The organism is Olsenella porci (genome assembly GCF_009695875.1).
Classification (GTDB): Bacteria; Actinomycetota; Coriobacteriia; order Coriobacteriales; family Atopobiaceae; genus Olsenella_H; species Olsenella_H porci.
The window spans coordinates 57,672-115,342 of the sequence record NZ_VUNC01000008.1 but is presented as its reverse complement, the minus strand read 5'-3'; the positions used below and the strand labels follow the sequence as shown (position 1 = coordinate 115,342).

At 64.2% G+C, this 57,671-nt stretch carries 43 protein-coding genes (2 of these 43 cut by a window edge); 9 read left to right on the top strand and 34 right to left on the bottom strand.

Annotated features, from left to right (window positions below):
* The 9 genes from FYJ68_RS09480 to FYJ68_RS09440 all read right to left on the bottom strand — a co-directional run.
* A protein-coding gene (locus FYJ68_RS09480) for a PTS galactitol transporter subunit IIC (protein ID WP_154436052.1) crosses the window boundary here: on the bottom strand, positions 1–889 show its 5' portion. Its footprint begins 506 nt before the window's first position; the window shows 889 of its 1,395 coding nt (coding positions 1–889); the start codon lies at positions 887–889; the stop codon falls past the left edge of the window.
* A 76-nt stretch (positions 890–965) separates the two neighbouring features.
* Positions 966–1,256: a PTS sugar transporter subunit IIB gene (locus tag FYJ68_RS09475; protein WP_154436051.1), complete on the bottom strand. Its 291-nt coding sequence runs from the start codon at positions 1,254–1,256 to the stop codon at positions 966–968.
* A 53-nt stretch (positions 1,257–1,309) separates the two neighbouring features.
* Positions 1,310–1,783 carry a PTS sugar transporter subunit IIA gene (locus tag FYJ68_RS09470; RefSeq protein ID WP_154436050.1) on the bottom strand — a complete coding sequence of 158 codons (474 nt, stop codon included), beginning with the start codon at positions 1,781–1,783 and terminating at the stop codon, positions 1,310–1,312.
* Between the two features lie 286 nt (positions 1,784–2,069).
* Entirely contained in the window at positions 2,070–4,172 is a 2,103-nt protein-coding gene (locus tag FYJ68_RS09465; protein WP_195837795.1) for a BglG family transcription antiterminator, read from the bottom strand.
* 416 nt (positions 4,173–4,588) lie between these two features.
* Positions 4,589–5,440 carry an HAD family hydrolase gene (locus FYJ68_RS09460; RefSeq protein ID WP_154436048.1) on the bottom strand — a complete coding sequence of 284 codons (852 nt, stop codon included), beginning with the start codon at positions 5,438–5,440 and terminating at the stop codon, positions 4,589–4,591.
* Between the two features lie 168 nt (positions 5,441–5,608).
* Complete coding sequence (locus tag FYJ68_RS09455) at positions 5,609–6,961, bottom strand: dihydrolipoyl dehydrogenase family protein (RefSeq protein ID WP_154436047.1); 1,353 nt, start codon at positions 6,959–6,961, stop codon at positions 5,609–5,611.
* 178 nt (positions 6,962–7,139) lie between these two features.
* Positions 7,140–7,631, bottom strand: coding sequence for a DUF1893 domain-containing protein (locus tag FYJ68_RS09450; RefSeq protein WP_154436046.1), 492 nt, complete (start codon positions 7,629–7,631; stop codon positions 7,140–7,142).
* Positions 7,624–8,223, bottom strand: a complete 600-nt coding sequence (locus FYJ68_RS09445) for an ECF transporter S component (protein ID WP_154436045.1) — start codon at positions 8,221–8,223, stop codon at positions 7,624–7,626. The genes FYJ68_RS09450 and FYJ68_RS09445 overlap by 8 nt, the downstream gene beginning before the upstream one ends.
* Positions 8,224–8,296: 73 nt before the next feature.
* Positions 8,297–9,253, bottom strand: coding sequence for a LysR family transcriptional regulator (locus FYJ68_RS09440; protein WP_154436044.1), 957 nt, complete (start codon positions 9,251–9,253; stop codon positions 8,297–8,299).
* Between the two features lie 428 nt (positions 9,254–9,681).
* Here FYJ68_RS09440 and FYJ68_RS09435 point away from each other — a divergent pair, with 428 nt between their 5' ends.
* The gene (locus tag FYJ68_RS09435; RefSeq protein ID WP_229772169.1) at positions 9,682–10,023 is read left to right on the top strand and encodes a hypothetical protein; all 342 of its coding nucleotides are present in this window, start codon (positions 9,682–9,684) and stop codon (positions 10,021–10,023) included.
* Between the two features lie 122 nt (positions 10,024–10,145).
* On the opposite strand, the gene FYJ68_RS09430 is transcribed toward FYJ68_RS09435, so the two are convergent.
* Entirely contained in the window at positions 10,146–10,574 is a 429-nt protein-coding gene (locus tag FYJ68_RS09430) for a Dps family protein (protein ID WP_154436042.1), read from the bottom strand.
* A gap of 244 nt (positions 10,575–10,818) precedes the next feature.
* Between FYJ68_RS09430 and FYJ68_RS09425 the strand changes: the two genes are divergently transcribed.
* Positions 10,819–11,802 carry a D-isomer specific 2-hydroxyacid dehydrogenase family protein gene (locus tag FYJ68_RS09425; protein ID WP_154436041.1) on the top strand — a complete coding sequence of 328 codons (984 nt, stop codon included), beginning with the start codon at positions 10,819–10,821 and terminating at the stop codon, positions 11,800–11,802.
* 928 nt (positions 11,803–12,730) lie between these two features.
* The gene (locus tag FYJ68_RS09420) at positions 12,731–13,453 is read left to right on the top strand and encodes an HAD family hydrolase (protein WP_154436040.1); all 723 of its coding nucleotides are present in this window, start codon (positions 12,731–12,733) and stop codon (positions 13,451–13,453) included.
* Positions 13,454–13,461: 8 nt separating this feature from the next.
* Here the strand turns inward: FYJ68_RS09420 and glgB are convergent, their stop codons facing one another.
* The 6 genes from glgB to FYJ68_RS09390 all read right to left on the bottom strand — a co-directional run bounded on the left by glgB (position 13,462) and on the right by FYJ68_RS09390 (position 19,610).
* Positions 13,462–15,333: a 1,4-alpha-glucan branching protein GlgB gene (glgB, locus tag FYJ68_RS09415; protein ID WP_326832311.1), complete on the bottom strand. Its 1,872-nt coding sequence runs from the start codon at positions 15,331–15,333 to the stop codon at positions 13,462–13,464.
* A 190-nt stretch (positions 15,334–15,523) separates the two neighbouring features.
* Positions 15,524–16,432, bottom strand: coding sequence for a proline iminopeptidase-family hydrolase (locus FYJ68_RS09410; protein ID WP_154436039.1), 909 nt, complete (start codon positions 16,430–16,432; stop codon positions 15,524–15,526).
* Positions 16,433–16,554: 122 nt separating this feature from the next.
* The gene (locus FYJ68_RS09405) at positions 16,555–17,418 is read right to left on the bottom strand and encodes an ABC transporter ATP-binding protein (RefSeq protein WP_407670323.1); all 864 of its coding nucleotides are present in this window, start codon (positions 17,416–17,418) and stop codon (positions 16,555–16,557) included.
* A 1-nt stretch (position 17,419) separates the two neighbouring features.
* Entirely contained in the window at positions 17,420–18,457 is a 1,038-nt protein-coding gene (locus FYJ68_RS09400) for an ABC transporter substrate-binding protein (RefSeq protein WP_154436038.1), read from the bottom strand.
* Between the two features lies 1 nt (position 18,458).
* On the bottom strand, positions 18,459–19,265 hold the full coding sequence (locus FYJ68_RS09395) for an ABC transporter permease (RefSeq protein WP_154436037.1): 807 nt from the start codon (positions 19,263–19,265) through the stop codon (positions 18,459–18,461).
* A gap of 3 nt (positions 19,266–19,268) precedes the next feature.
* Entirely contained in the window at positions 19,269–19,610 is a 342-nt protein-coding gene (locus tag FYJ68_RS09390) for a thiamine-binding protein (protein ID WP_154436036.1), read from the bottom strand.
* 409 nt (positions 19,611–20,019) lie between these two features.
* On the opposite strand from FYJ68_RS09390, the gene brnQ reads away from it, so the two are divergent.
* Positions 20,020–21,372, top strand: a complete 1,353-nt coding sequence (gene brnQ / locus FYJ68_RS09385; RefSeq protein ID WP_154436059.1) for a branched-chain amino acid transport system II carrier protein — start codon at positions 20,020–20,022, stop codon at positions 21,370–21,372.
* 349 nt (positions 21,373–21,721) lie between these two features.
* On the opposite strand, the gene FYJ68_RS09380 is transcribed toward brnQ, so the two are convergent.
* The 11 genes from FYJ68_RS09380 to FYJ68_RS09330 all read right to left on the bottom strand — a co-directional run bounded on the left by FYJ68_RS09380 (position 21,722) and on the right by FYJ68_RS09330 (position 40,251).
* Entirely contained in the window at positions 21,722–23,782 is a 2,061-nt protein-coding gene (locus tag FYJ68_RS09380) for a DUF2075 domain-containing protein (protein ID WP_154436035.1), read from the bottom strand.
* Positions 23,783–23,956: 174 nt separating this feature from the next.
* Positions 23,957–24,295 (bottom strand): nucleotide pyrophosphohydrolase, encoded by a 339-nt coding sequence (locus FYJ68_RS09375; RefSeq protein ID WP_154436034.1) that lies wholly within the window; start codon positions 24,293–24,295, stop codon positions 23,957–23,959.
* A 122-nt stretch (positions 24,296–24,417) separates the two neighbouring features.
* Positions 24,418–25,473, bottom strand: a complete 1,056-nt coding sequence (locus FYJ68_RS10520) for a GGDEF domain-containing protein (protein WP_195837794.1) — start codon at positions 25,471–25,473, stop codon at positions 24,418–24,420.
* A gap of 211 nt (positions 25,474–25,684) precedes the next feature.
* Positions 25,685–29,989 carry an EAL domain-containing protein gene (locus FYJ68_RS09365; RefSeq protein ID WP_154436032.1) on the bottom strand — a complete coding sequence of 1,435 codons (4,305 nt, stop codon included), beginning with the start codon at positions 29,987–29,989 and terminating at the stop codon, positions 25,685–25,687.
* A gap of 265 nt (positions 29,990–30,254) precedes the next feature.
* Positions 30,255–31,694 carry an accessory Sec system glycosylation chaperone GtfB gene (gene gtfB, locus FYJ68_RS09360; RefSeq protein WP_154436031.1) on the bottom strand — a complete coding sequence of 480 codons (1,440 nt, stop codon included), beginning with the start codon at positions 31,692–31,694 and terminating at the stop codon, positions 30,255–30,257.
* Complete coding sequence (gene gtfA / locus FYJ68_RS09355; RefSeq protein ID WP_154436030.1) at positions 31,667–33,163, bottom strand: accessory Sec system glycosyltransferase GtfA; 1,497 nt, start codon at positions 33,161–33,163, stop codon at positions 31,667–31,669. The genes gtfB and gtfA overlap by 28 nt, the downstream gene beginning before the upstream one ends.
* 11 nt (positions 33,164–33,174) lie before the next feature.
* Positions 33,175–35,505, bottom strand: a complete 2,331-nt coding sequence (secA, locus tag FYJ68_RS09350) for a preprotein translocase subunit SecA (protein WP_154436029.1) — start codon at positions 35,503–35,505, stop codon at positions 33,175–33,177.
* Positions 35,502–35,948, bottom strand: coding sequence for an accessory Sec system protein Asp3 (gene asp3 / locus FYJ68_RS09345; RefSeq protein ID WP_154436028.1), 447 nt, complete (start codon positions 35,946–35,948; stop codon positions 35,502–35,504). The genes secA and asp3 overlap by 4 nt, the downstream gene beginning before the upstream one ends.
* On the bottom strand, positions 35,941–37,449 hold the full coding sequence (asp2, locus tag FYJ68_RS09340; protein ID WP_154436027.1) for an accessory Sec system protein Asp2: 1,509 nt from the start codon (positions 37,447–37,449) through the stop codon (positions 35,941–35,943). Before asp2 ends, asp3 begins: the two co-directional genes overlap by 8 nt.
* Positions 37,415–39,034 carry an accessory Sec system protein Asp1 gene (gene asp1, locus FYJ68_RS09335; RefSeq protein WP_154436026.1) on the bottom strand — a complete coding sequence of 540 codons (1,620 nt, stop codon included), beginning with the start codon at positions 39,032–39,034 and terminating at the stop codon, positions 37,415–37,417. The genes asp2 and asp1 overlap by 35 nt, the downstream gene beginning before the upstream one ends.
* Before the next feature lie 20 nt (positions 39,035–39,054).
* Positions 39,055–40,251 carry a hypothetical protein gene (locus tag FYJ68_RS09330; RefSeq protein ID WP_195837793.1) on the bottom strand — a complete coding sequence of 399 codons (1,197 nt, stop codon included), beginning with the start codon at positions 40,249–40,251 and terminating at the stop codon, positions 39,055–39,057.
* A 243-nt stretch (positions 40,252–40,494) separates the two neighbouring features.
* Here FYJ68_RS09330 and FYJ68_RS10515 point away from each other — a divergent pair, with 243 nt between their 5' ends.
* The 4 genes from FYJ68_RS10515 to FYJ68_RS09310 all read left to right on the top strand — a co-directional run bounded on the left by FYJ68_RS10515 (position 40,495) and on the right by FYJ68_RS09310 (position 48,829).
* Positions 40,495–46,533, top strand: a complete 6,039-nt coding sequence (locus tag FYJ68_RS10515) for a clumping factor B (protein ID WP_154436023.1) — start codon at positions 40,495–40,497, stop codon at positions 46,531–46,533.
* Between the two features lie 3 nt (positions 46,534–46,536).
* The gene (locus FYJ68_RS09320; protein ID WP_154436021.1) at positions 46,537–46,707 is read left to right on the top strand and encodes a hypothetical protein; all 171 of its coding nucleotides are present in this window, start codon (positions 46,537–46,539) and stop codon (positions 46,705–46,707) included.
* Between the two features lie 738 nt (positions 46,708–47,445).
* Entirely contained in the window at positions 47,446–48,048 is a 603-nt protein-coding gene (locus FYJ68_RS09315) for a hypothetical protein (RefSeq protein ID WP_154436019.1), read from the top strand.
* 505 nt (positions 48,049–48,553) lie between these two features.
* Positions 48,554–48,829, top strand: coding sequence for a hypothetical protein (locus FYJ68_RS09310; RefSeq protein ID WP_154436017.1), 276 nt, complete (start codon positions 48,554–48,556; stop codon positions 48,827–48,829).
* A gap of 281 nt (positions 48,830–49,110) precedes the next feature.
* Here the strand turns inward: FYJ68_RS09310 and FYJ68_RS09305 are convergent, their stop codons facing one another.
* The 6 genes from FYJ68_RS09305 to FYJ68_RS09280 all read right to left on the bottom strand — a co-directional run bounded on the left by FYJ68_RS09305 (position 49,111) and on the right by FYJ68_RS09280 (position 55,280).
* On the bottom strand, positions 49,111–49,770 hold the full coding sequence (locus FYJ68_RS09305) for a DedA family protein (RefSeq protein ID WP_154436015.1): 660 nt from the start codon (positions 49,768–49,770) through the stop codon (positions 49,111–49,113).
* 238 nt (positions 49,771–50,008) lie between these two features.
* Positions 50,009–50,722, bottom strand: a complete 714-nt coding sequence (locus FYJ68_RS09300) for a response regulator transcription factor (RefSeq protein WP_154436013.1) — start codon at positions 50,720–50,722, stop codon at positions 50,009–50,011.
* Positions 50,723–50,727: 5 nt separating this feature from the next.
* Positions 50,728–52,167: a sensor histidine kinase gene (locus tag FYJ68_RS09295; protein ID WP_154436011.1), complete on the bottom strand. Its 1,440-nt coding sequence runs from the start codon at positions 52,165–52,167 to the stop codon at positions 50,728–50,730.
* Positions 52,168–53,098: 931 nt separating this feature from the next.
* On the bottom strand, positions 53,099–53,830 hold the full coding sequence (locus tag FYJ68_RS09290) for a carboxymuconolactone decarboxylase family protein (RefSeq protein ID WP_154436009.1): 732 nt from the start codon (positions 53,828–53,830) through the stop codon (positions 53,099–53,101).
* 112 nt (positions 53,831–53,942) lie between these two features.
* Positions 53,943–54,449: a flavodoxin gene (locus FYJ68_RS09285; RefSeq protein WP_229772168.1), complete on the bottom strand. Its 507-nt coding sequence runs from the start codon at positions 54,447–54,449 to the stop codon at positions 53,943–53,945.
* Between the two features lie 120 nt (positions 54,450–54,569).
* Positions 54,570–55,280, bottom strand: coding sequence for a YoaK family protein (locus FYJ68_RS09280; protein WP_154436007.1), 711 nt, complete (start codon positions 55,278–55,280; stop codon positions 54,570–54,572).
* Between the two features lie 311 nt (positions 55,281–55,591).
* Between FYJ68_RS09280 and FYJ68_RS09275 the strand changes: the two genes are divergently transcribed.
* Positions 55,592–56,020 (top strand): hypothetical protein, encoded by a 429-nt coding sequence (locus FYJ68_RS09275; protein WP_154436005.1) that lies wholly within the window; start codon positions 55,592–55,594, stop codon positions 56,018–56,020.
* 369 nt (positions 56,021–56,389) lie between these two features.
* Here FYJ68_RS09275 and FYJ68_RS09270 read toward each other — a convergent pair whose 3' ends face one another.
* Positions 56,390–57,671, bottom strand: the 3' portion of a protein-coding gene (locus FYJ68_RS09270; RefSeq protein ID WP_154436003.1) for a DHA2 family efflux MFS transporter permease subunit. The gene runs 134 nt beyond the window's last position; only the last 1,282 of its 1,416 coding nucleotides appear in the window; its start codon lies beyond the right edge, outside the window; the stop codon is at positions 56,390–56,392.

Below are 57,671 nucleotides of genomic sequence, written 5' to 3'. Positions count from 1 at the left end.
CGACGACCAGGGTACGACCCTCGAACTTGCCGTGCATGTAGTCGGAGACGGCCTCGGAGATGGGCGAGAGGGCCTCCATGAAGTACTTGGAGATGACCGGGAAGAGGGTCAGGCACATTGCGCACTGGATGCCAAGCGTGAGGAGAGCGCCGGGGTCATACCCGCCGAGCAGGCCAAAGAGGCAGCCCAGGATGAAGCCCAGAACGTGGTTCTCGGCGAAGATGCCGATCTTGTCGTGCAGGGCCTCGGCGTCTGCCTTGTGGTTGAGGGCAGGAATCTTGCGGAGGAGCTTATCGATGGGGTAGTAAATTGCGCTTAGGAACACCATCTTGTGCGTGCAGGTGACGCCGGGGATGCCGGTGAGCTCGTAGATCTCGTCCTTGAAGAGGTCGGCGGTCTTGAGCTCGAAGACGATCTGGATGGCGGCGATCACGAAGGCGAGAAGGACGTTGCCGGTGAGGCCGACGACGCCCACGGCGGTGAAGATCTTGCCCCAGACGTTCCAGAGGTCGGCGTTGAAGGTATCGGTCTTGTTCCCAACGAGCATGATGATGTTAACGATGATCATGAGAGGGAACATGAGGATCGCGTAGGGCCACGACCAGGCGATTGCCGCCATGGTGGTCCAGCCACCGTCCAGGATCGGCAGGTCGATGCCGAGGTTCTTGAGCATTGCCTCGCCCACGGGCTGGATGATGTTGCCCATATAGCTGATGAGCATCGACATGCCGGTAAACGCGACGCCGAGCAGGATGCCGGCGGAGATGGCATCCTTGGGCTTCATCCTCACGATGAGGCCCATGATGATCATGATGATGGGCACGAAGACTGCCGCTCCCACCGAGCTGAGGAATCCGTTGATCCACTGACTCGCTGCAGCAAAGTCCATACACTCTCACCTTCCTTGTTTGGGAGAACTTCTTCCATTCGCATCCCGGCAAAGTGCCGGGGTCAAGCGCCTGTGGCTAGCCCTTGTACTCCTTGATTGCCTTGAGCAGCTTCTCGTACTGCTGCTTCTGGCCGACGCCCGTGAGGAACGCGATTCCGTCGATGACGGGCAGGTCGTACTCCTTCTTGTCGCGCACGATGGTGATGTAGGCCGCCGCGTCCTTGAGGTAGCGGTCGACGCTCTTGAGGTCCACTGCCTCGACGTGAGCGTCGATCTTGTCCTTGTCGAGCATGCGGTTGACCTTGGATGCCACGGTCTGGGACGTGGCGACCCCGCTTCCACAGGCGACGATTACCTTCACTGGCATGATGTCCTCCTTGCTCCCCTGCGGCCGACCGACGGCCGCACCTTTGTGGCCCGCTAGTCGTGGGTCCATTCCATCTTCACGAAGGCGTCGTAGAACTCGTCGACGGTCTTTGCCTCAAACAGCGGGTTGACCCACTCCGGCTTCTGGAAGTTGTGCATGAGAATCTGAAGTAGTTCGATGTGCTCTCCCGGGTCCTTGAAGCCAAGCATGCAGACCAGCTTGACGTCGAACTTGTTGTCCGGGTCTGACATGTCCCCCCAGGGGACCGTGTGCAGCAGCCGCACCGGTGCGATAAAGGGCTTGATGATGGCGGTTGCCATGGTGTGCGGGATGGCGATGGGATACGGGTCCACGGGAAGCGCCGTGGGGTACTCCGCCTCACGCTGCTTGATGGTGGGGAGGTACTGGTCGTTCACGTACCCCTTCTCGAGGAAGCGCGCCCCCATCACGTCAAACACCTGCTCGTAGTTATCGACGTCGAGGTCGATCTCTGCGAGCTCGCGCATGATGATTTCTTTTCCTAGCATCTATCCTCCTCCCGAGGCTCCTGGGGCCGTCAGGCGGCCCAATCCCTCATGTCGATGTAGATTCTATGGGGCACAAACTCTGCACACTAGTGAAAGGTGCTTCACTAAACCGTGCAGACTTGTAATCTGTTTAGTTTCTTTCACTATGTTTGAAGTATTTTCTTCTAACTTGTTTAAGCAGGTAACTGACCTAATTACAGATACAAACGTAAGTCTTTCCACTGACCGATAAAAAATGGCCGCACGCCGATGCATGCGGTCATTCATATGTATTATGAAACTTTTTCTAGCTGATGAGTTGGAACTCGCAGGTCTCTATGATTCGCGACGCCTCCTCGGGGGTCCTCGCCGCACGGAGCTCGCTGAGGAAGGGGATCCCCGGCTTCGACACCATGTCGATCAGGTCGGCGAAGGCACGAAGGTGCGTTTTTCGGTCGACGGCGCTCAGCGTGAACACGAACTCGATGGGGTCGTTCTCCTCGCTTCCAAAGTCAACGGGCCTGGCAAGGCGAACCATGCTCATCCCCATCTTGATCGTCCCGTTCTCGGGCGAGCTGTGCGGAATCGCGACGCCAGGGGACAGCGCCATGTAGGGTCCGTACTTCTCGACGTCCTCCACCATTGCCTCCACGTAGCGCTCCTCCACATAGCCCATCTCGAGGAGCGGGCGGGCAGACTCGCGTATGGCGTCTCGCCAGTCACCGGCTTCGACGTCGAGCCTCACGTGGCTGGGCGGGAGGAGCTGGTGCAGGTAGGGAGCGATGATCTGGTCCTCCAGCTGCTGCGCCTCGCGGAAGTAGCGACGGACCTCGAGTCTCAGCTCCTTGAGGAGCTGCTCGTCCCCGGGTGCCTTGCGACGGACGATGGGCTCGATCCTCTCCAGCAGGCCTTGCGCCGTGAAGTTCTCGGGACTGTCGTCCAAGACGCGGTCGGACGACGAGACGATGCTACCGAGCTTCTCGTGAATCCGCCGATACTCCCGGTCGTTCATGGGGAGCCTGATGACAACCGACTCCACGGGGCAGTTCTCGAGGGGCACCGTGGATATGACCAGGTCGGTCCTGTACGTGTCGATGTAGGGAACGTCGTGAACCGGCATCACCTTGACGATCCTGATGTCAAAGCGCCCGCGCAACTCCTCGGCGAGGAGCTGCGACGTTCCCACTCCCCCGTCGCACACCACGACGACGCGGGGCCGGACGCCCCTGTTCTTCCTCCGCTCGAGGGCGGCGCAGATGTGGAGGGCCACGTACATGGTCTCGATGGGCGTGATCTCTCGGCCTGCAAACTCCTCCAGGATGTCCAGGTTCTTCCTCACCGCGGCGAGGACGATGGGCTGGTCCTCCACGACCTCCTGCAGCACCGGGTTCTCGGGAAAGTGCGAGGGCTCGGTGGTGAACATGGACTCGAGGTGATTGGAGAGGTACTCAAACAGGTCATAGTCGCCGTTGAGGTCGACAGAGATCTCCTCCGAGATGCAGCGGATGAAGATCCTCGTTATCTTCTGTACCTGGAGGTCGTCGAGGTTGAACTGCTGGTCCCCATGGAAGCGGAGTGACCTCAGGAGGTTGGAGAAGAACGTCACCTCTCCCTCGCCCAGCTCCACGCCACAGTATTGCGACACGTAGGCGATGACGTTTCTCTCGAAGTCCCCGGCGCTGCGACCGTCGTGGGTGTCGCCGCGCGTCTCTCCCTCCTCAAGGCGCTTTCCCTGTCTGCTCCTCATCACGCTGATGCACAGGGCGTTGGTCGCCTTCCGAAACGTGGAGTCCTGCATGAAGAGCCCAAAGGCATGACACTGCTCGTTGAGGATCTTCTTCACCACTATCGCGTCGTCGCGGATGGACGAGTTCTCGGGAAAGTGCAGCCATTGCTCCACGATGGGCGTCTTGTCGTCGAGGAAGTTGACCAGGAAGGTACGCCTGAGACCCTCTGTTCCAGAGACCCTGAGGCCTCGGCTGGGCTTGGACTCCACCTCAAGCCCGGCGTCTCGCACGATCTGCTTCATGCCATCGAGGTCGTTGAGGATTGAGGCACGGCTCACCGAGAAGCGCTCGGCGATGTCCGCCAGGGTAACGTACGAGGTGGCACCGACCAGGATTGCCGCCCCAAGCGACTTGCGCTCGTCACTCGACATCTTGTACGTGACGTTGTCGCGCACGGGCAGGAGCCCCTCGGTGCGTTGGAAGTCGTCCGGAAGGATGATGACCCCACCCGACCCCAGGCGAATCTCGCCCAGCGAGGTCTCGGAAAGGAACCGGTTGAGGGACTTGATGTCGTTGCGAATGGTCCTCTCAGAGACGCCAAACTCCTCCGCAAGGCTTCCGAGCGAGCAGTCATCGGAAGACCTGGAAAGCCTGTGCACTATCTGGACGGTCCGTTCGTTCACTTGGGCACACATCCCTCGGGCGTGATATCGGACAAGGAGCATGCGGCCAATGCGAAGGGAGGCACCAAAAGGTGCCGACTGGCCTCATGGTAGTTCTCAACCCTAGCCCCATGGAACGGGCTGAAACAGTGGAAAGACTTTCACGAGCAGTTGAAGCGCTTTGGGACAAGCGCGAGGTCGGGAGGCATGGGGAGAGTGACGCGACGCTCCGGGGATTGTCGCATCCATGGCACGATTGGGTCAATTCTCGTCCAGACAAGACGTCGTCGGCTGGCATCTTATGACTGTGAGAGGTCCAAGGGCAAAGGACGGCATCCCGAGCACGCGTGACACAGCATAGGGGCGTGGCCAGGCGAGAGGGGCAGCTGCCGTTGCCGTCACCAATCGTGAGGGACGCGATGCCGACGGGACCGGCGTCAGCGCATGAAGGCGGGGTCCTCTCCCCTGGCCGCGGAATCGGCGATCTGGAGCAGCGCGTCGGCAACCGAGTCGTCTGCCGCCGGGCCGATGTGCCAGCGTGCCGCGTCGCGCACCGCCTGGGAGGCGTTGGCAACGGCGACCGAGTTGGGAACGGACTCGATCATGGCAAGGTCGTTCTCGGAGTCGCCAAAGACTGCAACCTGGTCGATGGGGATGCCCAGCTCCCGGGCAATCAGCCGCACGCCATCGCCCTTGTCCCATCCGGCGACGTTCACGTCGATGACGCGGGCGGTGAGGCTGGGGAGCACGAACGAGAGCTCGGGCACCTCGCGGCGGAGCAGGTCGCGCACCTCCACCATCTGGTATCGGTCGCACGAGCACTGCACGTTCGCCTTCACGTGTCCACCAGGCTCTACGCGCGCCGCCGTGCCGCAGACGCTTCGGCCCCAGGTGTCTGGGGGGTTCTCCCCCACGCTCTGCGGGCGAGAGGTGACGAGGCGAGCCGGCTCCTCCCCCGTCTCGTCGTAGATGGCAAGCCAGGCGGGGACGTCCGCCTCGTCGAGCACGTCCGCCACGCGCTGGAGCAGGTCACTTGCTATCGAGATGACCTTGACCGTCTCGCCGTCTATGCGAATCACCTGGCCGTTTGCAAAAGCCCCCGTCGCACAGCAGCGCGGGTCGCCACCGAGCATCCAGCCCATGGCAGAGGGGAGCCGCCCGGTGACCGGACCAAACTCCAAGCCCGCGTCCAGCATGCGATGGATGGCGGAGAGTGCCTTGGGGCTCGCCCCATCCGCACCAAAGGGGATGAGCGTATCGTCGAGGTCGGTGAGAGCGAGCCTGATCATGAGGGGACCTTTCTTCGCTTGGGATCACGGGACACTTGGCCCCAACCAAAACACCCTACCGCACCGATGGCATGCGCCGATAGTGGCAAACGCCTCACGCGGGACACAGACGAAAACGCCCCCGGGCACGAGGTGTGCTCGGGGGCGTAATCATAGCCTTGCAGACGACTACTTCTGCGGAAGCAGAGGGATGAGGAGGCTCAGGAGCCCCTGGGACTCGGTGGGGAAGGTGAAGATCATGCTCCCCAGCTCGGTGGCGGTCGTGCGACGGTTGATGATCATCGTTGCAAGGTCAGCCCACACGCCAGCGTCCTGGCCATAGAATGCCGCGCCAACAAGGTAGCCATCCCCGTCGAACACGAAGGAGAACTCCGCGTCCGCCTCGTTCTTCGCCTCGAACAAGAGGCGCTTGCCGTACTCAACGACCTCGATGCGATACTCGTCGGGCTCGGCCTCAGCCTGTGCGAGCGTGACACCCACCTGCGAGATGCGCGGCAGGGTGAACACCAGGTTGGGAATCGCGGGATAGCTGATGGGGTTGGGGTTGAGGCCAAGAATCTGAGTGGCGATGTAGTTGGACTCAAAGGTCGCCGTGGGCGTGAGTTTGGGGATTCGCTTGCAAACGCAGTCGCCCGATGCATAGATGTTGGGGACGCTCGTCCGCATGTGGTCGTCCACCGCGATACCGCGGGCAGAGAACTCGACTCCCACGTCCTCCAACCCCAGCCCCTCGACGTTGGGAGTGCGACCGGTTGCCTCGAGCACGTAGTCGGTCTGGAAGGAGTCTCCGTCTGCCAGGTTGACGAGATACGCTTCGCCATCTCGCTGGACTGACGCAACGCTCTGGTTGAACAGGAACTCGACCCCCTCGCCCTCCATCTTGGCAACCACGCGGTCCACGTACCGCTCCGGATACATTCTGAGCACCCGGTCGCCCCTCTGGATGACCTTTACCTGCGAGCCCATCTTGGCAGCAATGGAGGCGAACTCCATGGAGATGATCCCGCCTCCGACAAAGGCGATGCGGCGGGGGAACGACTCGACGTCGAGGAAGTCCCTAGAGTCGTGCACGAGCTCCTTGCCCGGGATGTCCTGCCTCATGGGACGCTCGCCAGTGCCCAGAACGAGGTAGTCGGAGGTCACGCGCTTGCCGTCCACGTCCACTGTGTGGGCGTCTACGAGCCTGCCGTGCCCATGCAACACCTCCATGCCCGACTTGGAGAACATGCCCTCCATCACCTGGTTGAGCGGGGAGATGACCTGCTTTTTGTACGCCATGAGCCTTGCCCAATCAACGGTTGGTACGTCGTCGACGCCCAGGCCGCGATACCGCTCGAGGCCGTCGATGAGCTCAAACGGGGTATCGAGGAGAATCTTCGCGTTGCAACCGTAGTTGGTACAGGTACCGCCGACAACGCCCTCCTCCACGAAGGCAACCCTCTTGCCAGCCTTGAGCAAGATGAGCGCGGCATGCCAGCTCGCGTGGCCAGCGCCAACGAACAGAACGTCGTAATCGTACATGGGGTCTCCTCTCCCCTCGCCCGGTGCCGATCTGCCGGACATTTGTATTGCGCACAATTCAATTGTTTCCAATCTTTTTGCAAAGTCAAGCATTCCTGCTAGGAAGATATGAAAAACGGGCGGGCGCCCACATGGGCGATCCGCCCGCAGAGAAGTGCGTAATAACAAGGCCCCGAGCCTACCGCCTTACGGCGCTATCCCTCGCGGCGTTTGCGACGGCCATACGACGCGCGCATGCCCAAATCGCCTCGAGGGCGGACTGGGGATCCTCCACGTCGTTGACGCTGGCGTCCATGGGGCACTGCCCGTCTCGCCCGCGATTGAGGATGCGCGGAACGAGCTCGCCGCAGCTGGCCTGGATGCCATGCGCGCGCAGGACACGCGCACCGTCCTTGCTCATCACCGGCGCGTAGACCGCCTTAGGCCTCAGCGTGGCATACAGGAGCGCCGGGGCCTTGCCCACAACCTTGTCGGCAACGGAGAAGCCCTCGAGGTCCTTTCCCTCCCCAATGAGGGAGAGGAGCGGTCGCACGCCACGAGCGCCGCTCATCAGCGACTGGTCCCCACACACCGCCGCGAGGGTGCGTCCTCCACCGAGGAGAAGCTCGCGGGCGCGCTCGAGGTCGTCTCCCCTGGGCTCCCCGCTCCCCTGCTCCGCGGCGCTACTCATCGAACCCCCTGCGCGAACGGCAAGCGAGGTCGACCACGAGGGGCAGGACCGTCCACTGCAGCACGAGCCCGGGCACGCCGCGCACGATCACGGCGCCCACCGCCGAGAGGGTCGCCATACCCAGGCTGCCAGACGCGAGGGCAGAGGCGACGAAGGTTGCGAGGACGGCTGCCCAGCCGCACGCCTGGGCAGCAAGGACCTTGGTGACGGTCGGCATCCTCCTGGGTGCGAGCAGGCCGCAGACCGCGCCGCAGACAGCGAGCTCGACGGTCACGTACGCGAGGGCAATACCAGGGGCGGGCATGTCCGTGAGCGCAAGGCTCGTCAGCGGGGCGAGGACACCCGTCACGCCGCCGGCAACGGGACCGGCAAGCAGGCCGACCATGAACACCGGCAGGAACATGGGCAGGAAGGTCTGCCCGATGGCACCGCCGACCCCCAGCGCAACGCCAGCGACGTGAAATGCCTGCGGCAGCGCGACCGCGGCAACCACGGCCACTCCCGTCGCAACTGCACGCGCAGACGGCGTATTCACCAAGGTCGGGGCGAGCACGGCCTCTGCGCCGCGGGCCTCGTTATTGATTCCGAGCATGATTACCTCCAAGGCTTCGGTTTGCGGAGACGCGACCCCCTGCGTCGGGCGCACACGTCCCATGGCAGGTATTCTAGCGGGGCACTGGCTCCTGGCGGGCGGGGGCACCGTCTTCTTGCCCATCTCCCCCGGCGTCGTTGCCGCAGTCCCTCTCGAACAGCTCGACGAACCTGCGGCCCACGGGAGGCAGGTAGCGCCCCGCCTTCCAGACCACCGCCATACGGGTGACAAGGTCCTGGCAGTCGATGGGCAGGACGGCGGTCCCCTCCACGAGCCTGATGGTGTCAACAAAGGACTCCGGAACCAGGGCCACGCCCATGCCACGGGAGGCCCATACGCAGGTGGTGCGGGCGTCGTCCGCCACGCACGAGAAGGTGGGCTCAACCCCCGCCTCCTCAAAGCACGTGCGCAGCACCTGCTCAAACCTCCGGTAGATGGCCAGCGGCATGCCGGCGAGCTCTGACAGCTTGACGGGGTCGCCCGTCTCCAGCCGAGCGGGATTCTGCGCGGCGAGACGCGGCGGGATCACGGCGACCATGCGCTCCGGTGCGGCAAAGCGGCACTCGAGCCCCTCCTGGGGGAACGGCGTGCGCACCACCCCCACGTCCACGATGCCACGGCTCAGCATGTCGAGCACCTGGTACGTGTTGCCCTCGTGCAGCTGCAGGCCAACGCTGGGGAAGTCCGCGGCGAGCGAGCAGAGCGCGGGACCCGGCAGCTTGCCGCCCGAGGACGAGATCACGCCGACCGAGAGGACTCCCGCCTCGCCGCTCCCAAACGTCTCGACCTCGCGCTTGGCGGCAGAGGTGAGGGCGAGGATCTGTCCCGCGCGGACGTAGAGCAGCTTGCCCGCCTCGGTGAGCTCCGCGGTGCGGGGGCCGCGCTCCACCAGCTTGGTCCCCAGCTCACGCTCGAGCTGCTGCAGCTCGTACGAGAGGGGCGGCTGCGTGATGTGGAGACGGCGGGCAGCAGCCGTGAGCTGGTGCTCCTCCGCAATGGCGACAAAGTACTCGAGCTGTCGAAGGTTCATCCTCGCTCCTCGGTCAGACGCCTGGGCACCAGCCGCGACGAGCGCCGCAGGATGCCTCGGTCGACGCCGTCACAGGGCGGGCCGACCGCCGAGACGATTCTACCCCGCCGATGCGCGCATCCGTGGAGACGGGCGTGTGCCGTTGGAGCCCGGAACCTCTCCCCATGTTTCGCAACAACCACCTTGATTCGAACTGTGATTCTATTTGGTTGAAGGATGTTCGAAACTTCTGCGATTCAACACATGCCGCTGCCAGCGATTGGCAGGGACTCGAGACGAGCGGCCCTCTTCGCCCAACCATCATGCGTCGGACACCGAATGCGTGGTCTGGGCTGCCGTTTGGCGCGGGTTTCTCACCGTTCGATTGACTGTTTGCACAACCAAGTCGGACGGGCAGCGAACAATGCGTAGGAATGCTAGATTATAGGGTGATAAATGAATTGGCCGGGGAGGTCATCGTGAGGGTCTTCTACTACGTTGGAAACCAGATCAAGAAGAACGCCAAGCCTAAGGACGGCTCTCTTGAGGGTGTGGGAGAGGAGCTTCACATCGCCTCTGACAGCGAGTTCATCTCGCTGCACGACCTCGAGAGCGTCGAGCTGGTCCAGACCAAGGACTTTGGGCTCCTCGTGCGCGCGCAGGCGGCAACGTCCACGGTCTGGTTCAACGTTCCGCGAGTCTTCAACATGAGTGGCAAGCCCATCACCATCAACAACCCTGACGCAACCAGAAGGGCGGCGGAGATACTCGAGCCCTACGTGGTTGCGTAGCAGGTAGGGGCTGGCTTCTCTCACATACGCGCTCTTGATAAAGACTGCGAGGGGCTCGCTGCGGTTGCGCGCGAGCCCCTCGCAGTTTGTGCCAGTTGATGGTCCTTTGGATGTCCGGCTTCCTATGCCGCCTGCTGGCGGAGCATCCAGAGCGTCTTGGACAGGCTGGCGATGTACTCGTCCGCCTTGGCGCTCACGAGGTAGTTGGACTCCTCGTCTGCTTGCGCCTTGATTGCGGTCACCTGCTCGAGGATTGCTGAGAGGTCCTCGCGGACGTTGCGGAAGGCATCGACGCTCTTGAGGGGCGCGTCCTCGCGTTCGGCGATAGTTGCCTGGTCGAGCACCTCGCGCAGCGAGGCGATGGGGCTGCCTCCCAGCTGAAGGATGAGTTCTGCCACGTCGTCGATCACGGGGAGCAGGGAGTCGTAGAGCTCCTCAAGCTGGGCGTGTGCCTGGAAGAAGTCGCTTCCGCTCACGTACCAGTGCTGGTTCTGGAGCTTGTGGTACTCGACGGTGACGTTGGCGAGGAGCTGGTTGAGCTTGGATTCCATGGTGGTTCCCTTCTGTTTGTGTCGTCCTTGTTAGGACTCTTTCTTGTTATTGGAACTATACCCTATGGCAGTGGCTCTTCTAACGAGAATCTTTCCTATTAGTAAGTTCACAGTTCCTTCGCAACTTATGGGAGCATGCTCCTCTCCCCCCACATTGCGGTTGCGCCCGTCGACGGGACAACAATCGGAAACCCACGTGGGATACGATTGGCTGGATATTGGAACGTACCAAGGAGGCTATGCAATGCGGCTGTTCGCCTACGCGCTCAGGGAGTACGACGAGCTGGGGTATCTCCAGAAGATGGCAAGCGAGAAGGGCTTCGCGTTTGGATGGACGCCCGAATACCCCACTGCCAATAACGTTGAGCTTGCAAGGGGTTACGACGCCATCAACATCATCACGAGCCCCATGGGGGCGGACCTCCTGGCCAAGTTCCACGAGGTGGGCATTCGCAACGTGGCGACCCGCACGATCGGCTACGACCACATAGACGTCGCCGCCGCGAAGGGCCTGGGCATGCGCGTGGCACACGCGGTATACCCGCCCGAGGGTGTGGCAAACTACTCGATCATGCTCATGATGATGGCAATGCGCAAGGTCAAGCTGATCATGCGCGGCAATGACTCCCAGAGCTTTGGCCTTCGCGGGAAGATCGGCATGGACATCTCGTCCGCGACGGTGGGAATCGTCGGCACGGGCCGCATTGGTGCGACCGTCGCGAGGCACCTCTCCGGGTTTGGCTGCAAGCTTCTCGCCTACGACCCCTACCCCAACCAGGACGTCGCGCGCGTCGCCACCTACGTCGACCTGGACACGCTCCTTTCCCAGTCCGACGCCATCACCCTCCACGCCCCCGGCATGGAGGAGAACTACCACATGATCGACGCGGACGCGTTTGCCAAGATGCCCCAGGGCGCCGTGCTGGTCAACGCCGCGCGAGGCTCGCTCGTGGACACCGCGGCGCTCATCCAGAGCCTGGAGAGCGGCCACCTGGGCGCGGCGGCACTCGACACCATCGAGAACGAGGCCAACCTCTACTACCACGACAAGAGCCGCGACGTGCTCCCCAACCACGACCGCGCGATCCTGGGCTCGTTCCCCAACGTGATCGTCTCGCCGCACATGGCGTTCTACACCGAGGAGGACGTGGAGGACATGATTCGCACCTCCTGCGAGGCGCTGCTCTCCTTCGATGCGGGGGAGGACTCCCCCTACGAGGTCCGCTAGGGGTTGCGTGGTCGCTGCTTAACAGCTCTAGCCCTCGTGTGGATTCCGACGCCAATTGCTTAGTACTACTAGCCCTCGTGCGTGTTTGCTCCCCAAAATAGCAAGAGGGCTAGGGCGGCTAAGCAACCAGACTGCCAATCCGCACGAGGGCTAGAGTTTCTAAGCAGTTCGTCGTCACAACAGCACGATTGCTAGTGGCGCTAAGCACCCAACGAGCCCAACCTTATGAGACGAGCTTTCTCATCGCGTGACAGGGAGGGGGACTTTAGTGGGCGTCCCCCGGCCCAGTGTCCCAGGTTTGTAGCCCCCCTGCCTTTCCCTGAAACTGATGGCTTGCCACAAGCCTCCACTTTGGTAGAGCCGTGCACCAAAGCTTGGCGGCGGAAGCTAACAACGCCGGAATCCACGGTGCCCGACCCGTGTACCCCCTCTTTGCCCTCGTTCAACCACAGGAGCGGAGAGCCTGCTAAGACGCGCTACCAACACCAATTGCCACGACTCAAGATTTCCTCAGCAGGCATTCCGTCGCACCATTCCAGACAAAAACGGGGACCGGGAAACATGCTCCCGGTCCCCTTGCCTGTCTGTTGGGTGGAATCGCTCCCTCGCAGCCTCGAACCTGTACTACCCCTGCCCCGTGGTTGGCCAGGTTGATTGCGCCCTTGTCGCGAATTGAGCTTCGCCTTGCTGGCTGCTACGAATGCCTTCTAACGGGCGAGCCTTGGGTTGGCAGCCACTGGCAGGACGAGATGTATCTGGTCTGTGCCCATTGGTATCGCCCCCGCATCTCCTGCTTCCGTCGGAACCCCTGTGGTTTCGGTTCACTGTGTATAGTACCCATCCATTTGCATCCTAAACGCATATTCGATGCTTTCAATCTCATTGCGTCAACTTTTCCGCACGCCTTCGCTGGCGTATAGTCGATTCCATGGATGCCATCCTCTTCGACATAGACGACACGCTCTACGACCAGGCGCAGCCCTTCGCGCACGCCGTGCGGTCGGTGCTGGGCCCCGTCCCCGCCGGGGACGACGAGCTCTTTGACGCCAGCCGCAGGCATAGCGGCCAGGTGTTTGCTGCCCTCTCGGCGGGCAGGCTTCCCACCCAGGGGGAGTACGTGCGTCGCATGCAGCAGACCATGGCGGACTTTGGGGTGAGCATCGACCGGCAGACGGCGATCGAGCTGCAGCGGGCATACTCGCACGACAGCGGCGATGCCATGTCCCTCTCCCCCACCATGGCGCAGGTGTTGGACCTGTGCCACAGGCACGCGCATCTGGGCGTGGTGTCCAACGGCAGGGACGACCGCCAGCGGGACAAGCTACGCATCCTGGGCGTCTACCGCTGGGTGCGTCCGGAGGACGTGTTTGTGTCCGACGCCATGGGCGTGGCAAAGCCCGATCCCGCCATCTTCCTGCGCGCCTGCCGCCACATGGGCGTCGAGCCGTCGCGCTCCCTCTATGTGGGGGACGCCTTCAAGGTGGACGTCGCAGGAGCCCACGCGGCAGGCATACCCGCGGTCTGGTTCAACCACCGCAACCGCGAGATGCCGCGGGGCGAGCAGCCGGCGGAGCACGAGGTGAGGTCAGCGGAGCAGCTCCTCTCGCTCATGCAATCCCTGTTACATGACCAGGGGACAAAAGGCGCCTAGATACCTCCTCACCCCTCCTGGGGCGAGAGGAGCAGCGCCATCCCACAGAACGGCGGCAGGTCGGCAGTGAGGGTCCCGTCCTCCAGGGTCGCGCGCTCGTCTCCCCTGGCGATGGTCCCGCCGTAGCAGTCCCATGCCGTGTCGATAAGCACCTCCGCCGACGCGGCATCCGGCACCGGGAGCTCGTAGCCCTCGTGCGCCTGGTCGGAGAGGTTGAACACGAACGCGATGCGCTCGGGCTCCGGCCCGCCCTCGCCGTCCGCACCGCCGACCGTGGAGCGCTCGATGGCGTAGACCACGTGCTCAGGGTCGTCCACCTGCAGCCAGCGGAAGCCGTCGCGGTCGTAGTCGCCCTCCCAGAGCGCCGGATGTGCCAGGTACAGCGCGTTGAGGTCGCGGCAGTAGCGGCGGAACGCGTCGTGCACGGGGTACGTGGTGAGGAACCAGTCCTGCTGGCGCCTCTCGTCCCACTCGCGCAGCTGCGCCACCTCGGACCCCATGAAGTTGAGCTTCTTGCCGGGATGCGCCGCCATGTACAGGTACAGGGCCCTTGCCTGGGGGAACTTGAGGCCGTAATCCCCCCACATCTTCTGCGCCACGGTCGCCTTGCCGTGCACGACCTCGTCGTGGCTGAGCGGCAGCAGGTAGCGCTCGTTGTAGTAGTACATCATCGAGAACGACAGCTTGTGGTAGTTCTGGGGCCGCCACTCCGGGCCGGTCTGGAAGAACTCCAGCGTGTCGTGCATCCAGCCCATGTCCCACTTGTAGTCAAAGCCCAGGCCGCCCTGCTCCACGGGCCGCGTGACGCCGTCGTAGTTGGTGGAGTCCTCGGCGATCAGCATGCAGCCCGGGTCCAGCGCGTGCACGCCCGAGTTCATGACGCGCAGGAAGTCGACCGCGTTGCCGTTGACCCCGCGTGCCTCGTCGCCCTGCCAGTAGATGATGCGGCTGATGGCGTCCATGCGCAGGCCGTCAAAGTGGTAGGCGCCCAGCCAGTAGTTTGCGGACGACTGCAGGAAGGACCGCACCTCTCCCCTGCTGTGCATGAAGTTGTGACTGCCCCACTCGCTCACGCCCACGGCGTCGTTGGGATACTCGTACAGGGCGGTTCCATCGTAGTTTGCCAGGCCAAACGAGTCCACAGCAAAGTGGACGGGGACAAAGTCAAGGATCGCGGCAATACCCGTCGCGTGCAGCCGGTCCACGAGCCCCATCAGCTGGCGGGCCGTGCCGTAGCGGCTGGTGGGTGAGAAGAACCCGGTGGGTTGGTAGCCCCAGCTCGCGTCCAGTGGGTGCTCGGCCAGGGGCAGGAACTCCACGGCGTCAAAGCCCATCGTGGCGAGGTACTCCACCAGGGGGTCGGCAATCTCCTCGTAGGAGTACCAGTCCGCGGGGTCGTCGGACGCCTCCTCCGCCCCTCCGCGCTTGCGCCAGCTGCCCAGGTGCAGCTCGTAGATGTTGAGAGGCGCGTTGGTGCGGGAGGTACGCTCCCCCATCCACTGCGTGTCGCCCCACTGGTACCCGCCGAGGTCGCGTATGACGGAGCGGTGGCCGGGCCTCAGCTCCGTGCCGTAGCCGTAGGGATCGGCGTGGTCCAGGTACCTGCCGCCGTGGTAGATGCGGAACTGGTAGAGGTCGCCCTCACTCGCGCCGGGGATGGACGCCTCGTAGAAGTTGCCGTCCTCCACCCGGTGCATCTCGACCGTGCGGGGCTCGTCGCAGGAGGGCTCGCCGTCGTCGCCGAGGGGCCACCACAGCACCACGATGCCGTCCGCCGCCGGGGCGAAGGTGCGGAAGGTCGCCCCCTCCCCCTCCAGATGCGCCCCCAGGTAGGTGTGCGCAAAGAACTCGTGGCCCGAGTAGAAGTCCTGGATGTTCACGAGGCCCCCTGCCTCTCGCTGGCGGCGCCCGGCGCCGGCCGTCCCCTACGATTCCAAACCCATTTTAATGTCACCCGGACACGCGGCACCCACCAATCGGCCGCGACAGGAAAGAGGGTCTCGGCCGGCGCGTGAACGTCGTGCTCGCCTCGTCTTCCCGCCATGTACAGGCGAGAGTGGCGCGGACGACCTACTCGTGGGCCTCCAAGAAGGCCTCGACCACCGCGTTGTAGCGCTCCGGCTGCTCCCCGTGCACCCAGTGCGTGCCGTCCTGGAAGAGCTCCCACCGCGCCCCGGGAATGCCGTCCGCCACCTGCTTGGCGATGAGCGGCGTGCACTCGTCCGCCGTGCCGGACGTCACCAGCGTGGGGACGTCGATGCCCGGGAGCTGGTCCACCACGCTCCAGCCCTTGAGCGCCCCCGTGACCACGAACTCGCTCATCCCCTGCATGAAGTGGTAGCACTCGTCGCCCACCGGGTCGGGCTCGGGGCTGTGCAGGCCGTCCGGGCGCTCGTCCTCGGGCACGAGCGAGACGTGCCGGCGGTAGTACTCCGCGGACGCGGCGCGGACCTCGGGACGGTCATAGTCGCCGTCGACGTCCGCCTGCGCGAGGGCACGGTCCATCTGGGGCGGGAGGTAGTGGCGCAGGCGCACCGCCTCGTGCAGCCACAGGTCCATGCTCGCGGGCGAGCTGGCCACGACCATCGACGCCAGGCCATCGTGTCCGTGCGGGTGCCACGGCTCGCCGATGGCGTACATCATCGCGAGCATGCCGCCCCAGCTCTGCCCCAGGATGTGGCAGCGGCCCAGGCCGAGTGCATCTCTCACGCAGTCGAGCTCGTCCAGGAAGAGTCGGCATCCCCACTTGTCCGGAAGAGGAGGGGTCTTTGACCTGCCGCAGCTGATCTGGTCGTAGTAGACCACGGCGCGCCCGTAGCGCTCGGCGATGCCGTCCAGCGTCTGGAGGTAGTAGTGCGCCGCGCCCGGCCCGCCGTGCAGCACCAGTAGCGGCAGCTTGCCCTCCTCGCAGTGACCCGCTATGCGGTAGTAGGTGTGGTAACCGGCAAAGGGAACGTATCCCTCGCGTTGGTCGAGCATGGCAGCCTCCGTCCTCGTGGTGGCTCAACCATAGCGCAGCGGCGAGGATGCGTCAGACGCGATGCGGCCGCCCGCCTGGGACGACGGACGGCCGCGCGTGGGGATGGGGGGGCGAGAGGAGGCTAGCCCCCCAGGAGGGAGAGGACCTCGCGCTTGGCTTCGAGGAAGGCCGGCGTGAGGGCAAACTCCTCGGGGGCCGACGCGCCCTTGGGACGGTCCACGACCACCTCGCGGGCGATGGTGCTGGGCACGCCGCCGGAGGGGTTGCCGCGCAGCACGTAGATCCGCGACGCCATGGACACCGCCTCGTCCACGTCGTGCGTTATGGCGAGGGTCGCCAGCGAGAGCTCTGCGGACATGCGGCAGTACCAGCCGCGCATGTCGGTGCGCGTGAGCGCGTCCAGGGCGGAGAAGGGCTCGTCGAGCAGCACCACGTCGTTGCCCATAAGGTACGTGCGCATGAACGCGGCGCGCTGGCGCATGCCGCCCGAGAGCTCGCCCGGCCAGCGCTCCTCCGTGCCCGCGAGGCCAAAGCGCTCCATCAGGGGCTCGGCCTTGGCGCGTGCCTCGGCGCGCGACATGCCACCCACCACCAGCGGCAGGCACACGTTGTCGATGATGCGCTTGCTGGGGATGAGAAGGTCCTTCTGCAGCATGTAGCTCACGTGGCCAGGCGTGCCGGTGACGTCGCGGCCGTGCAGGAGCACCATCCCGCTCACCGGGCGCGTGAGGCCGCTCAGCGCGTGCAGGATGGTGGTCTTGCCGCAGCCGGAGCGTCCGACCAGGCACACGACCTCGCCGCTCCCCACGTGGAGGCTGACGTCGCGGACCACGTCGGGACCACCCTCCCAGGCCAGCGTCAGGCTGCGCGCCTCCAGGCTGGGGGCGAGGGGATCGCCGCTGCCGGCGGAACTGGTTGCGGGAGAGGGGACCGTCCCCTCTTCCCCGCCGTCCGCGCCTGGTGCATCGCGCTTGCGTCGCAGCACGCTAGGCCTCCAGGTAGTCCATGGTCCAGCCGGAGTTGACGTCCAGCTGGTTGTTGACGAGCTTGTTGTCGTTGAGCCACTTGAAGTAGGTGGCCCAGCGGTCCTTGTCGATGACGCCCCAGCTCTTGGCGTCGGCGACGTACTGGTCCTTGAGGTAGCTCTGGCTCTGGCGCACGAGCTTGGAGTCGAGCTCGGGGACCGCGTCACACAGGATCTGCGCCGCGCCGTCGGGGTCCTTGACGGCGTACTCGTACCCCTTCTTGGTGGCGCGGACGAAGGCCTTCACCACGTCGGGGCTCTTCTTGCAGAAGTCGTTGTTGGCGGCAAGCACCGGCGTGTAGAAGTCGAGCTTGTCGTCGATGCTTATGAAGCTGAAGTAGTTGTAGGCAAAGTCCTGGACGATGGCGTTCTGGACGGCCCAGCCCTCGTACACCCACACGCAGTCAAACTGCTTGTTCTTGAGGCTGGTCACCTCGTCGTCGGTGGAGACGGACACCATCTTGACCTTGGAGTAGTCGCCGCCGTCGGCCTCGACCACGTCCTTGATGGTGGCCTGCTCAACGGGCATGTTCCAGGTGTCGTACACGTGATCCTCCATGTGTTTGGCGCTGGTGATGCCGTCCTCCTTGCGGCTCATGATGCCCGAGGTGTTGTGCTGGATGATCGCGGCCACCGCCTGGATGGGCAGCGGGTTGTCGGACGCGAGGGCGTTGGCGATGTAGTCCTGGTACGACACGCCCAGCTGAGCCTGGCCGGAGCCGATCATGGCCTCCGCCGTGTCCTCGGCGGGCTGAACGATGTCGATGTCGATGCCCTCGTCCGCGTAGTAGCCCTTCTCCTTGGCCACGTAGATACCCGTGTGGTTGGTGTTGGGCGTGTAGTCCAGGCAGAACGTGATCTTGGTCTTGGCAGTGGAGCCGGCGCCCGAGTCTAACGCCGAGCCACCCTTGGATGCGGAGGCACCGCAGCCAGCGAGGGCGACGGACCCCAGGGCGAGGCCGCTCGCTGCGAGGAACTGGCGACGAGAGATGCTGTTCATGTTACTTCTCCCCTTCTGCCCTCTTCCAGGGCATGCAGAGGCGCTGGAGGGCGTCGACGAGCCCCATGAGCGCCAGCGACAGTGCAGAGATGATGATGATCACCGCAAACATGCGGTCGTACGAGAAGGACTTGCGCACCCGGGTCATGTACACGCCCAGGCCGCTGAAGCCGCCCAGCCACTCGCTGATCACGGCGCCCACGATGGCGTAGGTAGCGCTGATGCGCAGACCACTGAAGAACTGCTCGGCGGCGGCAGGCATCTTGACCTGCCAGAAGATCTGCCAGCGCGTGGCGTTCATGGTGCGCATGAGGTCGACCATGTCGGGGTCGACCGACTGAAAGCCCGAGACCAGCGACACCGTGATGGGGAAGAACGTGGTGAGCACCACGAGGACCACCTTGGGAGCCAGCCCGTATCCCAGCCACAGGATGAGGATCGGCGCCACGGCGATGGTGGGGATGGTCTGCGAGATGGTGATGAGCGGCGAGAACGCCAGGCGAAAGCCCTCGAACCGGTCCATGAGCACCGCGAAGGCAAAGCCCACGGCGCAGCCGATCACGAGGCCGAGTGCGGACTCGGCGAGCGTGGTGGCGGAGTTGGAGACCAGCAGCGGGAAGTCCCCCACCAGCGCCGCCATCACCTGCGTGGGCGTGGGCAGCATGAAGTTGGGCACGATGCCGCACACTACCAGCAGCTGCCACGCCATGAGGATGGCGAGCGTGGTCACGAGCGGGATCGCCACGCGCCGGGCGCGACCGGTGCCATGCGGGGCGGGACGGGCCTCTCCCCTGGAGCCTTGTGCCATGGGCTACGCGACCTCCGCCTTGCCCGTGGGCGCAAACTCGGGGTCGCCCTCGTGGTACTTGGAGACCTTGTGCTCGGTGGACATGACGTCCCCGCCGGGACGGTAGTCGATCTTGACGTAGGTCATCATCGAACCGCAGCCCGCCTTGGCACCCACGAGCTGGCAGTTCTTCACGACCTCCATGCACGCGTCGTAGTCACCCTCGATGGCGGTCTCGAACGGACCCACGAAGTAGTTCAGGCCCGTCGAGTCGATGTAGGCGATCACCGCGTCCACCACTCGACAGGTCTCCTCGTCGGACTTGGAGTCCATGGGCAGAAACTGGATTGCCACGCTACAGTCCATGCAGCTTCCCTTCCGGACGCCAAAAGGGGCGCCCACTCCACGTAGGCGCCCCGAACATCCGGTGCTCTGGTCCCTACGCCGGCATTACCCGGATCAGGTTCGGTCAGGGCCGCGTTGCTGGGCCCATTCTCAGCCGGCGTGCGCCAGCCCCCGTTTGTCGCGTGCCATTGTAGCGCAAGGGGGAGGGGCGTCTCCCCCTTGGGTCATGGGTTTCTGCAGGAGGGTTCGGGGACTTTGGCCACGACCCCTCCCGAGACAGATATTCGGCATGGCGATCGACGTCCAAGTCACGCGCGTTGCTCAAAGGATCCAATTGGTCATCAGCACTCGAAGAGGAGGAATTGGTCATACTCTTCCGTCGTGGTTTTGACTTGTTGGGGGAGAGACGATGGAATCATCTGCTCAAGACATGGAAGAGCGCGAGGGAATGGCCCGGGACGCGGGCGAGACGGGCAAGACCCTCGGCGCCCGTGGGTCGCTTGAGGTGGGGGTCGCCCTCTTCTCCATGTTCTTTGGGGCGGGCAACCTGATCATAGCCCCGCTGCTGGGCGTACAGGCGGGGCCCAACGTCGTGGCTGCGACGCTGGGGTACCTGGTCTCCGGGGTGGGCCTGCCCATCGCCGCCATCGTGGCCATAGCCCGCGCGGGGACCGCGGGGTCTCTCCTCGACCGCATCGGGACGAGGTTCTCGCGCGTGTTCGCGATTCTCACCTACCTGGCCATAGGACCCCTACTCGCCATCCCTCGAACCGCCTCGACCTCCTTCGAGATGGTGAGTCCGCTACTCCCCTCGGGAGGGGATGCTGGCGCCTTTAGGCTGCTGTTCTCGCTCGCCTTCTTCGCCGCGGCGCTTGCCTTGGCCCTCCACCCAACTCGGATCGTCCGCCTCATGGGCAAGGTGACGGGGCCTCTGCTGATCGCCCTCCTCGTGCTGATGGTCGCGGCGCAGGTGGTGGCACCCGCCGGGGACCCGCTCGCGGAGGCGCAGACGGGCTACGCCGCGACGCCGGCGGTGGCGGGCTTCCTCCAGGGCTACCAGACGCTCGACCTTCTCGCCTCGCTCGCCTTTGGCGTGGTCATCACCAGCAGCATCCGCAGCCTCGGGGTCACCAGGCCCGATGCGGTCGCCCGCCAGGTCGCGCGGTCGGGCGTCGTCGCGGGCGCGCTCATGGCGGTCGTGTACTGCGCCCTCAGCTACCTGGGCTCGAGGATGGGCACCGTAATGCCACGGGCACAGAACGGGGCCGAGGTCATCTCGCTCGCGGCCTCCATGCATTTTGGAACCGCAGGAGCCGTGCTCACCGCCGCCGTCTTCCTCATCGCCTGTTTCAACGTGTGCGTGGGGCTGGTCTCCTCCATCGGCGAGTACTTTGCCAAGACCTTCCCACGACTCTCGTACCGTGCCTGGGCGATGCTCATCGCGTTAGTGTCGTGCGGTCTCTCCAACGTCGGCCTCACCGCCATCCTCGCTTACTCGGTGCCCGTGCTTATGGCCCTCTATCCCATGGGAATCTGCGCCGTGGCGATGGGCCTCGTGCCCGGGTCTCAGCGACACGTGCTGCCCTGGCGCGTCTCGATGGCATGCGTCGGCGCCGTGAGCACGCTCTCTGCGCTGCGCGAAGCGTTCGCCTCCGGCCTTGCACTTCCCCTCGATCGCCTTCCCCTGTCCTCCATGGGGCTGGGCTGGGTTGTCCCGGGCGTCCTGGGGTTTGTCGCGGGGACTGTGGTCGGTGAAATCGCCCATGCGCACCATGCCTGCTGAGGAAATGCGAGTTATGGCAATCTGAAAGCCTCGACTGCCGAGGAAATGCGAGTAATGGCAGAGAAACAGGGCCCCGAAGCACCTCTGGCTGCAAACACTCGCCTTTTCTCAGCGGCTGGGCACCTCCCGATTGCCAACACTCGAGTTTTCTCAGCAGCCTTACTTGGGACCCTCCCAAGGAAGCTAAATCGGTGGCATCAAGCCCTCGACATTCCCACAATCGGTAAGTCTTGGCGACCATAATCAGTAAGTGGGATGGCCCACAATTAGCAAGCGGCGGGGCCAACGGCTTGGTACCGGTGTCCTCCGGCGGTTGCAGGATGCGTTCGTGCAAGCCTCAGAACGGCACCTATCCCTCGGAGCCCGCCAGCTGCATGTCGAGCAGGCGGCGTTCCAGCCCCTCGTCGACAGCAAAGAGGTACAGGCCGTGCACCCCGCGCTTGAGCAGGACGTTGAGCTCGTGCCTGAGGTTATCCTCGGGCCTCTCGCTTCCGTTGATGGCCTGGCTGTTGCAGCTCTTGGTGGGGTCGAACACCAGGTGCCCATCGCGCCAGCAAACGGACGGGCCGATGATGACGCCGGCGTAGTTGAGGTCGAACCCCTGGATGGTGTAGATGGATCCGCACTCGCCCAGGGTGTGGCTCTGCTCCGCCCATGCCTTGCCCTTGTCCCGCCTCGCCTCCGCGGGCGTCTGGACAGTCTGGTAGTTCCACGGCATGTGGAAGCACTCCGAGGAACCCGCCTCGCCGGTGTCGGATTGACTGTCCTGCCGGTGGCCATCCTGCCCAAGTGAGACCCAGTGGCTCTCCTCCCGAACGATACGGACCTCCCACACCCCTCCAAATGCGGGGTGCGACTTGCTGGAGTACGGCCAGTCGTACGTGGCAAGCATGCGGGAGAGCCCGTGGGACGTGTCGTCGACCATCTCGCCCGACTTATCGTCGAAGGTCAGCGCCCGTTCCTCGATCGCTGACCTCAGCTCGAACGGGGAGTCGAAGACCCTGATTTGGTAGGGCTCGTGCCCGTCCCGCGGGATGTCGTGGGGAATCGGGCCCACGCCCCTCCCACTGGCGAAGTCGTCGATCCACGCGATGACCTCGTCGCAGGCGTCGATGCGATACTGCTGGCGGAGCAGCAGGTTGGAGACGTGAAACGGGAGGCGGTCGAGCTCGGCCTGCCTCCGCGGGCACTCGGTGCAGCGGCCCGGGAAGCGATCCTGCGGAAACAGGGCGTCCCTCATCTCTGGGGCAAGCTCCTGCGACTTCCTCAGCACCTGCCCCAGGTCGTATACCGCCACGACGACCCGTGCGCGACGCATGATGTCCACGAGCATGTTCCTTGAGCCGCGATACCCCTGGTTGCCCTCGTTGAGGAGGAGGTGTGCCTCGTCCACGAGCGCGATGTCCACGGGGTGCATGGGATGGTCCTGCCTGTCAAGCCCCCTGCCATGCCCCAGTTCGCTGTGCTGGTTGATGAACTGCGTCGGCGCCAGGACCACCTTGCCGTCCGACCCCTGGAGTGCGAGCCGGCGCATGATGGCGTTGTATACGGTGAGCTGCTCCTTGTGGTTGACCAGCAGGCACGCGTCCACGGTCCTCTCGCCTGACCCAAGCTCGTTCATGATGCGAAGGAACAGGTGGCTCAAAAGCACGGTCTTGCCGGTCCCCGCCATGCCCTCGACCACAATGAGCTCGCCGGTGGATACGGGCGCGTCCGGGTTTGACGGCACCTCTCCCCCGCTTGGCAGCGCCTGGCGCAGGCGGGCGAGAATCGCGTCCTCCGCGTTGAGCTGGTCCCTCCCGAGGGCGTGGAACGGCGATGCCTTGAAGATGGCGGAATCCCGGATGACCGACTCCGCCGGAAAGAGCCGCGGCTCGTACCGGTTGAGCTTGCGCCACGCCGCAGATGTGATGGCGGGGAGCTCGCGCTTGGTGAAGTAATCGTCCTGGGGGTTGCCGCGCCCGTTGACCAGGGTCACGTCCTCCACGTCGGACGCGAGGAGGTAGCTCAGGAAGGTGTTCTCGAGGTCGAGCGTGAGCGACTTGTTGAAATGGTCCTGGCCAATGACCAGCATGCGGGCGTCCGACTGGTTCAGCTGGTGCCACGCCTTTCTGCCGCGTTCCGAGCGGTACGTGACGTCGTCCGAGTAGTGCTCCTTGGTCCGGCGCACGATGGAGTTTGTCTCACCCACGTACACCAAGAACCTGTCGCGCTCGAACCCGCTGCGCATGCGCTCGTGACGCTTGCCGTGGATGATGTAGACCGTCGGGAAGGTCTTCAGGAGCGCCCGGTCCTCCCGCGAGACCGCACGGCCATCGACCTCGCGGTCGACGTCGTCGATGCTCTGCTCGACCTCGCGGTCGTCCTCGCGAAAGGGGACGTCGATGACTATGGGCTGCCTTGGCGCCATTGCCCTCCCTGGTGAGACGTGCCGAGACGTTGCCGCGAACGCATCCGCCGAGTGAAGGCGCACCCCGGCCGGCTGCGTTGTCGTGGCCCGTGCCGATAGCTAGCCGAGCTGGGGGGTCGGTATGGTGCATCTCTCTCTGCCGGACGACCGCCCAAGCTGACGGCACCCCCGGCGCTAGAGTTCGGTGTACTTTCTCGAGCTTCCGCGGCTCAGGCTTACAGGATACTTCTTGGCGTTGGCCTCGAGCTTGCGGTTCACGATCTGAAGAGGGTCAAGGTCGCACGCATCCGCCATGTAGAGGCAGTAGATGAGGACGTCCGCGAGCTCCTCCGCCACCCGATCCGTCCGCCCCTCCACCGAGACATCCGACCCCGACCACTGGAACGCCTCCAGTAGCTCCGCCGCCTCGAGGCTGATCGAGATGGCGAGGTCCTTGGGGTTGTGGAACTGCGCCCAGTCCCTTTGATCGCGAAACGCCCGCACCCTGGCGATGGTCTCCTCGTAGTCCCGCATGCGCCACGACCTCCTCTGCCCATGCCATTGACGACTCACCATTATGCGCCGGCGGGGCGAGATGACCGCCGACGACTCCCGCCGCCCATCCCGCCGGCAGGGCGGGCACACGTCCCCGCGGCTCAGTCCCTCATGCCCCGGCGCTCAACGCCCGGCTGATTGTAGTAGCGGCGCTTTTCTCCGTACATCTGTCGCTCCGCACGCCTGGTGAGCTCTGCGACATCGATGTTGGGTGCTTCCGAGACGGCAACGCCAAACGAGGCGTGGCAGGAACTCCCCTCCGCGAGGCGCCTCGCCTCCTCAACCTTGCTCCTGATCTGGCCCTCGTCGAGGTCGCAGGCGAACACGACGAACTCATCGCCTCCGATGCGATACGTGTCCTCCTTGCCAAACGCCTCCCTGAGCGCGGCACTCAGGCACTTGAGCATCCTGTCCCCGGCCTCGTGCCCAGATCTCTCGTTGAGCTCGTGGAGGCCGTTGAGGTCCGCATACACGCAACCCAGACTCCGCTTGCAACGCAGAGGGTATTCTGAGAGCGCCTGCTCGTAAGAGTTACGGTTTCTGACCCCTGTGAGCAGGTCCTTCTCGCTGAGCTCGGCAAGCTTGAGCTGAGCGTATTCCTGCTGGAGCTTCACGTTGAGCATGTATGAGTTGATGCCAATGCTGACGGCGGAGAAGAGACAGGAGTTGACGATGTCGTCCACCACGAACGCCGGGTTATCGAATATCAACGACATGCAAACGAAGAAGGCGGTGTTGATGAGGATGCAGAGAATGATCCTCCGGCGCCTATCCGTGAAGAGCAGCGGCGAGGCGAGGACGAAGGCGGGAAAGGCGGTCGCGACCAGGTCCGCATTGAGGCGCGTCCCCAATACCGTCGAGTAGACGAGCAGGCAGCTAATCGTCACATAGGTGAGGAACCCAATCTTCCTTTCGTCACTCGGCTTCACACGAACTGCGACAAAGCACAGGAGGAGGGAGAGCATAAGCGAAATGAGATACAGGATTCTTGCGCGACTCATCATCGAACTGAAGAACGACATAAGCAGCATGAGCACCATCATGATGGAGAAGGCGGCGGTAACGATGATGATGCTGCGGCGGTTCTCTCTGGCAATGCTTGGCCGGATGCGCTCCCACTGCTCGTCGGTAATATGCGACTTGATGCCGACGCGCACTCCTCCATTTCGCAAGATCACCATCGGCCCGAAGAACCCCCCCCCGCACGCATTCTTTGCATGCGGTATCGTTCACACTCCTACGCAGAAGCCCACTCGGGCAGTTGACACGCAACGGCAGCAGACCCCATTGATGTGGCTAAGGCGCACACACCTCTCCCTCACCTCCCAATGGGGAGAGAGACGCGCCACACACGGTCTGTAATACAACTTAATCCTCTTGGCCGAGGACCCCCGCATCAAAATCCGTCACAATCCTATTTGCATGGTTCCGCTTCGCCTCGTACATGTAGCGGTCGGCGCGGGCAACCACAGACTTGAGGTCGTCCTCATCCCTGACCACGGTCATGCCCATGGACACCTGACAGTCGATTTCCTGGTCGCCCTCGCTGACGCGTCCCTTCTCCGCAATCCTCGCAAAGCGGCGGGACGCACCCTTGACGTCCTCGGCACTCCTCAGGCGGAGGATGCCAACAAACTCGTCGCCACCCCAGCGGCAGAAGTCATCGGTCTTTCTTCCATACTTTCGAAGGGCGAGGGCGAAGGCCCTCAGGACCTTGTCACCCACCACGTGCCCGTAGGTGTTGTTAAGGTAATGCAAGTTGTCGACGTCAGCAAAGAGAATGGCGAACTGCCGCCCCGTGCGGTGATAGAGCTCCAGGGCATCATCGATGCAGGACTCCATGTACTTTCTGCCCGGCAGGCAGGTCGTGGGATCCCTCGTCGCCACCTCATATATCTGCTTCACGAGGCCGTGCTCGTAGTCGCCATCCGCGAGCGGGACAAAGAGCGAGACGACCCTCTGGATTCTCCCCTCCCCGTCCTTCAGCGGGGCGAGCGTGTTCCTAATCAGTACGTCGTTTCCATCCTTGGCCCTCATGAACATCTGGGTAGTCTGCGGTTTACCCGTCGCCAAGGCGAGAATCGCAGGGCAATGGTCCGATGCAATCCTCGTCCCGTTTGCATTGGAGCAGCCCAGCTCCGAGTCGATACACCTCCTACCCACCATCTCGCTTGAGGAATAGCCAAGGAGTCGTTCTGCCTCACGGTTCCAAAACTCGACCGTCTGATTGGGCTGCAGGACATAGCACCCAATGGGGACAGAGTTCATGAGACCCTTGAAGCCATCCCAGGACGCGACGGTGTCGTCATGGGAGCGCTCGTCCCCTGCGGGACCAGGATTGAGGTCATCGGCAAAGAGCAAGCCTGTGACCCTATCGTGCAACCTCACCATCTCGTCGATGTACAGGACCCGAACGTCCGCAAAAAGCGTAATGTTCGTGCTCCCGACCTTGTGAATGGCATCGATGCTGGTACGTATTCTGCTGGCAATGTCCCTGAGCTCGCTCTTAAGGCGATACTTGGCGAGAACCCCGAAGAGCCCTCCCCCAAGATTGGCGCAGGTTGCCTCATTGCCTAGTGCATTCGCAACGGCTACCTCGCAGGCAGAGTCCAGCCTTCGCACCGCGTCGCGTCCCTGCCGATCGAGAATCCGCGGTACCTCGGGTATCCTGATGCAGATGGCTCCGAACAACCTTCCGTTCATCCGGTAGTCCGCCACATACTCCATGAGGTCGCGGACGAACCTCTCGGTCTCGTCACAGCTGCTCGAGAACGAATCTTCCTGGGCACCATCAGCCTCAAGTCTGGGGTCCTCCGTAAAGCACCCCATCAGGCCACTGACCTTTCCGTTGTGATAGATCGGCCACTTGGTGGCGCAGATGCTCCGAGTGACGCCCCTCGCTATGCAGGTGCCCGGAACGACACGGCTCACCTTGCCGGTTCGTAGCACGCCGAGCTCTTCCTCCTTGTAGAGCTCCTCGTTTGGGTGCCACTCCATGTCCTCGTCCGTCTTGCCGATGATCTCGCTAGACGAGGCAAATCCGTAGTAGTCGAGGAAGGCGTTGCTTGCCCCCAGGAACCTGCGCTCTCCATCCTTCCAGAACAGCTTGAGGGGAACGTTCTGCACCAGGGAGTCCCAGAGCACGTCGCTAACGGACTGGTTGCGCCCCAGCAACAGCGACTGAGAGCTCTCCTGAATGGTGCGGAGCGTATCCTCCAAACCCTTCATGTCAAGGAGACGTATGCCATACATCACCTTTTCCCTGTTTGAATCCTGGGCAAAGGCGAGCACGTGCTCCATCCACCGATACCTGCCGTCGTCATCAAGGGTGCGAAAGGCATCGCGGACGACCATTCCGCTTGTGTTCTCCAGGCGCTCGCGCATCGTGCCCAGGTCAAGAAACGCGGCGTACCTGCCCCTATCGGCATCGAAGACCCGGGGGACGATGCTCGCGCACTCGCCACTCTCGCCCCATAGGACGGTCTCCTGCTCCCTGGGGTCGGTGGAGATGTTCTCGAAAACGATGTCCCGAACCGTGCCGTCTGAAAGGCTGACGTAGAAAACGTTTTTGTAGTACGCAAAAATGCTGGCCGCGGCAGCCCTCAACTCCACTAGCCTCTTCGTCTGCTCGGTCAGGTCGGAGAAGCTTGCGACTATGACGCTGTGGCCACCCACCTGGCTGACGGAGCGAAAGCGGAAGAGCATCTCCCTTCCAAAGAACGTGATGGCCTGCTCCCCCACCTTTCCGGATTTCGTCGCGAACAGCACCGCCTTGTCCAGGTCCTTGCCAGAAAGCCAGTTCCACTCGTTCACGGCGTCCTCGAAGGCTTTGGGGCCATTCATCCCATACTGGGGGAACATTTTCGACGCAGCCGCGTTGTACTGCAGGGTGCGGAACGAGCCATCGTAGTAGTCGTACATCACGAGCGGAGAATCCGAGAGGAAGTTGACGTAGGCCGCCTCATCGAGCAGGGCCTTCTGCCTTGCATCCTCAATCGAGCTCCCACGCCTCATGCAGGCGTCCAGGACCTCGTCAAATGGAAGGGGCTTCCCAAACAGGTACCCCTGCATCTTCGCACAGCCCGCCATCCTGAGGAAGTCCGCCTGCTCCTCGGTCTCGACACCCTCCGCGAGCGTCCTGATGCCAATCTCCTTGTCCATGGCAATTACCGAGGAGATTATCTTCCGCGACCGATCCGTGTCCTTGCGCAGGAAGCCCATGTCGAGCTTGAGGACGTCGAAGTCGTAGTCCTTGAGGAGGTTCAGCGAGCTGTAGCCGCTCCCGAAGTCGTCCATCCAGACCTCGTAGCCAGCTTCGCGGAAGTTGTTGAGCGCATCGATGATTGCCGTCTCCTGGGAGGCAAACGCACTCTCGGTGACCTCAATGTGAAGGGAGCTCCTGGGGATGTCGTGCTCCCTCACGAGGGCCTCAACCTCGCCAAAGATGTCTCCGCACAGGAAGTCGACCCGAGAGAGGTTGACGGAGATCGGTATCTCGGCCAGGCCCAGTCGGTTTCGCCCCGCGATCCTCTCCACGACCTGTCTGATGACACAGAGGTCGAGCTTGCAGATCTGGCGCGAATCCTCGAGGGGCCTGACAAAGACCGCAGGCGAGAGAAGCCCCCTCGTGGGGTCGTCCCAGCGGGCGAGAGCCTCCATTCCACAGAGGTTTCCCGTGCTCGACCGAACGATGGGCTGATAGTAGACGCGAATCCAGCCGTTTCGTATTGCCTCGTCGATGTTGGAGACAACGTACTCCGCGACCTCCAGGCGCCTCCCCATCTCTTCGTCGTAAACAGAGAACCTGGTTCCCGGATGCTTCCTGCAGTCGTCACAGGCAACCTTCGCGCGGTTGCAAATCGTCTCCGGGCTTGACTCGTGGTCGTCCCAGACACTCGCACCGATTCTGATGCCGACACCCTTGGGCGCAATCTCCTGGAACACCTCGACCACGGTTACGACCTTCGCCCGAATGTTCCCCGAGTGCATGAGTACCGCAAAGTGGTCGACGTCAAAGCGCGATATCGGATTGGCGGGGAAGATGGCCCTGAGGTGGTCCCCCACAGACTTGAGGAACGCATCTCCAGCCGAGATCCCCTTGCGCATGTTGATGGAGCGAAAGTTCACCACGTCGATGTAGAGGACCGCGAGCTCGGACTCGTCCCTCGCAGAGTTGAACTTACTCCTCCACCTATGCATGACCTGGAAGAAGGAGCCCATTGGAATCAGCCCGGTGATGGGGTCGAGGGTGTCTGTCTCCACGAGGTCACCCCGAAGGCCCTGACCGACCGTAAGGTCGACGACCATGGGGTCTCCGTCCGTGGTCCTCCATGCGACGGATCGAACGCGAATCAGCTGCCAGCGATTGTCTCCCTGGCTGATATGGCACTCGTATGTGACTGGCGTTCCGACGTTATCAAGCACGCGCTGCTCGTTGCCCTTCACGAGCTCGATGTCATCCGGACTGACGAAGCTCCAGAAGCTGCCACTGCACGAGTCGATGAGTTCGGCAGTCGAGCCGCTTCCGAGCATCTCCAGGCACTTCTGGTTCGCAAACGTCAAAGCCCGCCCGCCGTCTTTAAGCGAATAGGCGAGTACCGGCATCGGGATAGTGTTGAGAATGTCAAAGAGCACCTGTGGGGAGCACTCCTCAGAGACAATCTGCGATGCCATGGCATTCCCTTCGCGACTAAGCACGTGCGCTTGATAAACCCGACCAACACTCTTGTCCTGAGGCAGTCTCTACGAAAGGGAGCGTCGGGGGGTCAACTCTGTTCTATTCCCAAACGGGCTGGTTCGCAATCCGCCGCAGAGGTCATTGGTCAACCCTTTCAACCCTTTCGGCACGCTGAAAGCAGGCACCCGGCGGGGGTGGCAGCAAGCAGGATTGCCCGGCCCCTCTCCCCTGGCGTTGCCTACGCGCGAGAAGGCGAGAGAATCAGCGCCCCCCAAGCAGTCGACGATATGCCTCCGGGCTCTCGGTCATCGCCGCCGCCCGCTGCAGCCCCAGGTGCTTCCGCAGCTCATCTTGTGAGGAGTGCAGCCCCCGCAGCAGGGCAACCATGCCGTCGGCGTCGTCGAACACGTGCTCCGGACTCACGTAGCGCGGGCGGTGCAGCGTATTCGAGAAGCCCAGGATCAGCTGGTTGTTGAGGAACGCCCGCTTGACGGACGAGACGATCTCGCTCCCACGGTTGATGTCGAGGTACCAGTCGCAGTCCTGGAACAGCCGGGCGAAGGTTGCCTTGGAGGCCACGGGATAGAGACGTACGTTGGGCTGGGACCCAAAGGCCATCAGCTTGCCGGACATCTCCGTGACGGCGGCGATGTGGAAGCGCATGTTGGGCAGCGCCCCCACGATCTGGCCGAGCGCCTCGATCTGATCGGAGTTGGTGCAGACCAGGACGTCGTCGCCAGCAGCGTTGTCCCGCTCGAAGCCATAGGCAAAGCCAAAGGGTCGTACGTAGTCGCCCGACGCGCCAAGTGACAGGAGCATCTGGCAGCTCTGAGCATTCTGGACCAGGACCTGCCTGGTGTGGGAGCCTCCGCGCAGGATCATCTGCATGTTTCCGGGGATGTCGTTGCGGGGGCCCTCCTGCCAGAACAGCACGTTGCCGGCGGGGTGCATGGCCAGGCGCTCGCTCACGAAGAGCGGGTACGAGAGCGAGTTGTAGAATATTCGCTGGCCCTCCAGCCCAAGTCCCCTCAGCGTGGCCACGGCAAGCTCAGTGCGGTTGCGGTAGCGCCTCGTGACCCCGTTGCGCGAGACAATCAGGTCTCCGGTCACGTAGTTCTCCACGATGCGCTCGCAGTCCCGGTCGTCGAACCAGGAGCAGCAGAACCGCTCCCCTCGCTCGTTGAACGTGGTCCTGGCATAGAGCTGGCCCTGGAGGTCGTAGTGGTCCGTGAAGCGCACCGTGCCCGCCTCGTCCAGCCAGTCCACGTCGCTCACGATGCGACTCGCCTCCGTGCGCGCGTAGAAGATCCTGCCCCGCAGGTGGTTGCGGTCAAAGACCTTCCCCGAGGTCCCGTCCGCGGTGATCTCCCAGTAGTCGGGCAGCTCAATCTGGTTGAAGTGGCGGCCCGTCCCGGGCGTCCAGCCCGCGTGGGCAAGGCGGTAGTCCCGCACCTGGGCCGCGTCCCTTTCCCCCGCCTCACGAACGGCACCGGGGAACGTACTCGCCACGGAGTCGCCCGCCGCCAACCGGTACAGGGAATGCACGCCCTCTGGCAGGCAGGCGTCCTCGGAGAGCACGATCACTGGACCCGAGAAGCCCGCGCGCCAAAAGGAGTCGGCGAGCATCCCCGCCATCTCGTCGTAGTGGTCGAGCAGGAGGACGCCCTCCCCGCTCACCTTGTCCCAATCACGCCGTTCCATCGCTCAGCCACACGCTCCGTAAGGTAGTCTTCCGCAATCTGGTAGGACCTGCGCTCAAACGCCGCTCGGTCGTCGTGCAGGAAGTACCGCGTCACGCAGTCCGCCAACGCCTGCACCCGCTCGCCCTCGGTCATGGCCTCCCTGACCGGGACCAGGTGTCCGTTCCCACCGTCGTCGATGAAGGTCGGGTTGCCGTAGGGGACGTCGAAACCGATCATGGCGAGGCCGCTACCAACCGCCTCCATCAGGCTCAGGCCAAAGCCCTCGCTCGTGGAGCCAGAAAGGTACAGCTCGTAGTTGGGATATACCTGCGCCATGTCCATCTGCCCCAGAAAGCGCACGTACTCCCCCGCGTCGCGCTCCCTCACCAGCGCCTGGAGGCGCCCGAGCTCTGAGCCCTCGCCGCAGATGTCCAGGGTCAGGCCCGGGACCCTCTCCCTGGCACGCACGCAGGCCTCGATCACCCAGTCCAGGTGCTTCTCCGATGCCAGGCGAGACGCCGTGACCACCGAGAACGGCTTGCGCGGCGTTGCGGGATGGGTAAGGTGGTCAAGACTCCCCACGGGAATCACGACGATCCGCGGCGCCTCGCCAACGTAGCGCCGGAACTGCTCGGTCATGAGGTCCGCCTGCGCCTGCGTCGAGGTCACGAAGAAGTCGATGTGGCGGCACATGTCGAAGGGGTACTCGTAGTAGTTGTTCCAGAGGATGTGCGTGTCGTCGGTCCCAGAAACGCTGTAGTGGTCCGCGTGCACCACCACGCCCACCCGTGCGTCACCCGCGTTCTGTAGGATCGCCTGGCCGATGCCGGTCGTTCTGTCGATGATCACGGTGTCACTCGCGGAGAGGTGCAAACGACGCACGAAGTAGCCCACCAGGTCCTCCTTGGAGAAGAGCACCTGGTCGGAAAAGCGGAACGTCGACCCGTTGGCAGAGGGCATCTCCTCGTAGGCGACGGACCCGTCCTCGTTGAAGAAGCGCCTGAGGTACAGGTGCGCCCTCCCGTCGAGGGGGGCGTAGTACTCCGAGTAGATGCGCCCATAGGTGAAGTAGTCCTTGCGGATCAGCCTTCCGCCCGACACGTACTCCACGCGGTGGAGGAGGTCGCGCTTCTCGTCCGTGAAATACAGCGTGCAGTAGTCCCCCCGTCCCGCAAACTGCAGCCTGCCGACCTTGCCGTCACGGGTGACCGCGTAGTCCTGGTCACCGATCGTGTCCTGAAACTGCGCCAGGGTGTGGGTGACCGGCGACACGCGGAAGTCCGTGAACGCGGTGTAGAGCCATACCACCTCGTCGTCCTCGAAGCCAATTGCCCTGGTGAAGTGCTCGATGTTCTCCTGCGGAAACATGTCGGTAAACACGAACCGGGCGGGCTCCCCGAGCGCGCGGAACATCCGGGCGCGGTAGAGCTGCGCGTACTCGACGCCGCTCGACGCCCAGCCGATCCCAAGGTTGAAGTTGTAGATCATCGTAGCCCCTCTTACGGAAACAGAATCTTCCGCTTGCCGTCCCGCCCCATCTGGAACTCCGCCAGGAAGAAGTTGCGAGCGATGCTCTCCATCATCATCCGCTGCATGTCCTGGAAGGAGCGGTACGCCTCACGACTGTACTCGAAGATGGGGTTGCGCTGCGCGGTGCCCCGGGAGACGATGGCATACTGGAGCTGCTGCAGGTAGTCGACCTCCTCGACCCAGCCCTCGTCGAGCGCCTTCAGCATGCAAGCGCGCGTGTAGTCCTGCAGCTCCTCGGGCGAGGCGAACGTGGCGACCTTGGCGGAGTAGAGCCGCTCGGCATAGTCATCCAACCTGTTGACCAGCGTGCGGGCGTCCGGGGCGTCTCGGAGCATGGAGAGCTCCTCTTGGTCCAGCTCGTAGGACAGGTTGTCCAGCACGTAGCGGTTGAGCTCGGCCTGGGTCAGCTTGGGATGCCCACTCACAAAGCGGTTGAGGTTCTGGCGCACGATCGAACGCACCTGGTCCTCTGGCACCGTCTCCCCGTCCAGCAGCCTGTTTCGGGCGCCGTACAGGATCTCGCGCTGCCGGCGCAGAATCCGGTCGTAGCGAACCGCCTGCTCGCGGGACGAGACGCTCTGCTCCCCTATGGTCCTCTGGGCGCGGTCGATCACGCCCCGGAGCTTCCGGCGCGAGACGGGACGGTCGGCGTCCAGGATCTGAGAGGCCTTCTCGGGGTACATCTGGGTCACGATCTCGTCCTCAAGGGAGACGAAGAACTGGCTCGACCCCGGGTCGCCCTGCCTGCCTGCGCGGCCACGCGCCTGGCGCTCGAGGCGTGTGTTCTGCATTCGGCCCAGGCCAATCACGGCGAGGCCGCCCAGCTTGCGGACGCCCTCCCCCAGCTTGATGTCGGTCCCGCGCCCCGCCATGCCGGTGGAGACCGTCACGGCGTTCTTCTGGCCCGCCGCCGCGATAATCTCTGCCTCCCAGTAGGCGTTGTTGGCATTCAGCACGCTGTGAGGCACGTGCTTCTCAACTAGCATCCTGGAGAAGATCTGCGTGTCCTGGATCGTCGCCGTGACCACCAGGACGGGGCGGCCGCTCGCATGGCAGCGCAACGTCTCCTTGAGGGCGGCGTCGTACTGCTCCTCCGCTGTCTGGAAGTAGCGGTCCTCCCTGTCCACCCTCTGGACCCCGCGGTGCGTCGGCACGACCACCACGCGCTTGTGGTACACGCGCAGCAGCTCGCTCCTGGCGTCCGAGAACGTGCCGCTCATGCCGCACATCATGGGGAACATGAGGAACAGATTCTGGTAGGTGATGGATGCCACGGAGCGCTGCTCCTGCGAGATCTCCAGACGCTCCTTCTGCTCCAACGCCTGGTGCACGCCCCCGCGCAGCTTCATGCCCGGGAGGCTCCTGCCCGTGCTGTTGTCCAGGAGGACGACCTCGCCCTTGTCGGACACCATGTAGTCCTCTTGCGGCTTGAACAGGACCCTCGCGCGCAGCGCCAGCTGGATGTGGCGGTTGAGCTCGAAGCTCTCGCGTGCGAACAGGTTGGGAATGCCGAAGTAGCGCTCCGCGTACCTCACGCCGTCGTCGGTCAGCCAGACGGCCTTATCCTCCACCTCGTAGTCGCGCTTCTCCCTGAGCGTGGAGGCGAAGAAGTCCGCGGTCGCATAGAGGTCGGACTGCACGCGCGGGGAGCCCGAGATGACCAGCGGCATCTGTGCCCCGTCGAGCAACACCGAGTCCGCCTCGTCGATCAGGATGAAGTCGAAGTCCCTGAGGAAGCGGTCCTCCGCCCGCTTGACGAGGTTGTTGAGCAGGTAGTCGAACGCCAGCACGCTGTGGGTGGTGTAGAGGATGTCCGCCGCATAGTTCTCGCGCTTCTCGTCGTTGGTGAGGGTGTGGTCGGGCGCCTTGGAGACGCCCGCGCGCTCGGTCAGCCCCATGAACGTGAACACGGGACGCATCTGCTCGGCGTCACGGTAGGCCAGGTACTCGTTTGCAGTGACCAGGATCGTGCTCCTCCCCGTGAGCGCATGGAGGTAGAGGGGCATCGTCGCCGTGAGGGTCTTGCCCTCCCCAGTGCTCATCTCGGCGAGGCAGCCCGCCTGCAGCGCCGCCGCGCCGTAGATCTGCTCGTCGTACGGGTAGGTGCCCAGCACCCTGCGGTCAGCCTCCGCGATAGCCGCGTACGCCTCGGGCATGATTGCGTCGAGCGACCGGCCCCTCGCGAGCTCGCTCCTGAGCCGTGCGGTCTCGTTCCGCAGCTCGTCGTCCGAAAGGCCGCGCGCCCTTTTTGAGCGTGCCTTCACCGCACGGACCACCCGGCCGAGCCTCCCCCCCGTCATTCCTGCCCCCTCTCGGTGATCGTAAACGAGTGGAAGTGGAACGCATGTGCCCCTGCGCAAATCAGCTGCGCCTCGTAGCTGTAGGTCTTGAGCGGGCACTTCAGATCCATCTCGGGCTGGTCCATGACCAGGCTGCCGGCTTCCTCCCCGTTCTTGCCAAGGAACACGAAGCGCAGGAAGATGCCCTGCGGAACGTCGCAGTCAATGTCGAGGGAGACGTGGTAGCTCCCCTCGCCGTCGATGATCGGCAGAGATGGCTCCACCCTTCTCCCCTGGTAGTTGACCATGGAGTACCAGGATTTGATTACCGTCCCCGCAGGCATGAGGTCGTTGCGAAACTCCACGTCGTCGCGGGCGTGGAACTCCAGCTCCGACCCATACAGGTAGACGCCGCTGGCATACTCGTCCCAGTAGACGGTCCAGCTCCCCTCTTGCTCAGGCATCGCGCCTCCTGCCCCTTCCGTACTCCTGGCCCAGAACCCGGTGATACTGGCCGACGAACCAGCTTACGATGCCCCGCGTGTCGTCGTTGTGGCGGCCGTGGAGACCTTTCCCTATCACCTTTGCCCCGTTTCCGCTCAAGTGGGACAGGAGTCGCTGGTAGGCGTCGTGGTCGTAATCGTCCTCGATCATGTACGCCGCATAGATGGTGCGCCCGGACCAGTCCGTTTGGTCAAAGCGGTCCCAGAACCGATTGTTGAGCCGCTCCACCGCGTCGTCGTCCAGGCTGCCGCACTCCTTCCAGAGCAGGTCGAGCGAGGTCGGAAACACGCCCGGCCGCTGCAGGCGCTCGTTCTTGGCAACGTTGCCCAGGCTCAGGAGCGGCTTGCCCACGATCACGTCGCTGGAGCGAACCATGGTGCCGTAGTACAGCGCGCCGAAGGTCCCCATCGAGAGGCCCGAGAGGACCATCTGTTCCTCCGTGAAGCCGAGCTCCCCCAGGGCATCCCGTATCGCCCTGCAGACCAGACCCTCGTACTCCTCACTCCCAACGTAGAAGGCACCGCCCTCTAGCCTGGCGTCACTCACCAGCAAGAATGGGCAGCCCATCCGCCGCATCATGTGGTAGCCCTCAAAGCCCTCCATGGTCTTGTATCCGGAGAAGTACACGCACAGCGGTGGCTTCAGGTCACCCGGATCAAAGTAGGTGAACAGCTCCTCGCGGTCGGCGGTGACCCAACGGCGCCCGCCCGGCACAAAGGCACCCACCCCGCGCCGCGAGTGGCGGTCGTGGAGGGCCCGAATCCTGAGCGTCCCCTGGCCCCGCGCTTTGAGCGTCACGAAGATCGGGCCCGGGAGCTTGTCGTTGTCGATGGTCACTAGCTCGCGCAAGTCCTCCTCCGAGAACCTCCAGACGTTCTGGACCACCGAGACGCTGCCACGCGGGAACTGTACCACCTGCAGCTCAATCTGCACGTCGCCGTCCTTCTCGTACTCGAGCCAGAGGTCGATGGCCTGCCCCTGCTCCACCGGGACGTTACCGCGCCAGTAGGCAACCTGCTGCATGGACTCGCCAAACGAGCCCTGCAAGACCGCCTCTGTGTAGCCGTTCCAGCGCACGCTTCCCCTGAAGTTGGGAGAGATTGCCATCGCATGCGGGTCGAACTTCTCGCCATAGGGGCTCGAGAAGTAGTTTCTCAAGTCGTCACTTAGGAAGCGCGGGATGTCAGCCTCCGTATACCTTCGCCCCATTCGGCTCCGCATCAGGCGTGCCATCCGCGCGTCCAAGGCAACGCCATCGGACACGAACAGGCAGTATGCACGAACGTGCCGGGCGAGATACGCGACCTCGGACTCCGTGAGGTCACGCGCCACGAATGCAATGTCGTACTCGGGGTCGTCGGCCTCAAGGACGGGCTCGAAGCACCACTCCACGTCCTCCCCCAGCTCCACCAGCCTGGAGTAGTCGCTATTTCCGAGCTGCAGCGCCCGCGTGCTGACCAATCCCGATCACCTCCTTCCAGGCCTTCACGAGCTCCTCGGAGGTGAACCTGCCGCCCAGCTCGTAGGACGCAATCTGCGCCTCGTTGAAATTCTCCACGCTACCAAGGTAGAAGTCCACCGCGTCGGCAAGCTGGGAGACGTCCTCGATGACCCTGCCGTTCTTCCCGTCCTCGAGGTATTCAGTCCCGCGCATAGCGATCTGCGGGATTCCCGTGCTCATGGCCGAGATCTGCAGAAACTGGTCGGGCAGGGGCGAGAGGTCAACGACCACGCGCTGCTCGCGAATCGTGCGGCTCACGTGCAGCTCGTCCACGCACTGGCTCACGGAGAAGACCACCGGCGTGCCGTCTGACTCCGGGAGCCCGTTCTCGGACACCCCCTGCCTATCGCTCGCCATCTCCGGGTCTAAGCCAGCCCTCTGGAGGGCGCCCTGGGCTCGCCTGAGCAGGGAAATCTTCTCGTCATAGTGCGCCGAGCGAGTGAAGAGGCATACCCGGGCCAGGTGGTTCCTCGTGATGACGTAGTTGGCAAGAGAAACGATTGTGGCGTCAAACAGCTCCGGCGCCAGCGAGTCGACGGCGACCAGGACGTTCTGGACGTGCAGGTGCAGGCTCACGCCAAACTCAACCCGCGCCTCGTAGGGGGTGATCACACGAACCGGGACGGTGCTTGAGCCCATGGACTCGCACACGCCGAAGGCGGTCGCCTCCTTATCCACCACCACGCACGCTGCCGACGAGAGGAGCCTCCGCCCCGCAGTTGTAAGGCCTCTCTCCCCCATGCGACGGCCAAAGAACGAGAGGACCTTTGGACGTCCAGCGAGGGCGCGATCCAGGACCTCGGAGTGCTGCGGGTCCATGGCGATGGTGAACACGTCGTCTTTGGCCGTGTCCCTCAGGAAGTCCTCCAGCACCTCCTCGATCACATCGTCCAGGCGGTCGTAGCGCTGCCTCTGGTACGGAACCCGCTTGGCGGAATCCCCGCTCCCGTGCAGGAACCACGCGCTGGCGGGATTGATGACCACGTGCCCGTCCGTCAGGTACTGGGCAAACTTCCAGGTGCCACCATCGTCGAAGTACCGACGGCGAACCGGGACGCCGTCCTTGTAGGCGATCTGGCACGAAACGAAGCCACGGTCGTCGTAAAGATTGGTGCAGACGCGCTGGCCGCCTTGGAACATGTCCACAAGGAACATGTTGCCGTCCTCGGCAAACTCCACCTGCGCGAACTTCTCGCCCCCTCGCATTGCGAGCACGGCAAAGGGAGAGTAGACAAACTCCACGTCGTCCGGCCAGGCCAAGTCGTGAAACGAGAACGTGCGCATGGGGCGGGGGGCGATTCCCTGCATGGCGTCGAAGCACGACCAGTAGGGCGCGTGGTAGACGCCCTGCCGGTGCAGGAAGTGGCGGAAGTTGGGAGAGAAACCCAGGAGCACGATTCGAAACGGAGCCACATGGCGGCGGAAGAACAGCTGGACCTGCTTCACGGTGTCATCGAACTCGGTCACGGTCCTGGCGCGATACCAGACCTGCTCGTTCTCCATCCACTCGCCCTGCTTGTACCAGGCTGGAACAAAGTACTGCACGCTGCGTCACTCCCCTCGCGCTACATGAAGAACCGATACGCGTCATACCGGTAGTACGAGGCGATCTCTTGAACAAGACTGCAGACGATGCTGGTGATGATCATCATCGAGGTGGGGTTCATGGCAAGTGCTGCCGGGATCATCTCCCGCATCGACAACGCTAGCGAGACGGCCATGCAGCACGCCTGCAGCATGCCACTGATCAGACTCCACCTAAGCACGATGCCGGTCAGGAACCGCCTGGTCTGCTCGCCCGCATACATGCCGACGATGCTGTCGCCGTTGCGCTGCATCTGGTGTGCCGTCTCCCGCGGATTGAGCATCAGGAAGGAGAACAGCACGGCAAGGACGACTATCAGGACGAGGTACACCGCCACGCCCAGGGGCCTGGTCAGGACCATGTTGTCGCTGATGGAGACAAGCGCCGCATTTTGGGGATAGAAGCTCACCAGCATGTGGACGAGGTAGTACGGCAGCAGAAACGCGGACGACGCGAACATAACCGGCATGATGCCCATGGGGGCGCGCTTGTAGGCTAGGTAGTTCTGGTCGGCATGAACATTGTGGATCGAGACCCGCTGCAATGGGACCTTGATCATCGAGTTCTCCATGTAGGCGGTGCCAGCAATCGCCACCAGGCACAGGATCGCGATTGCCGGAAACTCAAAGAAGTGGTTGGCGCTCATGTTCTGGAAGAGCGAGAGCGCGATGTTGAGAAGGATGATCGGCATTGAGGCACCAACCCCATGCCGTTCGTTCTGAAGGCACATGAGGCTCGCCAGCATTGCGCCGCCAAACATCTCCAGGATCACGATGGTCCTCACCAGCCACAGCGGACCCGCATCTGGTCGATACGAGAGTCCATACGACTGCACGATCGCCATGACCACGCTGAAGACGACAGAGACCCAGCGCATCCAGCGATCACTCTGGATCTTCGAGATCTTGGCCCTCGAGGTCGAGTTGCGAAACGCAAAGATGATCTGGACGAGAAGCGATGCGTTGAGGTAGGGGGCAATTCCCAGGGCCATCACCGTCATCCGGTACCTGTCGCCGCTGACCAGCGTGGAGAGGAAGTACTGCGCGCCGCTGGCGTCGGTCGTCTCGTCCGCAGCCACGCCGTACAGGAGGATGCTCCGGCAGAGCATGTAGGCAGCCACAACGAGAAACGTGAACAGGAGCCGGTTCCGCAGCTCGTGTGGTTGCCTCATGTCCATTAGAAACGAATCCTTCCCGCGCACCGTCATCCCCTCCCAGGGCAGAGAAACCCATATCGGCCACCCACCTCGCTATCCGACGCAAGGCAGGTGGCCGAAACAGTCAACCAATGCCGCTAGCGCCTGATCTGTAGGGACACCGCCTCGTTCAACTCGTCCAGCTCCGAGGTCGCCAGCGCGACATTCGCGGCACTCCTCGAGGCACTGGTTCCACTGGCACCCGCCGCAGGTGTGCTTGCGGCAGTGTTGCTTGAACTCTCGCTAAAGGCATCCTCCGCCGACATCCTGATGCTGTTCGAGATGCTGTTGCTGTTCTCGGACTCGGACTCCGACGCGGCCGTGGATGCCGAGGCGGACTTGCTCTCGCTCGCTGCGGCACTTGCACTGTCGCTCGAGCTGCCCCTCTGGCTCCTGCTCTGCGAGGCAGAGTCGTCCTCTGCGCCAGAGGTTGAGAGGCTCGTGCTACCAAGGTCGCTGACGCTCGTCTCCACTGTCTCGGACGTCGCAGCACCAGTGGTGGTGGCTGCCCCTGTAGTGCCGGCAGCGACAGCCGTGACGCTGGCGGAGACAGTGCCGGGCGCCGCAGGACGTGCCGTCACTGCCGCGGTCGTTGTGGTGGGAGTCGTCAGGCTCGCGGACGCGCTGACCAAAGCGCTCGCGGAGACGGACTCGGACGAGCTGGCCGAGGCACTGCCCGACTCAGAGGTGGAGAAGGACGTGCTTGCAGACTCGGAGCTCGAGCCACTGGCGCTGCCCGACGTGCTTTCGGAGACAGACTCCGAGGACGACGCGCTTGCACTACCGGACTCGGAGACGGACGCACTGCCGCTGCCGGACTCGGACGCCGATCCGCTCTCCGAGGTGCTCCCAGAGGCGCTTGCCGACTCGCTGGTAGAAGCCGACCCGCTTGTCGACGCAGATCCAGAGGAGCTTTCACTCTCGGAAGCAGAAGCAGAGCCAGACCCAGAGGCGCTTGTGCTCCCGGACTCCGACTCGCTCTCGCTCTCGGACTCGGACTCAGAGGCGGACTCGCTCTCGCTGGCCGAGGTGGACTCGGACTCAGAGGTGGACGCGCTCTCGGACTCCGACTCGCTCTCGGACGTGCTCTCGCTGGCCGACTCGGACTCGCTCTCGCTGGCCGAGGTGGACTCGGACTCAGAGGTGCTGACGGACTCGCTCTCCGACTCGGAGGCGAACTCGCTCTCGGACTCGGAGGTGGACTCCGACTCGCTGACGGAGATGGAGGTCGACTCGCTCTCGCTGGCCGACTCGGACTCGGACTCAGAGGTGCTGACGGACTCGGACTCGGACTCAGAGGTGGAGGTGCTCTCGGACTCGGAGGCGGACTCCGACTCGCTCTCGGACTCCGACTCGCTCGTGCTCTCGGACTCCGACTCCGACGTGCTCTCGCTCTCGGACTCGGAGGCGCTGGTGGACTCCGACTCGCTGACGGAGGTGGACTCCGACTCGCTCGTGCTCTCGCTCTCGGACTCCGAGGTGGACTCGGACTCAGAGGCGGAGGTGCTCTCCGACTCGGACTCGCTCGTGCTCTCGGACTCGGAGGCGGACTCGCTCTCGGACTCGGAGGCGCTCTCGGACTCGGAGGTGGAGGTCGACTCGGACTCCGAGGCGCTCTCGCTCTCGGACTCGGAGGTCGACTCGCTCTCGGACTCGGAGGCACTCTCGGACTCAGACTCGGACTCAGAGGTGGAGGTCGACTCCGACTCGGACTCCGAGGTGCTGATGGACTCGCTCTCCGACTCGGAGGCGCTCTCGGACTCGGAGGCGCTCTCGGACTCCGACTCGGACTCAGAGGTGGAGGTCGACTCCGACTCGGACTCGCTCGCGCTCTCGGACTCCGACTCGCTCTCGCTGGTCGACTCGGACTCAGAGGTGCTGACGGACTCGCTCTCCGACTCGGAGGCGCTCTCGGACTCGGAGGTGGAGGTCGACTCGGACTCAGACTCCGAGGCGGACTCGCTCTCGCTGGCCGACTCGGACTCCGACTCGCTCTCGGAGACGCTGCTGGACTCGGACTCGCTGACGGAGGTGGACTCCGACTCCGACTCGCTCTCGGACGTGCTCTCGCTGGCCGACTCGGACTCGCTCTCGCTGGCCGACTCGGACTCGCTCTCGCTGGCCGACTCGGACTCGCTCTCGCTGGCCGACTCGGACTCGGACTCAGAGGTGCTGACGGACTCGCTCTCCGACTCGGAGGCGCTCTCGGACTCGGACTCAGAGGTGGAAGTCGACTCGGACTCGCTCTCGCTCTCGGACTCGCTCTCGCTGGCCGACTCGGACTCCGACTCGCTCTCGCTCTCGGAGACGCTGGTGGACTCGGACTCGCTGACGGAGGTGGACTCCGACTCGGACTCGCTCTCCGACTCGGACTCGGAGGCGCTCTCGGACTCGGAGGTGGACTCCGACTCGCTGACGGAGATGGAGGTCGACTCGCTCTCGCTGGCCGACTCGGACTCGGACTCAGAGGTGCTGACGGACTCGCTCTCGGACTCGGACTCGCTCTCGCTGGCCGACTCGGACTCCGAGGTGCTGGCCGACTCAGACTCAGAGGTGGATGAGCTCTCGGACTCCGACTCAGACTCGCTCGTGCTCTCGGACTCCGACTCGCTCTCGGACTCGGACTCCGACGTGCTCTCGCTCTCGGACTCGGAGGCGCTGACGGACTCCGACTCCGACTCCGACTCGCTCTCGGACTCGGACTCGCTCTCGCTGGCCGACTCGGACTCAGAGGTGCTGGCCGACTCAGACTCAGAGGTGGATGAGCTCTCGCTGGCCGACTCGGACTCCGACTCGCTCTCGCTCTCCGACTCGGAGGCGCTCTCGGACTCGGAGGTGGAGGTCGACTCCGACTCCGACTCGCTCGTGCTCTCGGACTCCGACTCGGACTCGCTCGTGCTCTCGCTCTCGGACTCCGAGGCGCTCTCGGACTCGGACTCCGAGGTGGACTCGGACTCGGACTCCGAGGCGCTCTCGCTCTCGGACTCGGAGGCGCTCTCGGACTCGCTGACGGAGGTGGACTCCGACTCGCTCGTGCTCTCGCTCTCGGACTCCGAGGTGGACTCGGACTCGGACTCCGAGGTGCTCTCGCTCTCGGACTCGGAGGCGCTGACGGACTCCGACTCGCTCTCGCTGGCCGACTCGGACTCGGAGGCGGACTCGGACTCGGAGGTGGACTCCGACTCGCTGACGGAGATGGAGGTCGACTCGCTCTCGCTGGCCGACTCGGACTCCGACGCGCTCTCGCTCTCCGACTCGGAGGCGCTCTCGGACTCGGAGGTAGAGGTCGACTCCGACTCGGACTCAGAGGTGGAGGCGCTCTCCGACTCGGAGGCGGATGCGCTCTCGGACTCGGACTCCGAGGTGCTGACGGACTCGCTCTCCGACGTGCTCTCGCTCTCGGACTCGGAGGTGGACTCCGACTCGCTGAGGGAGATGGAGGTCGACTCGCTCTCGCTCGTGCTCTCGGACTCGGAGGCGCTGACGGACTCGCTCTCGGACTCGCTGACGGAGGTGGACTCCGACTCGGACTCGCTCGTGCTCTCGCTCTCGGACTCCGAGGTGGACTCGGACTCGGACTCCGAGGTGCTCTCGCTCTCGGACTCCGAGGCGCTCTCGGACTCGGACTCCGACTCGCTCTCGCTGGCCGAGGTGGACTCGGACTCAGAGGTGGATGCGCTCTCGGACTCGGAGGTGGACTCCGACTCGCTGACGGAGATGGAGGTCGACTCGCTCTCGCTGGCCGACTCGGACTCGGACTCGGAGGTGCTGACGGACTCGCTCTCGGACTCCGACTCCGAGGTGCTCTCGGACTCAGAGGCGGAGGTACTCTCCGACTCGGACTCGCTCGTGCTCTCGGACTCGGACTCAGAGGTGGAGGTGCTCTCGGACTCGGACTCAGAGGTGCTCTCGCTCTCGCTGGCCGACTCGGACTCAGAGGTGCTGGCCGACTCAGACTCAGAGGTGGATGAGCTCTCGGACTCCGACTCGCTCGTGCTCTCGGACTCGGAGGCGGACTCGCTCTCGGACTCGGAGGTGGACTCGCTCTCGCTGGCCGACTCGGACTCCGACTCGCTCTCGGAGACGCTGGTGGACTCGGACTCGCTGACGGAGGTGGACTCCGACTCCGACTCGCTCTCGCTCTCGGACTCCGACTCGCTCTCGGACGTGCTCTCGCTGGCCGACTCGGACTCGCTCTCGCTGGCCGAGGTGGACTCGGACTCAGAGGTGCTGACGGACTCGCTCTCGGACTCGGAGGCGGACTCGCTCTCGGACTCGCTGACGGAGGTGGACTCCGACTCGCTCTCGGACTCGGAGGTGGACTCCGACTCGCTGACGGAGATGGAGGTCGACTCGCTCTCGCTGGCCGACTCGGACTCGGACTCAGAGGTGCTGACGGACTCGCTCTCCGACTCGGAGGCGCTCGTGCTCTCGCTCTCGGACTCCGAGGTGGACTCGGACTCGGACTCGGAGGCGCTCTCGGACTCGCTGACGGAGGTGGACTCCGACTCCGACTCGCTCGTGCTCTCGGACTCCGACTCGGACTCGCTCGTGCTCTCGCTCTCGGACTCCGAGGTGGACTCGGACTCCGAGGTGCTCTCGCTCTCGGACTCCGAGGCGCTCTCGGACTCGGACTCCGACTCGGAGGTGGAGGTCGACTCGGACTCGGACTCGGAGGCGCTCTCCGACTCGGAGGCGGACTCGGACTCGCTGACGGAGATGGAGGTCGACTCGCTCTCGCTCTCGGACTCGGAGGTCGACTCGGACTCGCTCTCGCTCGTGCTCTCGGACTCCGACTCCGACTCGCTCTCGCTGGCCGACTCGGACTCAGAGGCGGAGGTGGACTCGGACTCGCTCGTGCTCTCGGACTCCGACTCGGAGGTGGAGGTCGACTCGGACTCCGAGGTGGACTCGGACTCAGAGGTGGAGGTGCTCTCCGACTCGGAGGTGGACTCGGACTCGGACTCCGACTCGCTCGTGCTCTCGGACTCGGACTCAGAGGTGCTCTCGCTCTCGCTGGCCGACTCGGACTCCGACTCGCTCTCGGACTCCGACTCGCTCGTGCTCTCGGACTCGCTCTCGGAGGCGCTCTCGCTCTCGGACTCGCTGACGGAGGTGGACTCCGACTCCGAGGTGCTCTCGCTCTCGGACTCGGAGGCGCTCTCGGACTCGGAGGTGGACTCCGACTCGCTCTCGGACTCGGACTCCGACGTGCTCTCGCTCTCCGACTCGGACTCCGAGGTGCTCTCGGACTCAGAGGCGGAGGTGCTCTCCGACTCGGACTCGCTCGTGCTCTCGGACTCCGACTCGCTCTCGGACTCCGACTCGCTCGTGCTCTCGGACTCAGAGGCGGACTCGCTCTCGCTGGCCGACTCGGACTCCGACTCGGACTCGCTCGTGCTCTCGGACTCGGACTCCGAGGTGGACTCGGACTCGGACTCAGAGGTGCTGATGGACTCGCTCTCCGACGTGCTCTCGCTCTCGGACTCGGAGGCGCTCTCGGACTCGGAGGTGGACTCCGACTCGCTCGTGCTCTCGCTCTCGGACTCCGAGGTGGACTCGGACTCGGACTCCGAGGCGCTCTCGCTCTCGGACTCAGAGGTGCTGACGGACTCGCTCTCGGACTCCGACTCCGAGGTGCTCTCGGACTCAGAGGCGGAGGTGCTCTCCGACTCGGACTCCGACTCGCTCGTGCTCTCGGACTCGGACTCCGACGTGCTCTCGCTCTCGGACTCGGAGGTGGAGGTCGACTCCGACTCGGACTCCGACTCGCTCTCGCTCTCGGACTCGGAGGTCGACTCGGACTCCGACTCGCTCTCGCTCTCGGACTCCGACTCGCTCTCGCTGGCCGACTCGGACTCAGAGGTGCTGATGGACTCGCTCTCCGACGTGCTCTCGCTCTCGGACTCGGAGGTCGACTCGGACTCGGACTCCGAGGTGCTGATGGACTCGCTCGTGCTCTCGGACTCGGACTCAGAGGTGGAGGTGCTCTCGGACTCGCTGACGGAGGTGGACTCCGACTCGCTCTCGCTGGTCGACTCGGACTCAGAGGTGGATGCGCTCTCGGACTCCGAGGCGCTCTCGCTCTCGGACTCGGAGGTTGAGGTCGACTCCGATACGCTCTCGGACTCAACCAGCGACGTGCTCCTCGACTCGGAGGCAGACGTGCTGGCAGAGGCACTCGTCGAGGTGCTGGCTGACGCGCTCTCCATCGCGCTTTCGGAGGCGCTGCTGGAGTCGCTCAGGCTGGCATCCCTGCTCTGAGACTTGCTGGCAGATGCCGACGCACTCGCACTTGCCTCGGTGCTCAGGGACGAACTTGCAGACCTGCTTGCGCTTTCGGATGCCTTCGTCGACGCACTCGCGGAATCCGCCTGCGACTGCGCCGCACTGGCGGAGTGCGACACCGAGGTCAGCTCACTCCTGTCGTGGGAGTAGCTGTCCTTGCCCCTCTCGTAGTCAGCCTCGGAGAAGTAGTAGTTGCCCTTCGTGCTGAAGTAGCCACTCTGCGTTTCGCCTGCAGCGTTCGTGTATTCAGAAGCGCCCCATTTGTCATCCGTAAAGCCAGCAAGGTAACCTGGCCAGGCATATACCGGCTTCTTCTTCAGTACCATGATGCCGCTGACCTGCGACGGGTCAGAGTAGTGGGACAGCTGACGCCCACTCCTGTCCATCAGGGCGTTGCCGTCCTTGTCAACAGTGATGTAGTCGAAGTAGGCGTCCCTGACGCGCCCATACTTGTCGATGTAGACAACGTGAACGTAGTTGGCGTTGCCGGATTTCTTCTCCCAGGTTCCGTACTCGATCTTCGTAACCTGGCCATCCTGGTAGAAGCTATATTTCACCAGAAGGTTTGCCAGCTCGTCTCCAGCCCTCCAGTACGCGGAATCAGCAGCAAGCGACCTGTTCTCCACAAGCGCCCTCTCCTGAATCGCCTTCAGGTGCTGCCTCGCAACCTCAATCTGAGAGATGAGTTCCTCCAGGTACTGCTTCTGGAGGCCCGCCTCAGCGAACGAGGTGGAAGCGGAGGCGTAGGCGGAGTTTGCCTCGCTCACGGTCTGGGACAAACTGGCAGAGACGCTCTGCGTCCTCGACGCCTCCTCGGAGGCGGCAATCGAGAGAGACTCGCTCTGGGACTCGGACGCAGACTCCGCGGATTCGGACTGGGAGACGAGCGTGGACTCCTCCTGGGAGCGCTCTGCCGAGGCAGACTCCGAGACGGAGGTCACGGCGCTCGTCGAGAGGACGGTGGACTGCTCCGCCGACTCGCTTGCAGAAGCTATTGAGTCGGCCTCGCTCGACTGCTGGCTCTCGATCGTAGAGACGGACGCGCTCCTCTGGGTGGAGAGGCTCTCCGCCGCCGAGTCCCTCTCGGACGTCTCCTGGCTTGATGAGGCGCTAGCAGACGTGGAGGCCTCGGCGCTGGCGGATGTCGAGAGACTCTCAGAAAGGCTTGCATCGCTGCCGACCTGGGAGTCAGAGCCCTCGTTGCCCGCGGAGGCAGCACTCGCCTGCGACTCGACGGTAACCTGGTTTGCTTCGGAGCCAGCCTCGTCGGACTGGCTGCCCTCCGAGCCCGCAGCATCCGACTCTGCATACGACTGGGACTGGGGAGCCGGGGCGGCACTCCTGGCGGCGCTCACGTTCTGGGACTGTGGAACCTCGACGGTCTCCTGCGACGTCGCAACGGATTCCGACACCGTCTGGGAGGCGGTGGCGGCGCTCTCAAGCTCCTCCGTCTCGCTGTCCGTACTCGCAGAGTCCATCTCCTGCGCGTAGACGGTGTTACCTGGCCCCATCATCGTGGTCCCGATGAAGGTTCCCGTCGCGGCAGTAAATTTGAGAAGCGCGCTCTTCCGCTTCTTCTTGTTGGAAGAATTCTTATCCCGCTTGCTCTTCATGTTTTGTCCAGCCCCCACGTAAGCGCCCGACACGCTGAGACAATTATAGGAGTTGCCCTTGGCTCTCCAATATGATGTCTCTGCGCATCGTTCTGCCACAAAAATGACACTCCCATACATGCAGATTGGCTATCGATGCATGCAAAGCCGGAAGCTCGGCACGAATAGGAAGATTGCTTCGAACCCTCCGCAGAGCACGCTCTCTATCGAGAAACGCAGTGTCCTCCGCCCTTCAAAAATTTTCGGTTTCGTGGGATACAATCTGCCCGTCAGCCATCTGACGCTGCGTCACATGGGGTCTCGCATTGCGGCAAGTGGTGAGGAATGGACACGGAGCGATGCCGCGAGTTCGTGGTCCTTGCGCCGCAATCGCACTGAGGGCGATGCGAGAGGGCAAAGGCCATGGCGTGGTGATCAACATGGCTCGGTTTGGCCTGCAGGCGGGCCCGGGGCTGGGGCTGTACAGCGCGTCTCGCGCGGCAATTCTCTCGCTCACGGAGACGGCGAACGCCGAGGCGGCACGGGACTCGCTCCCCATCACGTCGTACCTGGTCGACTTCGAGAGCGGCGTGCGCGACTCCGAGGACGAGGTCGTGGCACTTGTCACCGACCTGTGCACGGGGGCATACCGTGGGGAGCCGGGATTGGTGAGGGTCTAACCAAAAGGACTCCTGCAGAGAAGGGACGGGGATGGCGTCCCGAGGCAGAATAAATCCAACAAGAGTACGTGACGCACCGTGCATGAGAATCCATGGCACGGCGCGTCTTTTGCTGTGCATCGGACAATGAGGTTTACCTGTGCCAGGTAGTAAGGGGTACCTCCGAACGTGGCGTAGTACCTGACTGCCTCCTGGGGACTCCTCCCGGGGAGCATGAGGCTCGCGTCTAAGCAGTCAAATGGCTTGAGCTCGATCTGCGCCGTACGTCGCCTCACCCTGCCCTAGCGCTCGGAGGCGGGGTCCTGCGATGCCGTTCCCTGGGCCTTGATGCGGGGGAGGATCCTGCGGCAGAACCACACGAGCGCGGCCACGCCAAATACGGCGATGACGGCGTAGGACATGATGTCGATCACGCTCGCCGCGCCAGATGCCGCCTGCTGCCAGGCGCCACCGGCCCAGTAGCCAAGCCCGCAGAGCACCGTGTTCCAGGCGAGCGAACCCACGAAGGTCATGAGCGAGAACCTGCCCAGCCCCATGCGCGACATGCCAGCGGGGATGGAGATGAGGCTCCTCACGATGGGGATGCAGCGGCAGATCAGGACCGTCTTCTGCCCCTTGGTCTCAAACCACCCAAAGGCGGCACGGACGTCCGTCTCCTCAAAGCCGAGCATGCGGGCGGGCCTGGACGAGAGGATGCGGGAGAGGCGCTCCTCGTCGAGCCTGGTGCCGATGGCGTAGAGCACGTACGCGCCGGTGAGCGACCCGATGGTGGCGGCGAGGATGGCGAGCGGGAGCCACAGGTCGCCCGTGCGCGAGAAGAAGCCGGCAAGCGGCAGGATGAGCTCGCTCGGGATGGGTGGGAACACGTTCTCGAAGAAGATGAGGCAGCCGACCGCGGCGTAGCCAAACTGCGAGATGAAGGAGAAGACCGCGTCCTGCATGGGGAACCTCCGTGATGGGCTGTATGACAGTCCCCATACTACGGAGGCGCCCTAACGGCCTCCCAACGGCAGGATAAACTCTGGATAAAGTCGCGGCGCAAGGTGAGAGAGTCGCATCCCCGCAGGTCAGAACCCAGACTCTTGGCCGGGCTGGGCGCGGACGGCGCTGCATGGGGACGGACTCGCAGCCCCTCCCCCACCATGGCGCCATCCGGCCCCGACCAAATCCCGCAGCCCCTCAGTCGTTGCGCACGATGTAGCCCGCCCCGCGCACCGTCTGGATGATGGCGGGGTGGGCCGGGTCGGCCTCAACCTTCTCGCGCAGCCGGTTGATGTGTACGGTCACGGTCGCCCCGTCGCCGATGGCGTCGAGCCCCCACACCCGCTCGTACAGGGCGTCTCGCGAGAAGACCGTCCCCTTGTGCGCGAGAAGGAAGGCGAGGAGCCCGTACTCGCGGTTGGTAAGCTCCACCAGGCTGCCCCGTGCCCACACCTCGTGGCTGCCGGTGTCCACGACCAGCCCCTCGGCCGTGAGGCGACGGGCCTCTCCCCCGCCGTCCGCCACGCTGCCCGAAGCCGCCTGACGGTGGCGTTGCGCCGTCGCGATGGCGGCCTTGACCTTTGCCACGAGGACGGAGGGCGAGAAGGGCTTGGTCACGTAGTCGTCCGCGCCAAGCCCCAGGCCGCGGATCTGGTCGATGTCGTCGGATCGCGCAGTCACGAGCAGAACGGGAACGGAGCCCTTTGCTCGCAGCTCCCTCAGGACCTCGTATCCGCTCAACCCCGGGAGCATCACGTCCAGGACCACGGCGGCAAAGTCCCCCTCGCACGCCATGCGCAGCCCCTCCGGCCCCGTCGCGGCAAGCTCGGTGCCAAAGCCGGCGACCTCCAGGTAGTCACGCTCTAGGAGGGCTATGTCCTCGTCGTCCTCCACGATCAGGACACGTTCCATCCGCCTCACCCCTTCGTCGTAGGGAAGCGCAGGAGGATCGCGAGCCCGCCCGTGGGAGACTCGCCCGCCTCCGCCGTGCCACCCATCCTCCTCATGGCACGCGCAACGATGGCCAGGCCCAGGCCAGAGCCAGAGCCCGTGTGCTGACGTGCGGGGTCGGTGCGGTAGAAGACGTCGAACAGGCACCGGCGCTCCTCCTCGGGGACCCCCTCCCCATCGTCGCACAGCGCGACCGTGGCGACGCCGTCCCTCTCGCCCACCCGCACGGTGAGGGTTCCGCCCGCGTCGTACTTGGCCGCGTTGCTCACGACGTTTGTGATGCAGCGCTGCAGCAGGGCCCGGTCGAGGCGGCACTCCACACGCTCCCCGGGCTCCTCGACGATGCGCAGCGTCGCCTTGTCGTAGGTTGGCGCAAGGTCGTCCAGGATGGCGTGGACCGAGCCACGCAGGTCGGCCGTCACGAGGTCGCAGGGGTAGTCGTCCAGGTCGAGCTTGGAGAACAGGAAGAGGTCCTCCACGAGGCGCGAGAGCTCGCTGGTCTTGCGCCGGATGGTCAGGAGGTAGCGTTCGCGCTGATCAGGAGTGGAGGCGATGCCGTCGAGAAGGCCCTCCACGTAGCCCCGGATCGACGTGAGGGGCGACCGCAGGTCGTGGCTGATGCCGGCGATAAGCTCGCGGCGGCGTCGCTCCTCGTCGATGCCGCGGCGCTCCGCCTCCTCCAGGCGTTCCGCCATCTGGTTGAAGTCATCGCAGATGGGGGCAAACTCGTCCTGCCGGGGATAGTCGATGCGGTAGGACAGCTCGCCGTCGGCGATGCGAGCCACGCCGTCGGCGAGCCGCGTAAGGCCATCGGTCACGCGGTCGTACACCAGGCGGCGGGCGAGCCGGTCCATCGCAAGCGTGGAGACGACCGCCGCGGCAAGGACCACGAGGGCCGATATGGCGATGGCGCGCTTGATGGCGTGCCCCCTGACCTCGGCGTAGTGGCCAAAGAGGGCAACGTGGTAGGAGCCCTCGGCGTGGAGGTACAGGCTGGTCCCCGCCGCGGAGACCAGCACGCCGTTGGTGTCGTCAAGCGCCCGGGCCGATGCCAGTAGTGCCTTCTCCTCGGCGGGCGTGCCAGAGCTGAACACGAGGCCGCCCGAGCCGTCGTACACCTGGAGCACGGCCCCGCTGCCCTCGACGCTCTTGGCGAGCGACGAGAGGGAGCCGTCCCTCTCAGCCTGTGGCCCGTCCAGGATGTGGCCCGCCGACTCCGAGACGATCCGCCCGAGCGTGGTCATGTCCTCGGCGTCGCTGATTCCCAGGTCGAGCCCCCCGCGCACCTGCACCAGGAACACCCCGATGCAGGCAAGGCCGACCGCCACGCACACGCAGAGGGGGACGAGCAGGGTCAGGACGTTGGAGAGGCGGAGGCGCTGCCGTATGGTCGAGAGGCGCGGCATCTGCGCCCTCCTTTCGCTTGGGGTCGTCGGGCGGCGGCACGGGGCGAGACGTGCGGGGCGCCGCTGCCCGTCAGACAGAGTTTACGGCGCTTCCCTCGGAGAATGTGTACACGCGGAACGAGCCTACCGACGCGGGAGACCTCCCCAGAATCTAGCCACCAAGGCTCCGAGCCACAACTATCCCAATAGGGAGTCAATAGGCCAAGAATGGAGCGGTCGTCATCCTTCCGGGCAAGCCTGCCCCTCCACGTGCGACAGGCCTCTACGGCCCCTCCTTAGAGCCCCTTGCTGCGAGGGAGGGCCACGGCAGCAAGTCGGGTGCCCCCCACGGTAGCCCTATTGGCAATGAACCCCCTATGTGTGCACTCTCTCCTTGCCGCTGAGGGAGCAGGGGTGCTGAGGAAATGCGAGTTGTGGCAATCGGGGCGTTCGAATGCACGCTAGGTGACGGGCTTGGGTGGGGTTGTGGAACCGTAACGGGCCCTGGGACGGACCCTGGGCTGCCAATGCCCCGCTTTCCTGGGCGGAATCGGCTTTCCGATTGCCACAACTCGAGATTCCTCAGCAGGCATGGCCCCCAGCGCCCGCCGCCCCGCCGTCTCTCCCGCCGGCAGCCAATCAGACTTTTAATCATGGTGGCAGATCGCTCGCGCGAGCACCTTCGCGGCCTCCCGGCGACGGGCCGGCCCACGTTTGCCCAGTTGGCGTCAGACCAACGTTCGGGCCGTGGCGAGAGGCCGCCCACGCGATCGTTCACGCAGACGGCCTGCTCGCATCTCCCAAGCACCGAGGCGATACCTCGGATTTGCCCGAGGTCGTAGGGAGGGTGCCCTACCGGGGGGATGAAACAGCCGGGCATCTTCCTCGACCTCGAGAACCTGCGGATGCCGACGGGTTGGGCTGCCGACACGCAGCGCCTCGGGTCTCTCCCCTACTCCAGGCCCTCGTAGTCCTCCCGGGAGACGGGCTCGAGCCACTCCGCGCTGGCACCCTCGGCGGGGACGGCGAGCGCGATGTGCTGGAACCACGAGTCGGCGGCCGCGCCGTGCCAGTGCTTGACCTCGGGCGGGATGCTCACCACGTCCCCGGGGGCGAGGGCGCGCGCGGGCTTGCCCCACTCCTGGTACCAGCCACTGCCGGCAATGCAGATCAACACCTGGCCACCCTTGTGGTGGATGTGCCAGTTGTTGCGGCATCCCGGCTCAAAGGTGACGTTAGCGGCGCCCAGCTGCGGGTCACCGAGCGGAGCAAGCCAGCTACGACCGACGAAATACTGGGAATAGGCGTCGTTGGGTTCGCCCATGGGGAAGACGGTCGAGAGGCCATGTGGCGCGTTGGGGTCGGCGGGCTCGTCGCCCCAGACGTCCTTGACCATGCGGAACACCGCCCAGCCCTTGGGCCAGCCGCAGTACATGGTGGCATGGGTCACCACCGCCACAATCTCGTCGCGCGAGACGCCGTGAGCCTTGGCGTTCTGCAGGTGGTACTTGAGCGACGAGTCGGTGATGCCCGACGCCATCAGCGTGACGACCGTGACGATGCACTTGGTCTTGGCATCGATGGCATCCTGCTCCCACACCTCCCCAAACAGCACGTCGTCGTTAAGGTGCGCGAACAGCGGGGCGATCTGGCCCAGCTGGTCCCTTCCCGCGGTCTGCTTCATGATTGCTCCTCTCTGTTGGCGGAGAGCGGCTTGCCGCCCCGCCGCTTGCATGATTTCCTCGGCCCTCCCACGGATTCACCGCTCGCGCGGAGCATCACCCCGTCGAATGGCGCTACAGCCCCAGCCCATCAACCCAGTCAGAAAGTTCGCGCTGGGATGGTGCTCCATTGAGGGCGCGCCCCTCGAGCACGCGCGCCTTGGGCAGGATCGTCCGAATGCGCTTCGTCGCCCCAGAGATACCGCTCCCACCGCTCGTGGCAAAGGCGACCACGGTCTTGCCGGACAGGTCACATGCCTCGAGGAAGGTGTCCACGATGCGCGGCTCCACGTACCACCAGATGGGGAAGCCCACGAAGACGACGTCGTAGCCGCTGACGTCGGGTACCCCTCCTGCCAGGGCGGGGCGCGAGGACTCGTCGCCCTTCTCGACCGAGGTCCTGCTCGACGCGTCATTCCAATCGAGGTCCGCCCTCGTGTAAGCCTTTGCAGGAACTATCTGGTACAGGTCGGCGCCCGCTGCCTTTGCGAGACGCTCCGCCACCCTGCCCGTGGTCCCGGTTGCGCTGAAGTACGCCACGAGTCTCTTGGCCAAGTCGACCATCCCCTTGCTTTCATTCATCTTCTTGCTCGAGGATGATTCTCAGACCTAAACCTCACTTTAGGTCAAGGATAACTTGGAGACTTTGCAAGAATGGCGCCTGCCACACTGGATAATGCTCGTCGCGCAAAGTTCCAACTCCTAGTGCCCGTGCGGAACGGCGGCGAGCTGGCCACGCTCAGAGACCAGGTCCGCGTGGAGGAGCCCCGCCAGGACCACGCCAAGGGGAACGAGTGCGCCCAGGAGCGACACGTACGAGAACGTCCGGCACATCACGGTCGAGACGATCGCGCCAACGACGAAGAAGCCCAGGAGCGAGGCATGGGTCAGGACTCGGTTGCGCAGGGCCTCGCTCTGCGGGTGGCGCGCAAGCTTGGCGAGGTTTGAGCCTATCTGCCTTATGTGGTTGGTCACGAAGGTGGTGGCGGCGGGGACGCCCTCGACCTGCCGGTAGGTGTTGAACTGCATGGCGCAGGCGAAGTTGAGGGTGACCTGACAGATCTGGTCGGGCCAGTCTGCCGGCATCAGGGCAAGGAACACAACCATTCCGACCTCAAGGGCAACCAGGAGCGTGTCCCATCGCAGGAGGTTCAGGCGCTTGATTGACTTGCCCATCCACTCGGAGAGAAACGACCCAAACAGGTAGGCACTGATAGGGAGCAATAGGTAGGAGGCATTGAGCCACTTGCCGTTGCCAGCCGCCATCGCAAGCAGGACGACGTTGGCGGTCTGAGCGTTGCAGAACACACCGCCACGCAGCGAGAACGTGTACGCCCCATACCACCCCGCAACCAAGATCAGAAGCCAGTACACCCAGCGCCTCTCGCACTCCAGATACCCCGCCTGTGTCATCTACCTTGGGCTCCCCTCTCGTCTTGGTGGCACACAAGCGGAGAAAGTTACTCTCGCTCGAGGCTTTCGGAAGAATCCGTAACCTGGTCGATTCGTCGCCTCCGCCGACCCTACAAATGCGGGGCCAGGGTCAGGCGAGAGGGACAGCCAACGTCGCCGCAGGTCAACCCGCTGGCAGTGGCGGGGTTCGGGGCCCTGTCCACCGCACCTCTCGACCTGTGGGGCGTACTGTTGTGAAGACAACAGTTTTATGGGGCGGATGCGTGTACCGTCGTTGCGACAACAGAGAACCCATCCCAAAGGAGCGACGAATGACCTCCCTTCAGAACGAGCTTGCCCACGCGACCATCGCGCTCGGCTCGACCATCACCGCCGCCATGGACGACGTACCCGGCTTCGTGCCCTGCGGCACCCCTGCACAGGTCGTGACCGATGCCCTGCGCGCCGCCAGCGCCCCCAAGGAGCCTGCGGGCATCTCCGAGCAGATCGGCCAGGTCCGCGGCTTCGTGGAGCACGTCGCCGGTCACCGTGCCGTCCCCGCCCACGAGGGCGCCGACCCCAGCGCGCTCTCTGCCGACGGGTCCAGGCTCCTCAACGTCCTGTTTGACTTTGCCTCGTCCCCGCTTGCGAGCGAGCCCTCCCCGCAGCTAGCCGAGTGGCTGTACCGTTCCCTCGGCGCGCTGGAATCTGGCAGCGACGACGCCATCCGCGCGATGCTCGACGCCGAGCCCAGGGCGTAGGTGCTCACTCTTTTTTAGGAGAGAAGAGCTAGGCATCCGCCTCGCGCCCACATCCGCTGGCTTCACGGCCCCTTCCGCGATAGATCGCGGAGGGGCCGTTTGGGTCTCGCGGGGTCGAAGGGCCTCTAACCTGCGGGAGAGACTTGAACTCCAAAATGCCACTAACCCCCAACCCACCACCCCGCATACGCGGAAAGCCGTGGGGAGGGGTCACGAGGACGTAGGTGACCCTTCTCCCCTTCTTCGGACTTTAAGTTCCGCAACGTCCGCGACGCCCGTTGCTGTCAGGGAAAATCAACCGCAATCACTACGACTGAGCCATGACGGGCGGCGCAACCGGCGGCAACCCGGAACGGCCGCCCCTCTCCCCTAGACTTTGCGCGGGGACGAGAGCGCACCCAGCTGCGAGACCAGCACCCCGGCGGCAACGACCACGAGCACGAGGTACGCGTTCCCCGTCCCCGCCATGGTCGACGCCGAAAGCTGCGAACCGCCGGCTGCGGACTGTGACGCCTGCACGATGGTGGTCACGACGCTGGTCCCCACGGCTCCGGAGAGCTGCTGCAGCGTGTTGATGACGGCGTTGCCGTCGGGGCGCTCGGAGCCGGGCAGGAACGACAGTCCGTTGGTCATGGTGTTGCCGATGGAGAGGCCCTGCCCAAACGCGAACAGCACGTAGATTCCCATGGCGCCCGCCGTCTGGAGCCCGGCGCCGCCGGCGGTGACCAGGAACAGCACGTTGGCGGCGAGCATGCACAGGCTCCCCACGAGGATCGGCGGCCTTGCCCCCAGCGTGTCCAGCATCTTGCCGGAGAGCGGGGCGAGAAGCGCACCCACCACGCAGCCGGGGAGGAGAATCGAGCCAGCCTCGGTGGCCCCGTGGCCCATGACCAGCTGCGAGTAGTTGGGGAGCAGGAAGCTCAGGCCCAGCACGCAGAACTGGACCAGCACCAGGGCGAGGACGGAGAGCGAGAAGCCGCGGCGGGAGAACACGTTGGGCGAGACAAGCACGGCCCTCCCGTCGCGGGCGCGCTCCCTGGTCCTGCGCAGGAACAGGGCGAGAAGCACCACGAACGCCACGAGGAGGGCTATCACGTCGGGGCTGTCCCAGCCCCTCTCGCCCGCACCGCTGGTCGCGAACACGAGGGAGGCAAACGACGCCACGAGCGTGACCCAGCCGGCAACGTCGAACGGGGCGGGACCGGTCTGGTGGCTCTGGCGGATGGTCGTCGCCCCCATCACGAGCGCGACGGCGAGGACGGGCAGCAGCCCGATGAAGATCCAGCGCCACCCCAGGTTCTCGGCGACCCACCCGCCGAGCGACGGCCCAATGGCGGGCGCCATGGCGGTGACGAAGCTGCCGACGCCCATCATGGTACCCATGTTCTGGAGCGGTGCCTGCTCCTGGATGATGTTGAACATGAGCGGCAGCGCGATGCCGGTGCCGCATCCCTCGAGGATGCGGCCGCACAGCAGCATGGGAAAGCTCTGAGCACACGCCCCGCACGCGATACCCGAGATGTAGAACACCATGGCGACCAGGAACACGCGCCTTGTGGGGAAGCGGCGCGACATCCAGGCGGAGGTGGGCACGATCGCCGCGAGCACGAGCAGGTAGGACGTGGTCATCCACTGCACGGTCGAGGTACCC

Coding starts and splice junctions, on each gene's coding strand:
- FYJ68_RS09460 (WP_154436048.1), bottom strand. CDS start 5,440: ATGATCAGGCTCGCTCTCACCGACCTCGACGATACGCTCATCCCCTTT.
- FYJ68_RS09400 (WP_154436038.1), bottom strand. CDS start 18,457: ATGAACAGCATCTCTCGTCGCCAGTTCCTCGCAGCGAGCGGCCTCGCC.
- FYJ68_RS09275 (WP_154436005.1), top strand. CDS start 55,592: ATGACCTCCCTTCAGAACGAGCTTGCCCACGCGACCATCGCGCTCGGC.
- gtfB (WP_154436031.1), bottom strand. CDS start 31,694: ATGGAACGGCGTGATTGGGACAAGGTGAGCGGGGAGGGCGTCCTCCTG.
- FYJ68_RS09475 (WP_154436051.1), bottom strand. CDS start 1,256: ATGCCAGTGAAGGTAATCGTCGCCTGTGGAAGCGGGGTCGCCACGTCC.
- secA (WP_154436029.1), bottom strand. CDS start 35,505: ATGACGGGGGGGAGGCTCGGCCGGGTGGTCCGTGCGGTGAAGGCACGC.
- FYJ68_RS09300 (WP_154436013.1), bottom strand. CDS start 50,722: ATGGAACGTGTCCTGATCGTGGAGGACGACGAGGACATAGCCCTCCTA.
- FYJ68_RS09310 (WP_154436017.1), top strand. CDS start 48,554: ATGCGAGAGGGCAAAGGCCATGGCGTGGTGATCAACATGGCTCGGTTT.
- FYJ68_RS09410 (WP_154436039.1), bottom strand. CDS start 16,432: ATGCTCGACCAACGCGAGGGATACGTTCCCTTTGCCGGTTACCACACC.
- FYJ68_RS09290 (WP_154436009.1), bottom strand. CDS start 53,830: ATGAAGCAGACCGCGGGAAGGGACCAGCTGGGCCAGATCGCCCCGCTG.
- FYJ68_RS09425 (WP_154436041.1), top strand. CDS start 10,819: ATGCGGCTGTTCGCCTACGCGCTCAGGGAGTACGACGAGCTGGGGTAT.
- FYJ68_RS09380 (WP_154436035.1), bottom strand. CDS start 23,782: ATGGCGCCAAGGCAGCCCATAGTCATCGACGTCCCCTTTCGCGAGGAC.
- FYJ68_RS09295 (WP_154436011.1), bottom strand. CDS start 52,167: ATGCCGCGCCTCTCGACCATACGGCAGCGCCTCCGCCTCTCCAACGTC.
- FYJ68_RS09450 (WP_154436046.1), bottom strand. CDS start 7,631: ATGAGTAGCGCCGCGGAGCAGGGGAGCGGGGAGCCCAGGGGAGACGAC.
- FYJ68_RS09375 (WP_154436034.1), bottom strand. CDS start 24,295: ATGCGGGACTACGAGGAGACCATCGCCAGGGTGCGGGCGTTTCGCGAT.
- asp3 (WP_154436028.1), bottom strand. CDS start 35,948: ATGCCTGAGCAAGAGGGGAGCTGGACCGTCTACTGGGACGAGTATGCC.
- FYJ68_RS09455 (WP_154436047.1), bottom strand. CDS start 6,961: ATGTACGATTACGACGTTCTGTTCGTTGGCGCTGGCCACGCGAGCTGG.
- FYJ68_RS09305 (WP_154436015.1), bottom strand. CDS start 49,770: ATGCAGGACGCGGTCTTCTCCTTCATCTCGCAGTTTGGCTACGCCGCG.
- FYJ68_RS09365 (WP_154436032.1), bottom strand. CDS start 29,989: ATGGCATCGCAGATTGTCTCTGAGGAGTGCTCCCCACAGGTGCTCTTT.
- FYJ68_RS09285 (WP_229772168.1), bottom strand. CDS start 54,449: ATGAATGAAAGCAAGGGGATGGTCGACTTGGCCAAGAGACTCGTGGCG.
- FYJ68_RS09420 (WP_154436040.1), top strand. CDS start 12,731: ATGGATGCCATCCTCTTCGACATAGACGACACGCTCTACGACCAGGCG.
- FYJ68_RS09430 (WP_154436042.1), bottom strand. CDS start 10,574: ATGGAATCCAAGCTCAACCAGCTCCTCGCCAACGTCACCGTCGAGTAC.
- FYJ68_RS09280 (WP_154436007.1), bottom strand. CDS start 55,280: ATGACACAGGCGGGGTATCTGGAGTGCGAGAGGCGCTGGGTGTACTGG.
- brnQ (WP_154436059.1), top strand. CDS start 20,020: ATGGAAGAGCGCGAGGGAATGGCCCGGGACGCGGGCGAGACGGGCAAG.
- FYJ68_RS09390 (WP_154436036.1), bottom strand. CDS start 19,610: ATGGACTGTAGCGTGGCAATCCAGTTTCTGCCCATGGACTCCAAGTCC.
- FYJ68_RS09445 (WP_154436045.1), bottom strand. CDS start 8,223: ATGCTCGGAATCAATAACGAGGCCCGCGGCGCAGAGGCCGTGCTCGCC.
- FYJ68_RS09330 (WP_195837793.1), bottom strand. CDS start 40,251: ATGGACATGAGGCAACCACACGAGCTGCGGAACCGGCTCCTGTTCACG.
- FYJ68_RS09440 (WP_154436044.1), bottom strand. CDS start 9,253: ATGAACCTTCGACAGCTCGAGTACTTTGTCGCCATTGCGGAGGAGCAC.
- FYJ68_RS09395 (WP_154436037.1), bottom strand. CDS start 19,265: ATGGCACAAGGCTCCAGGGGAGAGGCCCGTCCCGCCCCGCATGGCACC.
- FYJ68_RS09470 (WP_154436050.1), bottom strand. CDS start 1,783: ATGCTAGGAAAAGAAATCATCATGCGCGAGCTCGCAGAGATCGACCTC.
- gtfA (WP_154436030.1), bottom strand. CDS start 33,163: ATGATCTACAACTTCAACCTTGGGATCGGCTGGGCGTCGAGCGGCGTC.